At 37.7% G+C, this 57,671-nt stretch carries 52 protein-coding genes and 7 tRNA genes (1 of these 59 only partly in view); 12 read left to right on the top strand and 47 right to left on the bottom strand.

Annotated elements, in window-relative coordinates; genetic code table 11:
• Positions 1 to 1,096, bottom strand: partial view of an outer membrane beta-barrel protein gene (locus M030_RS0123065; RefSeq protein ID WP_027375569.1) — the 5' portion only. The gene continues 989 nt to the left of window position 1, outside the view; the window shows 1,096 of its 2,085 coding nt (coding positions 1–1,096); the start codon lies at positions 1,094 to 1,096; its stop codon lies off the left edge, out of view.
• A gap of 185 nt (positions 1,097 to 1,281) precedes the next feature.
• On the opposite strand from M030_RS0123065, the gene M030_RS0123060 reads away from it, so the two are divergent.
• Together M030_RS0123060 and M030_RS0123055 are read left to right on the top strand one after the other, a co-directional pair.
• On the top strand, positions 1,282 to 2,034 hold the full coding sequence (locus M030_RS0123060; protein WP_027375568.1) for a hypothetical protein: 753 nt from the start codon (positions 1,282 to 1,284) through the stop codon (positions 2,032 to 2,034).
• A 110-nt stretch (positions 2,035 to 2,144) separates the two neighbouring features.
• Positions 2,145 to 3,440: an MFS transporter gene (locus M030_RS0123055; RefSeq protein ID WP_027375567.1), complete on the top strand. Its 1,296-nt coding sequence runs from the start codon at positions 2,145 to 2,147 to the stop codon at positions 3,438 to 3,440.
• 48 nt (positions 3,441 to 3,488) lie between these two features.
• Here M030_RS0123055 and M030_RS0123050 read toward each other — a convergent pair whose 3' ends face one another.
• On the bottom strand, positions 3,489 to 3,704 hold the full coding sequence (locus M030_RS0123050) for a hypothetical protein (protein WP_027375566.1): 216 nt from the start codon (positions 3,702 to 3,704) through the stop codon (positions 3,489 to 3,491).
• Between the two features lie 228 nt (positions 3,705 to 3,932).
• On the opposite strand from M030_RS0123050, the gene M030_RS0123045 reads away from it, so the two are divergent.
• Positions 3,933 to 4,607 (top strand): DUF4919 domain-containing protein, encoded by a 675-nt coding sequence (locus M030_RS0123045; protein WP_027375565.1) that lies wholly within the window; start codon positions 3,933 to 3,935, stop codon positions 4,605 to 4,607.
• 104 nt (positions 4,608 to 4,711) lie between these two features.
• Positions 4,712 to 5,323 (top strand): class I SAM-dependent methyltransferase, encoded by a 612-nt coding sequence (locus tag M030_RS0123040; RefSeq protein WP_027375564.1) that lies wholly within the window; start codon positions 4,712 to 4,714, stop codon positions 5,321 to 5,323.
• A 269-nt stretch (positions 5,324 to 5,592) separates the two neighbouring features.
• On the opposite strand, the gene M030_RS0123030 is transcribed toward M030_RS0123040, so the two are convergent.
• Complete coding sequence (locus M030_RS0123030; protein ID WP_027375563.1) at positions 5,593 to 7,347, bottom strand: ABC transporter ATP-binding protein; 1,755 nt, start codon at positions 7,345 to 7,347, stop codon at positions 5,593 to 5,595.
• A 181-nt stretch (positions 7,348 to 7,528) separates the two neighbouring features.
• Positions 7,529 to 8,287 carry a tRNA pseudouridine(38-40) synthase TruA gene (gene truA, locus M030_RS0123025; protein ID WP_027375562.1) on the bottom strand — a complete coding sequence of 253 codons (759 nt, stop codon included), beginning with the start codon at positions 8,285 to 8,287 and terminating at the stop codon, positions 7,529 to 7,531.
• Positions 8,288 to 8,374: 87 nt separating this feature from the next.
• Here truA and lpxK point away from each other — a divergent pair, with 87 nt between their 5' ends.
• From lpxK to M030_RS0122995, 6 genes are all read left to right on the top strand, one after another.
• On the top strand, positions 8,375 to 9,400 hold the full coding sequence (gene lpxK / locus M030_RS0123020; RefSeq protein WP_027375561.1) for a tetraacyldisaccharide 4'-kinase: 1,026 nt from the start codon (positions 8,375 to 8,377) through the stop codon (positions 9,398 to 9,400).
• A complete protein-coding gene (locus tag M030_RS0123015; protein WP_027375560.1) occupies positions 9,384 to 10,199 on the top strand; it encodes a purine-nucleoside phosphorylase in 816 nt (271 codons plus the stop codon). Before lpxK ends, M030_RS0123015 begins: the two co-directional genes overlap by 17 nt.
• A 204-nt stretch (positions 10,200 to 10,403) precedes the next feature.
• Positions 10,404 to 10,919, top strand: a complete 516-nt coding sequence (locus tag M030_RS0123010; protein ID WP_027375559.1) for a TlpA family protein disulfide reductase — start codon at positions 10,404 to 10,406, stop codon at positions 10,917 to 10,919.
• Positions 10,920 to 10,997: 78 nt separating this feature from the next.
• Positions 10,998 to 11,453, top strand: a complete 456-nt coding sequence (locus tag M030_RS0123005) for a GNAT family N-acetyltransferase (protein WP_027375558.1) — start codon at positions 10,998 to 11,000, stop codon at positions 11,451 to 11,453.
• A 149-nt stretch (positions 11,454 to 11,602) separates the two neighbouring features.
• Positions 11,603 to 12,700 carry a DNA polymerase IV gene (dinB, locus tag M030_RS0123000; protein WP_027375557.1) on the top strand — a complete coding sequence of 366 codons (1,098 nt, stop codon included), beginning with the start codon at positions 11,603 to 11,605 and terminating at the stop codon, positions 12,698 to 12,700.
• A 45-nt stretch (positions 12,701 to 12,745) separates the two neighbouring features.
• Positions 12,746 to 14,218 (top strand): alpha-amylase, encoded by a 1,473-nt coding sequence (locus tag M030_RS0122995; protein ID WP_027375556.1) that lies wholly within the window; start codon positions 12,746 to 12,748, stop codon positions 14,216 to 14,218.
• Positions 14,219 to 14,291: 73 nt separating this feature from the next.
• On the opposite strand, the gene M030_RS25690 is transcribed toward M030_RS0122995, so the two are convergent.
• The 3 genes from M030_RS25690 to M030_RS0122985 all read right to left on the bottom strand — a co-directional run bounded on the left by M030_RS25690 (position 14,292) and on the right by M030_RS0122985 (position 16,907).
• Entirely contained in the window at positions 14,292 to 14,459 is a 168-nt protein-coding gene (locus M030_RS25690; RefSeq protein ID WP_155857885.1) for a hypothetical protein, read from the bottom strand.
• A 105-nt stretch (positions 14,460 to 14,564) separates the two neighbouring features.
• A complete protein-coding gene (locus M030_RS0122990) occupies positions 14,565 to 15,899 on the bottom strand; it encodes a carboxylesterase family protein (RefSeq protein WP_027375555.1) in 1,335 nt (444 codons plus the stop codon).
• Positions 15,900 to 16,004: 105 nt separating this feature from the next.
• Positions 16,005 to 16,907, bottom strand: coding sequence for a helix-turn-helix domain-containing protein (locus M030_RS0122985; RefSeq protein ID WP_027375554.1), 903 nt, complete (start codon positions 16,905 to 16,907; stop codon positions 16,005 to 16,007).
• Between the two features lie 171 nt (positions 16,908 to 17,078).
• Between M030_RS0122985 and M030_RS0122980 the strand changes: the two genes are divergently transcribed.
• On the top strand, positions 17,079 to 18,131 hold the full coding sequence (locus tag M030_RS0122980; protein WP_027375553.1) for an NAD(P)-dependent alcohol dehydrogenase: 1,053 nt from the start codon (positions 17,079 to 17,081) through the stop codon (positions 18,129 to 18,131).
• Positions 18,132 to 18,233: 102 nt separating this feature from the next.
• On the opposite strand, the gene M030_RS0122975 is transcribed toward M030_RS0122980, so the two are convergent.
• Positions 18,234 to 18,617 carry a winged helix-turn-helix transcriptional regulator gene (locus tag M030_RS0122975; RefSeq protein WP_027375552.1) on the bottom strand — a complete coding sequence of 128 codons (384 nt, stop codon included), beginning with the start codon at positions 18,615 to 18,617 and terminating at the stop codon, positions 18,234 to 18,236.
• A gap of 172 nt (positions 18,618 to 18,789) precedes the next feature.
• Between M030_RS0122975 and M030_RS0122970 the strand changes: the two genes are divergently transcribed.
• Complete coding sequence (locus M030_RS0122970) at positions 18,790 to 19,668, top strand: NAD(P)H-binding protein (protein ID WP_027375551.1); 879 nt, start codon at positions 18,790 to 18,792, stop codon at positions 19,666 to 19,668.
• A gap of 155 nt (positions 19,669 to 19,823) precedes the next feature.
• Here M030_RS0122970 and M030_RS0122965 read toward each other — a convergent pair whose 3' ends face one another.
• The 39 genes from M030_RS0122965 to M030_RS0122770 form a co-directional block, all read right to left on the bottom strand.
• The gene (locus tag M030_RS0122965) at positions 19,824 to 21,104 is read right to left on the bottom strand and encodes an ectonucleotide pyrophosphatase/phosphodiesterase (protein ID WP_027375550.1); all 1,281 of its coding nucleotides are present in this window, start codon (positions 21,102 to 21,104) and stop codon (positions 19,824 to 19,826) included.
• Positions 21,105 to 21,211: 107 nt separating this feature from the next.
• The gene (locus M030_RS0122960) at positions 21,212 to 22,057 is read right to left on the bottom strand and encodes a GNAT family N-acetyltransferase (RefSeq protein ID WP_027375549.1); all 846 of its coding nucleotides are present in this window, start codon (positions 22,055 to 22,057) and stop codon (positions 21,212 to 21,214) included.
• Between the two features lie 31 nt (positions 22,058 to 22,088).
• Entirely contained in the window at positions 22,089 to 22,484 is a 396-nt protein-coding gene (locus tag M030_RS0122955; RefSeq protein ID WP_034722986.1) for a cytidine deaminase family protein, read from the bottom strand.
• A 10-nt stretch (positions 22,485 to 22,494) separates the two neighbouring features.
• Positions 22,495 to 23,094, bottom strand: a complete 600-nt coding sequence (locus tag M030_RS0122950; RefSeq protein WP_027375547.1) for a GrpB family protein — start codon at positions 23,092 to 23,094, stop codon at positions 22,495 to 22,497.
• A 139-nt stretch (positions 23,095 to 23,233) separates the two neighbouring features.
• Positions 23,234 to 24,931 carry a hypothetical protein gene (locus tag M030_RS0122945; protein WP_027375546.1) on the bottom strand — a complete coding sequence of 566 codons (1,698 nt, stop codon included), beginning with the start codon at positions 24,929 to 24,931 and terminating at the stop codon, positions 23,234 to 23,236.
• A gap of 196 nt (positions 24,932 to 25,127) precedes the next feature.
• A complete protein-coding gene (locus M030_RS0122940; protein ID WP_027375545.1) occupies positions 25,128 to 25,877 on the bottom strand; it encodes a T9SS type A sorting domain-containing protein in 750 nt (249 codons plus the stop codon).
• Position 25,878: 1 nt separating this feature from the next.
• A complete protein-coding gene (locus M030_RS0122935) occupies positions 25,879 to 26,403 on the bottom strand; it encodes an ankyrin repeat domain-containing protein (protein ID WP_027375544.1) in 525 nt (174 codons plus the stop codon).
• A complete protein-coding gene (locus M030_RS0122930; protein ID WP_027375543.1) occupies positions 26,400 to 26,945 on the bottom strand; it encodes a YceI family protein in 546 nt (181 codons plus the stop codon). Before M030_RS0122930 ends, M030_RS0122935 begins: the two co-directional genes overlap by 4 nt.
• A gap of 11 nt (positions 26,946 to 26,956) precedes the next feature.
• Entirely contained in the window at positions 26,957 to 27,304 is a 348-nt protein-coding gene (locus M030_RS0122925) for a hypothetical protein (protein ID WP_027375542.1), read from the bottom strand.
• A 1-nt stretch (position 27,305) separates the two neighbouring features.
• Positions 27,306 to 28,148 (bottom strand): DUF5777 family beta-barrel protein, encoded by an 843-nt coding sequence (locus M030_RS0122920; protein ID WP_027375541.1) that lies wholly within the window; start codon positions 28,146 to 28,148, stop codon positions 27,306 to 27,308.
• Between the two features lie 132 nt (positions 28,149 to 28,280).
• Positions 28,281 to 28,931 (bottom strand): Crp/Fnr family transcriptional regulator, encoded by a 651-nt coding sequence (locus M030_RS0122915; protein ID WP_027375540.1) that lies wholly within the window; start codon positions 28,929 to 28,931, stop codon positions 28,281 to 28,283.
• A gap of 239 nt (positions 28,932 to 29,170) precedes the next feature.
• Positions 29,171 to 29,476 carry a DUF3467 domain-containing protein gene (locus M030_RS0122910; protein ID WP_027375539.1) on the bottom strand — a complete coding sequence of 102 codons (306 nt, stop codon included), beginning with the start codon at positions 29,474 to 29,476 and terminating at the stop codon, positions 29,171 to 29,173.
• Between the two features lie 87 nt (positions 29,477 to 29,563).
• The gene (gene rpoC / locus M030_RS0122905; RefSeq protein WP_027375538.1) at positions 29,564 to 33,829 is read right to left on the bottom strand and encodes a DNA-directed RNA polymerase subunit beta'; all 4,266 of its coding nucleotides are present in this window, start codon (positions 33,827 to 33,829) and stop codon (positions 29,564 to 29,566) included.
• 124 nt (positions 33,830 to 33,953) lie between these two features.
• Positions 33,954 to 35,504 carry a hypothetical protein gene (locus tag M030_RS0122900; RefSeq protein ID WP_027375537.1) on the bottom strand — a complete coding sequence of 517 codons (1,551 nt, stop codon included), beginning with the start codon at positions 35,502 to 35,504 and terminating at the stop codon, positions 33,954 to 33,956.
• A gap of 53 nt (positions 35,505 to 35,557) precedes the next feature.
• On the bottom strand, positions 35,558 to 39,379 hold the full coding sequence (gene rpoB, locus M030_RS0122895; protein ID WP_027375536.1) for a DNA-directed RNA polymerase subunit beta: 3,822 nt from the start codon (positions 39,377 to 39,379) through the stop codon (positions 35,558 to 35,560).
• A 445-nt stretch (positions 39,380 to 39,824) separates the two neighbouring features.
• Entirely contained in the window at positions 39,825 to 40,082 is a 258-nt protein-coding gene (locus tag M030_RS0122890; RefSeq protein ID WP_027375535.1) for a T9SS type A sorting domain-containing protein, read from the bottom strand.
• A gap of 63 nt (positions 40,083 to 40,145) precedes the next feature.
• Positions 40,146 to 40,913, bottom strand: a complete 768-nt coding sequence (locus M030_RS25140; RefSeq protein WP_051585221.1) for a hypothetical protein — start codon at positions 40,911 to 40,913, stop codon at positions 40,146 to 40,148.
• Between the two features lie 305 nt (positions 40,914 to 41,218).
• Positions 41,219 to 41,587, bottom strand: coding sequence for a 50S ribosomal protein L7/L12 (rplL, locus tag M030_RS0122880; protein ID WP_027375534.1), 369 nt, complete (start codon positions 41,585 to 41,587; stop codon positions 41,219 to 41,221).
• A gap of 46 nt (positions 41,588 to 41,633) precedes the next feature.
• Entirely contained in the window at positions 41,634 to 42,227 is a 594-nt protein-coding gene (gene rplJ / locus M030_RS0122875; RefSeq protein ID WP_027375533.1) for a 50S ribosomal protein L10, read from the bottom strand.
• Positions 42,228 to 42,244: 17 nt separating this feature from the next.
• The gene (gene rplA, locus M030_RS0122870) at positions 42,245 to 42,937 is read right to left on the bottom strand and encodes a 50S ribosomal protein L1 (protein ID WP_027375532.1); all 693 of its coding nucleotides are present in this window, start codon (positions 42,935 to 42,937) and stop codon (positions 42,245 to 42,247) included.
• 11 nt (positions 42,938 to 42,948) lie between these two features.
• Positions 42,949 to 43,395, bottom strand: coding sequence for a 50S ribosomal protein L11 (gene rplK / locus M030_RS0122865; protein ID WP_027375531.1), 447 nt, complete (start codon positions 43,393 to 43,395; stop codon positions 42,949 to 42,951).
• A gap of 405 nt (positions 43,396 to 43,800) precedes the next feature.
• Positions 43,801 to 44,469 carry a hypothetical protein gene (locus M030_RS0122860; RefSeq protein ID WP_027375530.1) on the bottom strand — a complete coding sequence of 223 codons (669 nt, stop codon included), beginning with the start codon at positions 44,467 to 44,469 and terminating at the stop codon, positions 43,801 to 43,803.
• 8 nt (positions 44,470 to 44,477) lie between these two features.
• Positions 44,478 to 45,125, bottom strand: a complete 648-nt coding sequence (locus M030_RS0122855) for a hypothetical protein (RefSeq protein WP_027375529.1) — start codon at positions 45,123 to 45,125, stop codon at positions 44,478 to 44,480.
• A 12-nt stretch (positions 45,126 to 45,137) separates the two neighbouring features.
• The gene (locus tag M030_RS0122850) at positions 45,138 to 45,755 is read right to left on the bottom strand and encodes a hypothetical protein (RefSeq protein WP_027375528.1); all 618 of its coding nucleotides are present in this window, start codon (positions 45,753 to 45,755) and stop codon (positions 45,138 to 45,140) included.
• 538 nt (positions 45,756 to 46,293) lie between these two features.
• The gene (gene nusG / locus M030_RS0122845) at positions 46,294 to 46,836 is read right to left on the bottom strand and encodes a transcription termination/antitermination protein NusG (protein ID WP_002976412.1); all 543 of its coding nucleotides are present in this window, start codon (positions 46,834 to 46,836) and stop codon (positions 46,294 to 46,296) included.
• 19 nt (positions 46,837 to 46,855) lie between these two features.
• Positions 46,856 to 47,062 carry a preprotein translocase subunit SecE gene (gene secE / locus M030_RS0122840; protein WP_002976410.1) on the bottom strand — a complete coding sequence of 69 codons (207 nt, stop codon included), beginning with the start codon at positions 47,060 to 47,062 and terminating at the stop codon, positions 46,856 to 46,858.
• Between the two features lie 12 nt (positions 47,063 to 47,074).
• Positions 47,075 to 47,145, bottom strand: a tRNA-Trp gene (locus M030_RS0122835).
• A 52-nt stretch (positions 47,146 to 47,197) separates the two neighbouring features.
• Positions 47,198 to 48,409 (bottom strand): elongation factor Tu, encoded by a 1,212-nt coding sequence (tuf, locus tag M030_RS0122830; protein ID WP_027375527.1) that lies wholly within the window; start codon positions 48,407 to 48,409, stop codon positions 47,198 to 47,200.
• A gap of 254 nt (positions 48,410 to 48,663) precedes the next feature.
• Positions 48,664 to 51,762, bottom strand: a complete 3,099-nt coding sequence (locus M030_RS0122820; protein WP_027375525.1) for an efflux RND transporter permease subunit — start codon at positions 51,760 to 51,762, stop codon at positions 48,664 to 48,666.
• Between the two features lie 55 nt (positions 51,763 to 51,817).
• Complete coding sequence (locus M030_RS0122815; RefSeq protein WP_027375524.1) at positions 51,818 to 52,903, bottom strand: efflux RND transporter periplasmic adaptor subunit; 1,086 nt, start codon at positions 52,901 to 52,903, stop codon at positions 51,818 to 51,820.
• A 4-nt stretch (positions 52,904 to 52,907) separates the two neighbouring features.
• Entirely contained in the window at positions 52,908 to 54,155 is a 1,248-nt protein-coding gene (locus tag M030_RS0122810; protein WP_027375523.1) for a TolC family protein, read from the bottom strand.
• 211 nt (positions 54,156 to 54,366) lie between these two features.
• Positions 54,367 to 55,740 carry an ATP-binding protein gene (locus tag M030_RS0122805; protein WP_027375522.1) on the bottom strand — a complete coding sequence of 458 codons (1,374 nt, stop codon included), beginning with the start codon at positions 55,738 to 55,740 and terminating at the stop codon, positions 54,367 to 54,369.
• Positions 55,741 to 56,421, bottom strand: a complete 681-nt coding sequence (locus M030_RS0122800; protein ID WP_027375521.1) for a response regulator transcription factor — start codon at positions 56,419 to 56,421, stop codon at positions 55,741 to 55,743.
• 460 nt (positions 56,422 to 56,881) lie between these two features.
• Positions 56,882 to 56,953: transfer RNA gene (locus tag M030_RS0122795), tRNA-Thr, on the bottom strand.
• A 40-nt stretch (positions 56,954 to 56,993) separates the two neighbouring features.
• Positions 56,994 to 57,066, bottom strand: a tRNA-Gly gene (locus M030_RS0122790).
• 86 nt (positions 57,067 to 57,152) lie between these two features.
• A tRNA-Tyr gene (locus M030_RS0122785) sits at positions 57,153 to 57,233 on the bottom strand.
• An 18-nt stretch (positions 57,234 to 57,251) separates the two neighbouring features.
• Positions 57,252 to 57,325: transfer RNA gene (locus M030_RS0122780), tRNA-Thr, on the bottom strand.
• A gap of 90 nt (positions 57,326 to 57,415) precedes the next feature.
• Positions 57,416 to 57,488: transfer RNA gene (locus M030_RS0122775), tRNA-Gly, on the bottom strand.
• A gap of 86 nt (positions 57,489 to 57,574) precedes the next feature.
• A tRNA-Tyr gene (locus tag M030_RS0122770) sits at positions 57,575 to 57,655 on the bottom strand.
• Between the last annotated feature and the right edge of the window lie 16 nt (positions 57,656 to 57,671).

Here is a 57,671-nt window from a genome sequence, read left to right as displayed (position 1 = left end):
TGGAAATTGAGGTATTCGAAACCCGATATCCCGATGACAGTTTCCCTGCTTTAAAATCATGGGTATGTGCCAGCTCTCCTACCCAACTGGTTTGTTTAGCTTTAAGCGTCATATCATTATCATATACGGAAAGTCCGGAACCGATAACCCATTCCTGAGCGGTTTCTGAAGTACCAGTTGTATAATGAGATCCAACCAGATTAATGCTCAGCTCGTCTTTTTCACCGACCTTTTTAGAATAATAAAGATCCAGCTTAGGAATAACGTAGTCTGAGCCGTTATTTTTAAACATGGCATGTTCTTCGATAAGATTATCCTTTGTAAAAACACTTTGCCCTGTGCCTTTTGAAAATCTGCTGAAAATATTCATATCCAGCTTCGCCTGAAAAGCATAATCATCAGGGACCAGGCGTGTATAACGTAATGCCATATTCTGGTTGGTATATCCAAAATGATCTTTTCTGTTTTCATTAGAACGGTAATGCAATCCGCTTAACTGATAATCGTAAATACTGTTGACTCTCCTATCATTATAATCTCTTACATTTATAGAATATTCAAACCCGAAATCATTGCTACCTTTTGTAAAATTGGCATATGCAGAACCATTAACAAATCCAGTATTTAAAGCTGACGAAACATCTGCACCAAAAATATATCCTGTTTCCGTAGACTTGGTTAAAATGTTCACAACGGTATCTGCTCTTGCCGACCAGCGAGCGGGAGGAATATCATAATACTCTACTTTCACTACTTCGCCGGGAGCAATACTACGGATTTGCAGGTCGGTAGCTTCTATGCCGTTGATCAGAAATAGTGTGGTCCCCCCCTTCGTACTCGTAATGGTATTGGATACAGGATCAAGCTGTAATTCAGGAAGAGTTTTCAGTAAATCTTTGGCATATCGCGCTCTTTCGAGCACTTCCTTATCAAATGTATACACCGCTTTATCCGCAAACTGTTTTTTACGTTGTGATTTTATAATGACTTCCTGAATGTCTTTCGTCTGTGAAGCAGTCGCAGTGTCTTTGCTTTTTTCCTGTGAAAACAATAGGTTCCCGCAAAGAACAAATAGGGTGTATAACGTTTTTTTCATGTCAGGCAGATTATACCTTTAGGACAATTCACTTTTAAAATTCGTTACACTTTATTATTCCATATCAAATAAAAAACAGATCAATTATGATTTTGTAATAGAATTTTTTTCGTTAATTATTTTTATTATGTTAAATTCAGCCCGTTTTTTGCTGGTACTTTTTAACACCACAAAACAAATAGAACATGAAAAAAGCAATCATACCTGTCCTCTGCTTCCTTTTTTCAGAAGTAAGCGCACAGGAAATTTCTGGTCCCACAGGGGAAAGGATGAATATCGTCAAGACCAATGTCACCGGCTATGTATTCAGAAATATCAATCTGTCTTATGAGAGAGCTTTCACCCAATGGTTTTCTATTAATATCGGTTTCGGAACAATGCCCGAAGGAAAAGTACCGTTCATTAATGCCTTTCTGAAAGATAAAGATGAGAAGAGATTTGAAAATCTTCGGGTAAAAGCAACCAACTTTACCATTGAACCCAGATTCTACCTGGGACAAGGTTATGGAAAAGGATTTTATATTGCTCCTTATTACCGGTATTCTGATGTTTCATCGAATACTTTCGATTTTTATTACGATTATAATGGCCCTGATGGAAACACCTATCAGATTCCCCTTAAAGGCGGAGGAAGTGCCAAAGGAAACAGCGGCGGAGTAATGGTTGGGGTACAGTTTTTCCTCACCAGAAGCCAGAACCTTGTTCTTGATTTCTGGATCGCAGGAGCCCATTACGGAGGCGGAAAAGGTGATTTCAGTATGACCTCCGATTATATACTTACCCCGGATATGCAGGCACAGCTTAAAAAAGAAATTGAAAACCTCGACATCCCTTTTGTAAAATATACCGTAGAAACCGATGCCAATGGTGCCAGAATAAAAGTAGACGGACCATGGGCCGGCTTCAGAAGCGGACTTTCCCTGGGGTATAGATTTTAAAAACATTATCGAAGGCCTTTACAACCGTTCTTTTTTCAGGGCGGTTTTGTTTTTCATCGAAATTTGTATTTTAGCTGTCATCAGACTAAATTTTTTGGGATTATAAAACCATGGACACATCCACTATTACTACCGCTCAGAGAATCAAAGCCATTGTCGGCGGTTCTATCGGAAACCTTGTAGAATGGTACGACTGGTACGCATATGCTGCCTTTGCCATTTATTTTTCACATTCGTTTTTCCCGGATTCCGATCTTAATGCGCAGTTGATGAATACCGCAGGAATCTTCGCTGTTGGTTTTCTGATGCGCCCTATCGGTGGGTGGCTGTTTGGGAGTATTGCGGATAAAGTCGGAAGAAAAAAAGCTATGACGCTTTCTGTTCTTCTCATGTCATTTGGTTCGTTACTTATTGCGCTTACTCCAACTTATAATTCAATAGGTATTTTAGCGCCTCTCCTTCTATTGCTTGCCAGATTACTCCAGGGATTGAGTGTTGGTGGCGAATATGGTGTTTCTGCCACTTATCTTAGTGAAATGGCCACCCGGGACCGGAGAGGATTTTATTCAAGCTTTCAGTACGTCACTTTAATTGGCGGACAACTTATCGCCCTGGGTATCCAGCTTATTTTACAAAAACTATTATTAACAGAGGCTCAGCTGGAAGACTGGGGATGGAGAATTCCTTTTGTAATCGGCGCTATATTATCTGTTATTGCGTTATATCTTCGGGCTAATCTTCATGAAACGGAGGCTTTTGAAAATAAAAAAGAAGTCAGTGAAAAGAAAAAAGGGACGGTAAAAGAACTTTTCAAACATCCTAAGGCTTTGCTTACTGTGGTAGGGCTTACATTAGGAGGTACCCTGGCATTCTATACCTACACCACTTACATGCAGAAGTTTCTGGTCAATACAGTACAACTGACCAAGGAGGAATCTACTTTAATTTCATTTATTTCCTTATTTATTTTTGCCTGTCTACAACCTATCTTCGGGGCTTTATCTGATAAAATCGGAAGACGACCACTCCTTTTAGGTTTTGGAATCCTGGGAACCCTTTTCACAGTACCGCTTCTCACCGCATTAAGCACGACAACATCTATGTGGGGCGCATTTTTACTGATCATGGCAGCATTAATTATCGTGAGTGGCTATACTTCTATCAACGCAGTGGTAAAGGCAGAGCTTTTCCCTTCTGAAATAAGGGCTCTCGGTGTGGGTCTTCCCTATGCGGTTACTGTTGCCGTATTTGGAGGAACGGCAGAATACATTGCCCTCTGGTTTAAGAAAATCGGGTCCGAAGAATATTTCTACTGGTACATTACAGGATGTATTTTATTTTCCCTGATTGTGTATGCAAGAATGAAAGATACCAAAAAGACCTCGGCACTTGATAAAGATGTATAAAAAACTTATACAATCGGCGCCGCAGATTCTCTGCGGCGCCGATATATTTTAATGGTAGGCTTGTTTAAATTTTTCAATCATACTATCCAGCGTATGGCGTTGGACGTATATACTTTTTACCTCTTCGTACCTCGGTGATTTGTAGAAAACCTCGTGAAAATCCATACTTCCGTTTCCTACTTTCACTACTTTTTGTACTTCGATATTCAACTTTTTCAACTCGTCTTTAAAGACTTTAAATTCATCTTGGATACTACTGCTCATTTATATTTTCTGATTTAATTAAAATTCCAATTTTATTCTGTTTACCCCTGTCAATCTTAGGGGTTACGTTTCAAATTCCGAATAAAGTTACTAAATTTATCAATACAAAATAAGACTTTATCAATATTTTACTACTTTTTTTACCAATAGATAATTCATTTCTTCCTATGAATGTATATTTCGTATTTTCAAGGTGGTAAAAAAAGTGATAACAACTCACCGAAAACTATGAATACTAAAGCATTTTTCACATTATTCTTCGTCGGTCTTCTTACGATTATCCAGGCACAGAAGCCGGAACTCAAAGCACCCGATTATTCTTCAATTCAAAAGAATATTGAGGATAAAAATTCAGAATTTTATTATCCCATTCTTTTAAAAAGACTCAAAGAGAATGATCCTTCGCTTACCGGCAGTGAATACCGTCACCTTTATTTTGGATATACTTTTCAAAAAGGATACAAGCCTTACAAAACAGGAAAGAAAGCTGAAGAAGTTTCAAAATATTATCGCGGGGAAGGTATTTCTGAAAAAGATCTTTCAAAAGGAATTCAACTGTTCCGGGATGTTTTGGATGAAAACCCGATGGATCTGCGCGCCATGAATTACCTGGCTTACCTGTATCATTTAAATAAAGATGATGCTACAGCAGAAAAAATTGCAGGAAGCTTCCACGGTTTATTAAATGCCATTCTTACTTCGGGAGATGGCTTACAATGTGAAACAGGATTCCATGTTATTTCTGTGACTGATGAATATGTGGTTTTGAACAGGTTTCAGATGGAGTCTGCGTCACAAAGCTCAAACTCAAAATGTGACTATCACCAATTTGAGCAAGGAAAATATAAAATTCCGGGATTCTACTTTAACATCAGTAGATTTTATGGAAAAATATTAGATTAATATAATAATGAATAGTCACGAACAATCTGAAGGCATCAGGGAAAACCTGACGGATTAATTAATAAATTTGAAAAACTTAATAATTCAGTTAAAAAAATCTAAGGATGAACAATCAGAAAAGCCACTGGGAACATGTGTATGAAACGAAGAATCCGGACCAGGTAAGCTGGACGCAGACTAAACCACAAACATCAATTGATTTTATTATTTCCTGCGGATTAGGAAAAGAAGCAAAAATTATTGATATCGGTGGCGGTGACAGTAATCTTGTTGATTTTCTTCTTGAAGAAGGATACGAAAACATTACGGTTCTTGATATTTCGTCCAAAGCTTTAGAAAAAGCCAAAGAAAGACTGGGCACAGCCGCTGAAAAAGTGCAATGGATCGCAACTGACATCACTGAGTTCACTCCAACCGAAACGTATGACATCTGGCATGACAGAGCCGCTTTCCATTTTCTGACAACCCCTGAACAGGTCTCAAAATATATTGATATCGCGAAAAAAAATGTCACCGGATGTCTGATCATTGGAACTTTTTCTAAAAACGGTCCTACAAAATGCAGCGGTCTGGATATTAAGCAATATGATGAAGAATCACTATCCCATGTATTCGGGAATGATTTTGAAAAAATAAAATGTATTACTGAAGATCATACCACTCCTTTCGGAACCACACAAAATTTTGTTTTCTGCAATTTTAAAAAGCGGTTATAAAATGTATGTTTTTTTAATTTATTTTTTTTCGCTTCCCCCCTTAAATAAAAAAGAAATCTCTTCAGTACATATTTACGATGCTTCCGGAAGGTTGTTAATGAGAAAACGGACATTAAATCAGCGGAGTTCAAATATCCGGTTGATCAGAAAAATATAATCATCACTGTAACGGCAGTACTGGAAGACGGAAAAGCAATAATTAAAAAATTAAGATTCTCAGTATCATTCATAAAAAAGAGAGCTTCGCGCTCTCTTTTTCAGTATTTGTTTTATTTTTTTTCTTCCTCCATTTCCACTTCATGACGAAGCTGCGCTTTGTATAAGGTAGCATAATACCCGTTCTTGTCTAAAAGATCTAAATGCTTTCCTTCCTCTACAATTTTACCATGCTCCATGACGATGATTTTATCTGCCTTCTCAATAGTGGAAAGTCTGTGGGCAATAATAATGGATGTTCTGTTTTTGGTAATTTTTTCGGTAGCCCGCTGGATTAATTTTTCACTTTCGTGGTCAATCGATGACGTTGCTTCATCAAGGATTAAGATTTTAGGATCTGATAAGTAAGCTCTTAAGAAAGACAACAACTGTCTCTGACCTAATGAAATAGATGAGCCTCTTTCACTTACTACGTAATCATATCCGCCGGGAAGCTGCTCAATAAACTGATCGACTTCAATTTCTTTAGCACCTGCCTTTATCTTTTCCAGGGTAATCGTATCATCTCCAAAAGAAAGATTTTCAAAAATACTTCCATGGAAAAGGAAAACATCCTGCAATACAACTCCGATATGACTTCTCAGGTTGTACAGTTCATAATCTTTTAAAGCGACATCATCAATCAGGATATTTCCGGAATTGATATCATATAATCTTGTAATCAGGCTGATAATCGTAGATTTTCCCGCACCAGTAGCTCCAACAATAGCTACAGTCTCTCCGGGGTTTACTTTAAAATCTATTCCTTTCAATACTTCCTGCTTATCATCGTAAGCAAAATGTACTTTCTTGAATTCTATTTTCCCGTCAAACTGATCTTTTTGTACTGTTCCCGTATTCGGCATTGCATTATCTTCATCCATCAGACCCAACACTCTTTCTGCCCCCACAATACCTCTCTGGATATTATTGAAACGGTCTGCAATCTGTCTGAGAGGACGGATCAGCATTGAAATATATTGAATAAACGCAATCACCACTCCGGCACTGATGGTTATATACCCTCCATAGAACAGGATAAATCCGATAAACAAAGAGGAAATAAGTTCCACAACAGGAAAAAACAAAGAGAATATGAAAACCGTTCTCAACAATGCTCCTTTCAACGTAATGTTGATATCATCAAATTTTTTAAACTCTGCATCTTGCCTGTTGAAAACCTGAATAATAGACATTCCGGCTAATCTTTCCTGGACGAAAGAGTTTTGATTGGCCGTCCAGTTCCTCTCATCCCCGAATGCTTTTTTCAGTCTCTTCTGGAAAAACCTGGTGATCACTACCATCAGAGGTAAAATTGCCAGGGTAATATAACTGAGATGAACATTGGTGCTGAACATCATCACCAAAACAAATACAATTCTCAGGATATCCCCAAATACCATCAGGAATCCGTCTGTATATACGGTCGCAATGGTCTCTACATCACCTACAGCACGGGTTACCAGCTGCCCGATCGGCGTTTTATCAAAAAATGAGGTTTTAAAATAGATCAGCTTGGCATATAATCTCTCTCTGATATCACGGATTACATTTTGGGAAATAAAGTTTGAAAAATAAACCAGGAAAAAGTTTAAAATCGTTTCAGCAAATACCAGTCCCACCAAAATGTAGATATGCTTCATCATTAAAGCCTTATCTTTCAGCTTTGTGATATCATTATCTACAACTTGCATCGTCAGATAGGGCCTGTATGTAGAAACTATTGAAAGGATGATGGAAATTACTAATGTAAGGATGAACCAAGAACGAAATTTCATTCCAATAAAGAACAGCCTTTTTATAATTCCCCAGGTATCTTGTTTTTTCATTGTTCGGATCGAAGAAAAGAATTAAAATTCTATGCAAAAATAAGACTTTATAACCGGACTGCCTTTACAAGTTGAGTAATTCGTGATAGAAAATTTCTGATACCTATTATTTACAGAATGAATAGCATAGGGACTTCAACCAGGAAAATAATATCAGAATCCTAACAGCTCTGCCCTACTGTCATTCATCAAACTCATATCCCACATCCACCAGATACAATCCGTGCCCGGGAGCTGAGGTTCCCGCTGCATTACGGTTCTTGTCTTCAATCACCTTTCTCATATCTTCGGGTTTTAGTTTTCCGGTACCGATCTCCACCATGGTTCCTACGATGGCACGCACCATATTTCTGAGAAAACGATTGGCGGAAACGGTAAATTTCAGTTCTGTTCCGTTTTGCTCCCACTCTGCCTTGTACATTTTGCAGATATTGGTTTTGTTGTCTGTTTTTAACTTTGCAAAACTTGTAAAATCTTCATATTCAAATAAAATCTTACAGGCTTCGTTCATTTTATCTATATCCAGAGATCTTTTCCAGTGCTGCCATGCATATTCCTGCGTAAACGGATTTTTTTCCAGCGAAATATAGTATTCATAGGTTCTGTAGGTGGCATCAAAACGGGCATGGAAATCATCCCTTACCTTAAAAATTCTTTTAATAGAAATATCTGGGGGTAAAAAGCTATTCAGCCTGCGTGGAAGCTCAGGGCTAAGCTCTTGCTCCGTATCAAAATGGGCAAATATTTTCTTGGCATGAACTCCGGTATCCGTTCTTCCGGCACCGGTTGTTTTAATCTCTTCTCTTAAAATGGTGGAAAGTGCTTTTTCCAGTTCTTCCTGCACGGAAACGGCGTCCGGCTGTATCTGGTAGCCGAAATAATTCTTTCCGTTGTAAGAAAATTCAATAAAGTATCTCAAAGTATAATAATAACTCCACAAAAATACTTTAATTTAACAAATATTTGTTGAAAAGTCTTTGAGAATATTACACCAAATGCTTATGAAAATTCCTATTTTTGCATTCGTATGAAAAGATGGTACCTTTATCCTTTTTCCCTCGGTTATCATTTGGTAACGGGTATCCGGAACACAATGTATGATCTGGGAATTTTTAAGTCGACAAAATTTAAGACACCGATAATCAATGTCGGGAACCTGTCTGTGGGTGGAAGCGGAAAATCGCCGATGGTGATGTATCTTGCCCAGTATTTATCCAAACATTACAGGACCGGAGTCCTTTCACGAGGTTACGGAAGGCTCACCAAAGGCTATGAAGTGACCAACTACGAAAGTAATTATAAAATCGTGGGAGATGAAGCGATGCAGTTATTTGAACGTTTCAAGAACCGTTTTGTCATCGCTGTTTCCGAAGAACGTGTGCCCGGTGCCAAAAAGGTGATCGAAGATATGGATCTGAATGTACTGGTATTGGATGACGCTATGCAGCACAGAGCTATAAAAGCCGGCTTCAATATTTTGATGACCGATTTTAATGATCCTTATTTTAAAGACTATCTTCTTCCTGCCGGAGACCTTAGAGAATCCAGAGCAGGGGCAAAGAGAGCTGATATCATCATGGTCAGCAAATGTCCTGATGAGCTGACAGAAGAAACGAAAAGATATTATATCTCGAGAATCCGTCCTTCATATAACCAAAAAGTATTCTTTTCATCCATCGGGTATGATGAGAATGTGTACGGAAAAGACAAAATGCTTCCCGACAATAACCTGAATTATTACGATATTCTTTTAATCACAGGAATTGCCAACCCCAAACCTCTTTTGGAGCATCTGTCAAAATTCTCAAAAAGAGTGACCCATCTGAAGTTCAGGGACCATCATAATTTCACGGATGATGATATTAAAAAAATCCTTGCGGAGTATAAAAAATTAGGAGAATATAAACTGATATTAACCACAGAGAAAGACTATGTCCGTCTGAAAACTTTTGACTATCTTAGAGAAATCGTTTACTACTGGCCTATCAATGTTTTGATTGATAAAAAAGAAGAATTCGATAAAATCATATTGGATTATGTTAAAAAAAATTAGAGAGACAGCGGATTTCATCAAAAATATCATTCACGAAACGCCTGATTTTGCTGTCGTTTTAGGATCAGGACTTGGAAAACTGCAGCATGAAGTAGAAGCTATTCATGTTTTAGAATACAAAGACATTCCCAATTTTCCGCAAACCACCGTTGCCGGACATAGTGGAAAATTAATTTACGGCACCCTGGAAGGTAAAAAAGTTCTGATGATGAGCGGCCGTTTTCACTATTATGAAGGTCATTCTATGGAAACCGTGACATTCCCAATCCGGGTATTTCATCTTCTGGGAATTCAGAATCTCATTCTATCAAATGCCTGTGGCGGGGTAAATCCTGCATACAGCGTTGCTGACATCGTTATTGTAAAAGATCATATCAACATGATGCCTGAGCATCCGCTTCGCGGTAAGAATATCGATGAGCTCGGTCCCCGTTTTGTGGACATGAGCGAACCTTATAACAAAAAAATGATTGCTGTGGCTGAACAAGCCGCTTCTGACCATACTATCAAAATCCACCAGGGAGTTTACGTAGCCTTACAAGGCCCCACATTTGAGACTCCTGCCGAATATGGTATGATAAAGGCCATTGGCGGTGATATGGTAGGAATGAGTACGGTTCCCGAAGTCATTGTAGCCAGACATATGGGAATGGATGCCTTCTGTATTTCCGTGATCACAGATTTAGGCGGGCCGGATATTGCCTTTGCCGTTTCTCACGAAGAAGTTTTAAATGCAGCTAATAAAGCCATGCCGAATGTAATTGCAGTGGTAAAAGGCTTGATCAGAAATTACTCTTAATTACCACATTAATATTTAATTTTTCAGCTTACAAGCCTATTTAATCAGGGTGTTTAAGTTTCTGATATTTCAGTTTTCTCCAATTCGTGTAGATTCGAGATATTATTGGCAAAAAAAGTATTCATAGAATTTTTCAATCGATCAATTTTCCGTGGCATCAATTGCAATTCATTGTTTAGCTTTGTATAAATGAAATTGTACAAAATGAGAAAGTTCTTATTAATTTTTATGATAGGTATCTTTGGATTAAGTTATTCACAAAAGGTACCCACCGTTCTTAAAAAAGGCTTTTCAAAAGAAGCTTTGAAACAAAAACTGGAAGATGAAGATGGAAAAGCAATTACTATCCAACAGATCCTGGATCAGCATAAAGGCAAAGTAATGGTGATCGACTTTTGGGCAGGATGGTGCAGAGACTGTCTTCAGGCCCTCCCAAAAGCTGAGGAATTAGAAAAAAACAATCCAAATGTAGATTTTGTATTCCTTTCATTGGAGAGATCAAAAGAAGGTTTTGATAAAAGCCTGACAAGATTCAATATGAAGGATAAGGATAACTATTGGTTTGCGTCAGGATGGAAAAATGACTTCAACAATTATGTGGATCTTAACTGGATACCAAGATATATGGTAATTGACCAGAAATCAGCCATAGCAAAATATTATGCCATTTCTCCTGAAGATCCGGAAATTCAACAGACCATCGACCGTCTATTAAAATAATTGAGATGTAGCTTTTAGCCCATAATAGGACATGTGCTAAAACGATATCTTTCACACCATATTCAACCATTCAACACCATGATCATAAGAGAAGCCACAGAGCAGGATTTGGAAATTTTATTAGAATTTGAGCAGGGAATAGTTTCAGCAGAACGACCTTTTAACATTACCCTTATTGATGGAGAAATCCATTACTATGATTTGAGCCATTTTATAAAGTCTCCGGATGCGACACTGATTGTAGCAGAAGAGAACAATGAAATTATTGGCTCGGGGTATGCCCTGATCAAAAAAGCCGAAAAATATTATTATACTTTTGAGCAATATGCTTATCTGGGGTTTATGTATGTAAAACCTGAATACAGAGGAAAAGGCATTAATAAAGTCATCACCGACGAACTGATCAGCTGGGCAAAGTCCAGAGATATTCCGGAAGTACGGCTGGATGTGTATGCTGAAAATGAATCTGCTGTAAAAGCCTATGAAAAGGCAGGTTTTGAACCTCATCTTCTCACGATGAGACTGAAGCAGTAAAAAGCTGGAAGCAGGGAAACAGAAGATCGAAGTAATTGCTGTGAAGGTATAATCCGTTATTTTTTAACTAATTTTCAGGAAACAGTTATTAATTTTTATAACATACTATAAAAATTTACCGTCAATACAGGAATCCATATCTTTGTGATATGGATTTTTCTTTGCCGCTTCGTAAAATTATACATGTAGATATGGACGCATTCTATGCCTCCGTGGAGCAGCATGATAATCCCAGCCTTAAGGGGCAGCCCATTGCTGTAGGTGGTGAGCATCGTGGCGTGGTTGCAGCAGCCAGTTATGAAGCCAGAAAATACGGTGTGCGATCTGCCATGCCCAGTAAGACTGCCAAAGAAAAATGTCCGCATCTTATTTTCGTTCCTCCCCGTTTTGCCCGGTATAAGGAAATATCAAAAAAGATCAGAGAGATTTTTTATGAATATACTGATCTTGTAGAACCTTTATCACTGGACGAGGCGTATCTGGATGTTACGGAGAATAAAAAAGGAATGGAGTCTGCCAATGCCATTGCCAGAGAAATTCGTCAGAAAATATTTGAAGAAACCGGCTTAACAGCTTCTGCAGGGATTTCTGTGAATAAATTCCTTGCCAAGGTCGCTTCAGACATCAATAAACCTAATGGGCAGAAAACCATTCATCCGGATAAAGTAGAAGGTTTTCTTGAAGAATTGCCTGTTGAAAAATTTTATGGTGTAGGAAAGGTTACTGCTAACAAAATGTTCAGTTTAGGGATTTATAAAGGAAAAGATTTAAAGAAAAGATCCCTGGAAGATCTGGTAAGGATTTTTGGTAAATCCGGAAAGCATTATTATAACGTCGTGCGTGGGATTCATACTTCTGAAGTGAAGCCTCATCGGATCCAGAAAAGCGTTGCAGTGGAGAGAACTTTTTTTGAAGATCTTTTTGATGAACAACAAATTAATGAAAAATTGGAAAGCCTGGGAAATGAACTTCATCAAAGGCTGCAGAAAAATAATATCCTGGGAAGAACATTAACCTTAAAAATTAAGTATAAAGATTTCTCTCTTTTCACAAGAAGTATTACGAGAGACGAATATTTTACTTCGCCTGAGCAATACTTAAATACAGGGAAAAAGCTTTGGGAACTTCGCCCCTACGATAAAGCGGTCCGCCTTCTGGGACTGTCTCTCTCCCACCTTAACACGGAAGAAAAAAAACAGGTATCTGTTCAACTAAAAATCCCGTTTGAAGAATTCGAGAGTGAATAGGTTATATTTTTTCACTACCTTGTATCCACCAAATCTTCAAAATATATGAACCCGACAATGATTCAATTCTTCCACTGGTATTCCGAAGGGGATGGAAAGCTATGGAAGGAAGCCGAAAAACAAGCCCAATATTTAGCAAAACTGGGAATTACTTCCGTATGGTTTCCTCCCGCCTATAAAGGGACAAATGGTGGCTTTTCCACAGGATATGATGCCTATGATCTGTATGACCTCGGAGAATTTGACCAGAAAGGAACCATCGCCACAAAATATGGTACCAAAAATGATTATATAAAAGCGATCAAGGCACTAAAAAAACAAAATATCGAAGTCATTGTAGATATTGTATTGGGGCATAAAGCCGGTGGTGATGAGCTTGAAAAGTTCAAGGTGGTAAAAGTGGATGAAGACAACCGGGAAAAAATCATTTCGGATGTTATCGAAATTGAATCTTACACTAAATTTACTTTTCCGGGGAGAGGAAAAAAATACTCAGATTTCGAATGGAATTTTACCTGCTTCAGCGGAGTAGATTATGCTGAAGGGATGGAATCTCACATTTATAAGATCCTGTCTGAATACGGAGACGACTGGGAAGAAATGATCCATGATGAGAAAGGCAATTACGATTACCTGATGTATAACGACATTGAACACCGAAATCCTTTTGTAAGGGAAGAACTCAACAAATGGGCGAAATGGTATTTTGATCAGACCGACTTTGACGGAGTAAGGCTTGACGCCCTGAAGCATATATCTTTTGACTTTTATAAAGAATGGCTTACCCTTCTTCGTTCCAATTCAGAAAAAAATATATTTGCCGTCGGTGAATATTGGGCTCCGGGTTACCTTCATCTTCTGCAAAAATACATTGAAGTCACGGAAGGATGTATGAGTCTATTCGACAGCTCCTTACAAAACAATTTCCATAATGCATCTAAGGAAGGAAGCAGCTATGATCTGCGAAGAATTTTTGATGAAACGCTTACCCAGGCAGATCCTCTTCATTCGGTAAGTATTGTTGCCAACCATGATACACAGCCTCTTCAGGATTTGGAAGCTCCTGTTGACTCATGGTTTAAACCTCTGGCTTATGCTTTAATTTTATTAAGAAAAGACGGCTATCCATGTGTTTTTTATCCCGATCTGTACGGTGCTCATTATATAGATAAAGATTCAGGAGGCCACGATCAGGAGATTTTTATGCCCAAAGTAGATGGCATTGAAGAGCTGCTTACTGCACGAAAAGACTATGCATATGGGGAGCAGCGTGACTACTTTGAGGATGTCAATTGTCTTGGATGGGTGCGTGAAGGCGACGAAGAACACGCGGGATGTGCTGTGGTTTTAAGCAATAAAGATGCCTATAACAAACCTATGGAAATGGGAAAATCATATGCCGGGAAACAATTCAGAGACCTTTTGAAAAGATATAAAGAAACAGTTACCATTGATGAAAACGGATGGGGAGATTTTCCTGTACCAGCCGGAAATGTAAGCGTCTGGATTCCTGAATAGAATAATGCAAACACGATTTAAAATAACAAAAGCGTACAAAATGATGTACGCTTTATTATTTTTATTATTTCCATTAACATCTGATACCACGGCAGCTCCACGGATCCGGAGCCCATTCACAGCAAAAATTGCTTTCGTCAGAAAAGCAACATATATTATCCCTGATAATGATCCCCCCTGTTAAGTGTTTAAGTTCCTGTCGTTCGATTTTCTTCGCGTTTTTGAGATTTGTTTTTTTCATAATTATTATATTTTGAATTTAAATACTATTAAATATACAAAAAAAAGCATTTATAACTACATGAAATCTAGCAACAACAGGATTTCGTCTATTAATAAGATGAGATTAAAGTTTCTGAAGCTGGAGGATGTCAGGTCTTTCAGACTTATCAGAAATAGTACCTGTTCTTGCAAATTCTGCCCACAGCGCTCTTAATTTCCGGCCGTTCTCATGAATATTTTTCCATGGAATATCCTTGAGCATTTCTGAATCTTTCCAGGCATCCTCATTACCAAAAATCAAAGGAAGATCGATACAATGAGGGGCCCCGATATGGTTTTCTTTTAAACGTGAATGAATTCTGAACAAGTATACATTACCTCCGCCCTGTTTATGGTTTTCTGCAAATTTTCTGGCCGGTGTTCCGTAAATAAATTCTGTAGTGGTTTCCACTGTTTTATCCATAATCTTTAATCCCCAGCCTTTCCCGAAATATTTATTCAAAGCTTCGGAGGTTTTAAGGTAAAAAGCCGTTTCATTATTATTGAGCCCAATCAAAACATCATATTTTTTAGCATCAGACCTCCATTTATCCAGAGCTTCTTCTTCTGAACATAGCGGATAATATCCATATTGAGGGCCAAAAGGCATCGCTGCTTTCAAACCATACTTCATGACGGAAGGCACGTATTTTTTATAATCTTCCATCATTGTATAGACATTTGTTTCACCTTTCAGGATCTCTGTTTTCTGCAGAAATTCAGCCGCCATCTTTTTCCTGTTATGGCGCAGCCCCAGTGGTGCGCTTTGGATGATTACCCGCTGAAACAAATGATCTACATCATCAGAAATCATGAGGTGAGCAATAGCATCTCCGCCGGAAGACTGTCCTAAAAGAGTAATATTGTCCGGATCACCACCAAAATCACTGATATATTTTTTTATCCATTTCAGAGCTTCAATGATATCCAACAGTCCAAGATTCGGAGGTCTTTGATCGCTTCCTCCTAAAAAGCCAAAAAGCCCCAGTCGGTATGAAACTGTGACGACAATGATCTCTTGCTCCCTTACCCATTCTGTAGGATCAGCGGTAGGCAGATCTCCACAGCCTATTTCATGAGAACCTCCGTGAATCCAGACAACAACAGGAAATTTACTGTTTTCAATAGTATTCTCGGGGCGATATACCGAAAGATACTGAGTAGCTTCATCTGGCTCAAAACTTTCAACCGGTGTGGGGGCAATCATTTTTTCAACAAGAGGGCTTAATGCCTGCGGGCACACAGGAATTTTATCAGGAAAAACAAATTCTGAAAAGGAATCTGCCGGAACCGGTCTCTGAAATCTTTCAGAATGGGCATAGCGAATGCTTTTAGCCTTAATAATTCCGTTTTCTTTTATGGCCGGAATGTTCCCGAAACGTGTTTTAAAGACATGGCTTCCTCGGTGATTGGGTGTCATTTTTAAAAATGTTAAAAATTCTTACCCTTAAAATTACCTTTGTTTTTTGACAACAGAAAATAATTTAAACATAAATATCCGTTCATCACCATTGTCCTATGCATTTTAGTTCAGGGTTTTGTATTCACTCGGAGAGAGACCTACTTTGGTTTTAAATAACCTTGTAAAGTGTTGTGGATATTTGAAGCCTAACTCATAAGAAATTTCACTGATGGATTTTCCGTGCGCTACAATTTGTTCCTTGGCCACGTCGATCAGTTTATTGTGAATAAATTCCTGCGGGGAAATTCCCAATTCTTTTTTAATCAGGTCTCCAAAATAATTCGCAGAAAGGTTCAGTTTTTCGGCGAAGTAATTCACCATGGGAAAGCCGATATTTTTAGGGTTTTCAGATTTCAGATACTCATCGACCAGGTTTTCAAATTTTCCGATAAGTCCCTGGTTAATATGATCTCTGGTGATAAACTGGCGGTCATAGAAACGCATACAGTAGTTTAAAAACAGTTCTATATTATTAACAATTAATGACTTGCTGTGTTTATCAATGGATTGTTCGAGTTCATGCTTTATATTTTTAAAACATTCCAGGATAATTTCTCTTTCTTTTTCTGAAAGATGCAGGGCTTCATGAACATCATAGGAAAAGAAATTATATTCCTTTATATTTTTACCAAGATTGGTTCCTTTCAGCAAATCCGGATGAAAGATCAAAGCAAAACCGGCCGGCTGAATATATTTCCCCCGGTTATAAATTCCATAGGTTTGTCCGGGAGCAATAAATACCAATGTTCCTTCCTGGTAATCGTAGCTATGTTTTCCGTACAACATATCTCCACACATTACATCTTTCAGGAAAACAGTGTAAAAACCGAATGTTCTTCTGTGCTGACAAATGGGATCTGATTTGGAAAAATCAATGATACTGACCATTGGATGCAATGTTTCATGATTGGCCATTTTATTATATTCCGAGACGCTGTTATAGATTTCAACCTCCTGATTTTCCATGAAGTATATTTTTATTATTCAAAATTACCAATTTCCTGATGAACTCACAGGATGTCTGTAAAATTGGTAAGTAATTCGGTAATCTGTATAAGCAAGGTTTATCCGAAAGTATCGAATTTTGTACCGTTATAGAAACTTTTTCAACGTATTAACTTAAAATCAAATACAACAATGACCACATTTACAGTAAAAGCTTATGGTGCAGAAAACACCACTGCAGACCTGAAAGAAATGAATATTGAAAGAAGAGAGGTAACATCCAAAGATGTAGAAATTGATATTCTATACTGTGGGGTATGTCACTCTGACCTTCATACGGCAAGAAACGACTGGGGCGGAACAATCTATCCTGCAGTTCCGGGACATGAAATTATCGGAAGAATCACAAAAATAGGCAGCGAGGTTTCTAAATTTAAAGTTGGGGACCTTGCAGGTGTAGGATGTATTGTAGACTCCTGCGGACACTGCGAAAGCTGCCAGCACGATCTTGAGCAATATTGTCTGAACGGATTTACGGGAACTTATAACGGACATGATAAGCATTCGGGAGGACATACTTTCGGTGGATACTCTCAAAAAGTAGTGGTAGATTCCCATCATGTTTTAAAGGTTCCTGAAAACCTTGACCCTGCAGCTGTGGCTCCTGTTCTTTGTGCCGGAATCACTACGTGGTCTCCTTTAAGACATTGGAACGTAGGCCCCAACTCCAAAGTTGCCGTTGTAGGGCTAGGCGGATTAGGGCATATGGCCATTAAGCTGGCTAAAGGACTTGGAGCTGAAGTAACTTTATTTTCAAGAACTCCGGGAAAAACCGAGGATGCTAAACAATTAGGAGCTGATCATGTAATCATTTCTACAGATGAAGATCAAATGAAATCAGTGAAAGGGAAATTTGATGTGATCATTGACACCGTTCCTTACGTTCATGATGTAAATCCGTACGTAGCCACTCTTACTATCAACGGAACTCATGTGCTTGTGGGATATCTTGGAGGTCTGGAACCTATTCTTAATACCGTTCCTATGATTATGGGCAGAAAATCAGTTGCAGGATCTGTTATCGGCGGTATTGCTGAAACTCAGGAGCTCTTGGATTTCTGCGGTGAGCATAATATCGTTTCGGAGATTGAAATGATCAAAATGCAGGAAATTAATGAGGCTTATGAAAGAATGCTGAAAAGCGATGTAAAATACCGTTTTGTGATTGATATGAAGTCACTATAATTCTTCTCTTTTTTAATAAGGTAAGCAGGTTCTTTGAGGACCTGCTTTTTTTGCTTTGGAAGGTTTGAGCCTATTACTATCGATGTTGTATCGAACAGCAAGCTATACAGTATAGGTATTTTTGCACTGTATATCATTCCTTTCCATATCCTGAAATGCCCATTCGGCCATGGCTTCTATCACCGTTCCAAGTTCCTGTCCTGCTTCACTCAGCCTATAGGTTACATGTGGAGGGACTACAGGTTTCGCCGTTCTGATGATCAGGCCGTCTGCTTCCAGCTGTTTTAAGTGCTGAATCAGCATTTTCTCTGTGACTGCAGGAATTGCTCTTTTCAATTCGCTGTATCTTTTTTCACCGGTGGCCAGGTTGAACAGAATAATAGGTTTCCAGAAACCACCAATTCTCTCCATCACATACATTACAGGACAGTCCTGTACTCCCTTCCTGTTCTCCTGAATGGTTGAGCTTTCTTTAATTGCTGTCATAATTCTACATACTTTAGGGTAAGTACTTGTATAAAAGTAAGTACAAATATAACTTTGTCTTCGGAAAGAAAAAAATATTTATTATGAAATCGCAGTCACTTGATCAATTTGTACAAAATAATCAATGCATAGCGACTTCATATGACAGTAAAAATCAATAAAAAATTGACATATGAAAATTGTAATCACAGGATCGTTAGGAAATGTTGCTAAACCACTAACTGAACAATTAGCAGCAAACGGACACCAAATTACTGTAATCAGCAGTAATGAAGCCAAAAAACAGGATATTGAATCATTGGGGGCAACTGCAGCTATCGGATCTATTACGGATGCAGACTTTTTAACCAAAACTTTTGAAGGAGCGGATGCCGTTTTTGTAATGACACCTCCGGCAATCAGTGCAACGAATATTGTTCAGAATACCATTAATGCAGGGAAGAATTATGCTGAGGCATTAAAAAAGACAGGAGTAAAAAGAGCTGTCATGCTTAGCAGTGTCGGAGCAGGCTCTCCCGTAGAAAACGGACCTATTAAAGGACTTCACGCTATTGAAAATCTTTATAAGGATGTTGAGAACACTTCATTTACATTCCTGAGGGCAGGTTATTTTTATAATAATTTCTTCAATGATATTCCTTTAATTCAGAATGCAGGAATCATTGGGGGCAACTACCCTGAAGGTTCCAGCATTCCGTTAGTACACCCTCATGATATTGCCAAAGCAGCAGCAGAGGAGCTCGTTGCAAATGAAAGTGGAAAGAATATAAAATACATTGTAAGCGATATTCGTAATGCTGCAGATTTTGCTAAAGTATTGGGTGCTGCTGTTAACAAACCCGAGCTGCCATGGGTTGAATTCTCTGATGAGGAGGCCCTGAACGGTATGCTACAGGCGGGACTTCCACAGGATATGGCGGAACTGTATGTAGAAATGGGAAAAGGAATGAGAACCGGGGTGGTACAAAAGGATTTTATTGACCACGGCTCACCTGTTGCCGGAAGTGTAACACTTGAAGAGTTTGCGAAAGAGTTTTCTTCGAAGTTTTAAGGCATAAGTAAGGAAGCTGGAGGCAGATGATCGTTTGAAAGTGGTATTTTTTCAACAAATCTCAAGATTCTTTATCTTTTAAACGGATTTCGGCGCACCAAAGGTGCGCCGAAATCCGTTTTGAATATCAATTTTAGCTTTAGCTTCAACTGTGATTATTTTTCCTTAAGAATTCCCCGTAAAACCTTTTGCTTTCCGTCGATAGGCTGATCAATTTTTAATCCCAAAACCTCAGCTACCATAGGATAAACATTAATATTGTTAAACTCGCCAATCGCTATATGATTCTTGAATTCAGGTCCCCAAGCATAGAATGTAGCTTTCATTTCAGGAACGACTCTCGGATTATATCCATGTTTCCCTACAGAAGACTTTTTTCCTTTTTCTAAAAATATCTTGGGAGCTTTAGGAAGTAAAAGAATCTGTCCTATTCTGTTGTATTGGTCATCTCTGGTTGCAAAATGAAGATATTTCGGAAGTCTCTTATCCAGATACACTTCATAATCATCTGTTTTATGAGCTTTTAGTTCTTTATAAACAGATTTTACCTCATCAGGATTTTTGACAAATACTCTCAGTAAAGTCTGAGAATTATAAAAATCGAATCTGTTTTTATCTAAAAGAAGAGCAGGAATTTCTAAAGGTGCGCCGCCATCTACTTTTATCATTCCATGATCGGAAACAAAAACAAAATTGACATTTTTCAATCCCAGGTCACTTACTTTCTGAACCAAATCTCCGATAGCGTTATCAATCAGATGAACGGCAGTTTCCGTTTCCTTGCTATCAGGGCCAAAATGATGTCCGCTTCCATCTACTTCAGGGAAATAAAGTGAAATAAAGTGCGGCCTTTTGTCTTCGGGAAGTTTCAGCCAGTTAACTACTTTTTCTACTTTTTCAGATGGGGTAAATTTTTCATGGTACGGATAGTAATAAGACGGTCTTATTCCTCCCGCATCACTGGCAGAACCTACCCACATTAAAGAAGCGGAGACCATCCCCTGTTTTTCTGCCAATCCCCATAGCGGAATGCCACCATACCAGCTTCCGTCTTCAGCATTCTTTTTATTACTCATGGCATAGGCTTCGTTTTTCTTGTAGTCATAGAAAAAATTATCTATCAAACCATGATGAGAAGGATAAAGCCCTGTAATCAGGCTCCAGTGATTAGGAAATGTGATACTCGGGTAGCTCGGAATCATCGCTTTTGCCTGCACTCCGTTTCCGGATAGCTTCAACAGATGCTCAGCATTGTACTTTTTAGCATAATCATATCGAAAACCGTCGGTGGAGATCATGATCACGTAGGGCTTCGACTGAGCTTCTAAACTGTTATGCCTTCCCGGAACAACTACCTGGGCCGTATCAATAACAGGTTGCTGGGCAAAAACCGTAAAGGAAAGCAACAGCAGTAAAAAATGTAATCCTCGCTTCATTGTTTAAAAATTTCGGCAAAGTTACATTCTCTATTGCTGCCTGAAAAGTTTATAAGGTTAAAAGTATATTAAAAACCTGTTATTTCTTTTAATCAAATAATTCCTTTCTAAATATTTTTTTTCATTTCAAATTGTGACAGCCAATTGGTAAGCCCCATTTTTTGGCTAAGAAATACACTTGTATTTTCTGAGGAATCATCTACGTTATTCAATGCTATAGTCTGTCCGTTATTTCTCTCTCTGATCGCATTAAAAAGCGCAGTACCGATTCCCTGATTTCTATAGTTTTTATCTACTGCAAACTGATATACTTTTTTTGATGCTGGACCATAAATGATATAGCCAACTAAGGTATCCCCGTGGTAAGCACCTAAAGTTACATAGTTTTCAGGCATTGGTTCTAAGACGAAAACAGATCCTTGCCATGAAGGTTCAATATCCCAGAAAGACTGCATCAACTTCCAGGGAAATTCTTTCATATCCTGAACAGAGACCTCAGCCGTATCATTTCTTTGTTGGATATTTCCATTAAAACAAAGCAACCTGCGAACAATGTTAAATCCAAGATTTTCATATGCTCTTATTGCATTTTTATTTCCTTCAATAACCTCCAGCAGTAATGTATCGGCATTTCTTTCTTTTAAGACCGGTATAATAAAATCGTACATTTTTCTCACCAGTCCCTTCCCTCTGCTTTCTGGTATTACTCCCGTTCCGCCGTTGTAAATAATCTTTTTATCATTTTCCACTTTTTCAGACTGAAGAATAAAGCTTACCAGTTTTCCGTTTTCAAATGCTCCGACTGACAGGCTCATATCTAATTTTTCGGCTGCAATTTTCGAGATCAGCACCTCTTTTGTTAAGTGAAAAGGAACAACATAATCAGAGAAAGAATAATTGAAAACTTCTAAAAGCTCGTCTATAGCAGTATGGCTTAAAGTATTGAATTCCATAGATATTTATTTACATAATAAGATTAAAAAATTACCATTCTCTGTCAAGATCTTCTTTCCAGTCAAAAGGCATGAGTTCTTTTAAAGTGACAAATACGCCGTTTTTCACTTCTATAATTGCATTGAGATTTTCCTTAGATAGCTGGCTCATCAATTCGCGACAACGTCCGCATGGCGGTACGGCATTTCCATCACTTCCTACTGCCACGGCCGCCTTAATATACCTTTCGCCATTTTTCAACATTTCCGCAACAGCACTATGCTCGGCACAAAACCCCATAGAACAGGCTGTATCAATACTGATTCCTGTATATATATTTCCGGCTACCGTTTCAATTGCAGCAGCTACTCCTCCATATTCTATAAAATCATTGAGTACACGGGATTTTGCAAATTGGGCAGCGATTTCTTTTAAATCAATTCTCATGGTTATTTTTTTATTTCTGATGTGCTAAATACCATTGAACAGCTTTACGTTCTTCCCTTTTAATAAACGGATCTTTTCCGTCATTATAATCATTCCCGTCATGCCATTCTTTTTGACTCAGATGTTCTTTCAATTGTTGATATTCCTTCTTTACTTCAGGATGAGCACGTAAATAGTCCCGGAATGCGATATGCCGAAGCCAATGTTCTGAAGAAACAGGTATTGCATGAATATGGGCAATGCGAAGTTTGTGATTGTGCAACTTTTCCGGAATCTCGTCATCCGTACGAATAATTTCGGGGAAACCAAGTTTATGAGGTCGGTCTATAAGTTTAATAAAGAAGCGACGGTAAGGCATATCTTCATTATACTTTTCATAGTATACATAGTCCAGACCTTGTAACAGCGGTGGAATCTGATCGAGTTCCTGTTCATTTTTCACTCCAATCATGATATCTATTACCGGTTTGGCAGATAAACCTTCTACGGATGTACTTCCTATATGTTCGATTTGCGGATGCAAAAAACCTATACTTTTTTCTAATTCAGTTTTAATCGATGCAAACTGATCTTTCCAGGAAGGATTGTATTGTTCAAAAGTCACTTTCATAGGTATCCGTTTGTACACAAATATATAAAAATTCGTCCAAAACCCTTATGGATAAGTGATTCAATTTTTTAAACTACAGATAAAACGAAAATACCTCTGAAAAATCAGAGGTATTAATTTAAAGTATTATATTTTTATTTTAATCCGGCCAGTTACTAAAGAGTTCGTCCAGATATATTTTGGTAGGATTAGAATAGCTGTTTTTTATTTTATCTCTCCACTGGTACCAGTTTCTGGATCCTTTAAGTGCCTGCTCCAGCTGTGGAGCCGTATATCCGGTAACCCTGTCTACAGGATATCCCACGCCATACATTATGCTTTGGTTCTGCGCGTCAATCATATCATACCCACCTGAGGTGTAATGGTTTTCAGCACTGATGGTCCGGTTCTGGAAATTATTGGATCCTGTGGATCTGTACACTGCATAGCCTCTGATTTTTTTATATCGCTCTAAAGTCATCAAAGTTTCCACTGTAGTCGGCCAGCTTTCCAGCAATCTGCGGTTTCTGTTTTTAACTGCTGAATTAAAAGACAGAAATGCATCCTGACAGATGTCATTATAAGCTGATCTGTCTATAATGGAATGCAACGCGTGGCTTAGTTCATGAATCGTTGTTCCGTACACCATATCAGATAATCTTCCATATGCCTTAATATGCACCTGAGCCGAAAGACCAAATGTGAGCTCACTCCTTATATGAGAATAAGAAGATGGCACTCCCCAAGGCGCTGTTTTACGAGCAGCAATTTTTATCTGGCTCTGTCTGCCAAAATTGTAAATATGGTTATTCTGCGGTGGAGAAGTTAATCCAAATCTATTTCCGTAATAAAAGTCGTGTGCCGCCTGATGTATCAGAGCATGATACTCATCTTCACCTCCGTCAATGACAGGATACCACGCTTGTTGTTTAACATTGGGTCCTTTCATTTCAGCCTGGAAAATAGATCCGTTTCTTACACTATAATTATATCTTTCCCATTGGATGACGTATTTTGCCTTTCCGCGTACAGATGACGTTGAAAAGTTCCCGTTTCCGTCTGTAATTCCCTGGGCAACGGTAAACCATTGTCGCATCAATACCTGAGCTCCGGTTACCGGTACCACATCTAAAATATCATCTTTCACCATAATTCTACCGCTTGGATACCATTTTTTTCCAAAGATCCACTTGGCTTGCGGGGTAGAACCGTCGACCAGCAGGTCATTTTCATTTCCGGTAAGCTCATAAGCAGTGTACAGCAGATTATGAAACAAGTCAGTTTTATTTGCAACTTTCCCGTTTACTTCATAACGTTCTATATCTTCGATATCGGCAAAATAAGGATCCTGCTCAGGAATATATAGTTCGCTGATTACTTCATGTCGCACTGCAGGAAGTGGTTTTCCTACAGGAACTGCAGTGTAATATACAGGGATAGAATCTGCATCGGGAGCTCTGTTTTCAAGAAATCCTTCTCTATATTCAGCATCTAATCTGTAATCAAAATAATGAGTGGTAGAATCCTGTTTCAACAGGCCTACTTCGTCTTCATTCTGAGGGGTGAATTTAAGATAAAGGTGTGATGGATGTACTTCAAATCCTCCGATTTCATTTGGATTCTGTTCTCTTACTTTTTCCAGAGCTATCTTCATAGACTCTAAGGAATAAGGATTTTCCAAAACGATTGAATCTCCGGAAAAAGAGCGGGCATAAGCATTATTAAGGCTTTTTGCTTCAGCCTTGTCGTTCTGGCTTTCAATAAAATCATCTTTACAGGAGTGTTGAAAAGAAAGGAGTAAAGCTCCGAATGCAAATAGCAGGATCTGCCCAAGTTTAAACGTGGTAGTTGTTTTCATCGTTGATTATTAGTTTTTGTTTGTTTTTTGATGTCGTAAATATAAAATAAAAATTGAGAGAAAAAATATAATTTTCAATAAATAATTATTAATTCTGTAAAATTTCCACTAATAACCTATCAATTTATAGATAATAAAAATCAAATACCTCTGAAAAATCAGAGGTATCGATTACTATTTTTACAGATGTTTATGGCTATTCCTTGATCAGCTTTTCATACGATGTACTTCCATCTTTAAGCTTAATTTCAAAATAATAATTTCCTGGCTGAAGATCTTCGACATTGATGCCTGCATTACTTAAGTCTGCAGATTTCAACTTTCTTCCGGACGCTTCATAGATGTCGACAGTTTTTATCTTATCATAATTTTTAAAATATACAGTCTGCCTGGCTGGATTCGGATATAGTCCTGTTTTTTTATTTGCCGCGGCAATTTCATTGGTAGATAAAGTACTTGCGGTCATTGTTAACGTCGCATACCCTCTTCCTGCATCATGATATCCCAATGCAGTTCCACTGCCTTTGCGGGAATAAAAAATATTAATCGTTCCGGGAGCATTTGGAATGGCAAAATCGCCTGCCCCTCCTGACAATGATCTTGTAGCTACAATAGTTCGTGTAGACCCTGATACAGTATTGGAGGTTTCAGTCCAGTCTTGCGATGTATCAGCTGTCGGTGTGTTAGGAACTCCGCTGAAAGAATAATCTCTATTGGCAGATGAATTATAAATAAATCCGTCTGCACCGGCAGCCATGCCTGTACTTCCAAATCCGAGTCCCAACATAGAATTGCTGTCACCTGTTACAGTCATCGTTACTCCGGTCGGAGTTGTATCTAATTTTACGGTCATCGAAGTGACAGGTAAATTTACCGTACCTGATGAAAACTGAGCCCACGCCAGGTTGGCAAAGGCTATACTGAATGTTAGTAAAGTTTTTTTCATATCAATTTTTTAAGAGGTTAATGATTTCTTTGTTATTGGTCTGCAATGCATATTCAAAAGGGGTCATTCCCATTGAATCTTTTTTAGATTTATCAGCATTGTAGTCTAGCAGTAGTTGTACCAGTTCTTTATTTCCGAACTTTACGGCCCAGAATAAAGGAGTGTATCCTGTTTCATCGGGAATATTCGGGTCAGCATTCTTTTTCAGTAAAGATTCTACCAGCTCTTTATTGTATTTTACGGAAAGGCCGGCCAATGCTGTTCCTTCTTTACTTTTGTAATTCACATCTTTTACATGATCGATCAGAAACTTCGCAACTTCCGTATTTCCTCTGTAACAAGCCAAAATGAGGGGTGAGAATCCATTTTCGTTAAGTTTATTGATGATCTCCGGATCCTGTTTCATGACTTCTTTTACTTCTGCTACAGTTCCGCTTCTGGCAATATCAAATATTGATTTTGCTTTTTCCTGAGAAAATAAAAATGAGCCCAGGAGTAAGGCTAAGAATAAGATTAAATTTTTCATTGTTTTACCATGACATAATTATATTCAACGTTGACCGTTTCAGCGATCTTTTTGGTCACCATTTTGGGGATTGTGACTTTATAATCTGCCGGCTTGGCAGTAAAACCTCCCTGCATATATATTTTATTGTCTTTCAAATATAGAGTTGCCGGGGAAGTAACCGCTTTGTCAACCCCATGAAAATTAAGAGTTCCCTGGACGGTATATTTCTGTGGGGTGGCGGTAAGTTTTGTTTTGTCAAAGCCGGCTATTTTACCTTTGAACGTGGTTTTCGGATATTTCGCTGTTTCAGCATAACTTTCATTAAAATGTTCTTCCATCAGCTTGGTTTTAAAATGAAAGTTTTTAACCACGGAAACACTTGCCATCTCTCCGTTATCCGCATTAAATACTACGAGATTATTATCATCCTGTGCATGAATATCATCAAATAAAGGTACGGAAGCTTCAAATGTCACTTTACCGGTTTTAGAACTGTATTTTTGAGCTGAAGCGTAGCTGGCAAAAAGCAGTGAAACGCTGAGTAATATTAATTTTTTCATATCAAATATTTTTAATTTTCAGTTAATCCATCCGCTTTCCATTTGATGAAAATATTGATTTGTGTGGCAGATAGCGAGCCTCCTTTGGGCATTTTCAGCGGATCTCCGTTCGGTCTTTGGATGCGGTCAAGGATGCCGTCTATATTATTTTTCACCTGGTCGTAAGTGGCAAAAGGTTTAAAAGCACCTGCACCATGACACCCCATACAGCTGTTATCCATAATCGGTTTTACATCGGCTGTATAATTGACCGGGACTGTTATAGGAGTATTGTCTGAAATCTCTTCATAGGTTCTGCTTTCGCAAGCGACTATGGTCATTGTTGACGATATAATCAATAGGTATACTAACTTTTTCATATTAAAAAACTCTGTAAAGATTAAACCCAAAGAAAATATGTCCCTTTCCCCAGTTGCCGGATGCATTGGTCAGATATCCAATGTCTGAATTGATCTGGGAATTGGTAAATAAAAGCTGGAAAACATGTCCCCCGGTCTCTATATCCAATCCTAATGATAGTGGGTTTTTATAGAAACTGTGATTATCGAAATTCACAAAATATTCTGCATTAACAGAAACTCTTTTTGATATTTTATAACGTCCGCCAAGTCCTGCCAGAAATTGATTTTTGTCTTCAATATTCTGATTGTAAAGATTTTTGTGAATATATGACGGCGTGAGCTGTACTGAAAGCTTATCATTAAATCTACGGGAAATCAAAGCCTGTGTAAGATAAGAAAGTCTGTCACTGAATGTAAGATGGGGATAGGTATCCTTGTCGAGTTCTGTATTGGTACCTATTACGTTGTATCCGACAATATCCACAGGGAAGTTTTCATTTTGCTTTATCAGCCTGTATTTTACAGCCCCTTCAAAAGTTTTCATATTGGTTTCCCGGGATAAACTTACGGATACGGCATCGCTGATACCATAGATAACGCCTAATTTTGTAGAGGCATTATCCAGCCCGAAGAAATTTTTAAACCCTGTACTTATGTCACCGAAACGGTGTGCTACTACGATATACCATTCTTTTTTTGCGGCTAGTTTCGTAGATTGTCCGGTAACGATCTGTAACGCTTTAAAGGCGGGTTGAGAAGTATCGGTAGTGGTACTAATGGTATCAATATCTTTCAGCAGATCTTCCTGTGCACAGGTAAAACCTGATAAAAATACTGACAAAAATAAGAAAGCTCTTGTCATATACAATTTGAATTAAATTTAAATTATGATATAACAAACTTATCAAGTTATCAATTCAAAAATATGTGATAAAAGTCACCAAGGGAATCGTTTTTATCAATCGTAAAAGAAAAACTTTTAAAACAATATAAATTAGATCAATCTAACATTTTCATTTACAGGCAGTTTTAAGCCTTCTTTAGTTTGAAAAATTTCTCCCTCATTTTCAATTTTTTTCAAAACTCTGCTTACCACTTCTCTGGAAGTCCCGAGGCTGTTGGCAATTTCGCGATGGGTAATTTTAATGGGATTGTTTCCTGTAGTTATTATCTGTTGTTTAATATAATTCAGGACTCTTTTATCCAATCTGTGGAAAACAGCATCATTCACCATATTCATTACTTCAGAAAAACGTCTGTCGTATTCCCTGTAGAATAGTTTATTGATTTCAGGGAACCTGATCAACCAGTCATGCATTACGGAAACGGGAATCAGTAAGGCTTCGGAATCTTCTTCAGCAATAGCATATACCCTGCTTATATAGTCTGTAAATATGGAGGAGAAGGTCATCAGACAACTGTCATTGGTTTTAATGAAATAGTATACGAGTTCCCGTCCGTCATTCAGGGTAAAAACTTTAATAGAGCCTTTGGTGAGAAAGGGTACATACTTATTTTTTTGTCCTTCTCTTATAATTTCTGTCTTTGCCTTTATATCAATCATCACGGCATGTTTCTCCAGTTCTGGTAAGAAGTCAGGACCTAAAAAGCCAAATTTATTGACAACAAATTTATTATTCAACATATTTTCTATTTTCTACTTTTTCTAAAAACAAAGATATAAAATTGATATATCTCTATCATATTTTTTAATTTAATTAAAAATATTTAATACAAGTATCTTAAATACAAAAAAAAATGACTAATTATTAAAAAAATATAAAAATAAATATTTTAAAAAGGTCATTACAATTGAAATGGAAAATCTGAATAAAAAATGCCCCGGTAAAAACCGGGGCATTTTATTGTATTGTAAAAGAAATCTTACGCTTGTACGTTGTTTCCACCTAATACGAAAGGCTCAACTTCTTTAATTTCTCCGAACTGCTGCTCGTAATTAGCGATGTTCTGCTGAAGAGCGCTTAATACTCTTTTTGCGTGAAGTGGAGCAAGAATAACTCTTGATCTTACTTTAGCCTGCTGAACACCTGGCATCAACTGAATAAAGTCTACTACAAACTCAGATGGAGAGTGGTTTACTAAAGCAAGGTTAGCATAGATACCAGCAGCTACCATTTCGTTTAATTCGATGTTGATGTTTCCGTCTTGTGGATTTTGATTGTTGTCCATTGTTATAAATTATGTTTTTAAAATTCGAAATTTGAGATTGTGAAAATATAAAAATAATTTCACATCCCAAATTTCAAATCATTAATTTTAGTTAAGGTCTTCGAATTCTTTCTTAGAACCTACGATAACATTCTGGTACTCTTTAAGACCTGTACCTGCAGGAATTCTGTGACCTACAATTACGTTTTCTTTAAGACCACCAAGAGAGTCAACTTTACCAGCCACTGCTGCTTCGTTAAGAACTTTAGTTGTTTCCTGGAACGATGCTGCAGACATGAATGACTTCGTCTGAAGAGCTGCTCTTGTAATACCTTGCAATACAGGTGTTGCTGTAGCAGGTAAAGCGTCTCTTACTTCAACTAAAGCCTGATCTTCACGTCTCAACTTAGAGTTTTCGTCTCTTAATTCTCTTGCAGTAATCATCTGACCTGGTCTGAATTCTTTGGAATCACCAGCATCTACTACTACTTTAAGACCGAATACTCTGTTGTTTTCTTCAAGGAAGTCATATTTATGTTCAAGAGCACCTTCAAGGAATTGAGTATCACCTCCGTCCACGATAGAAACTTTAGTCATCATCTGTCTTACAATGATTTCGAAGTGCTTATCGTCGATTTTTACCCCTTGCAGACGGTAAACTTCCTGAATTTCATTTACTAAGTATTCCTGAACGGCTGTTGGACCTTTAATTCTTAAGATATCTTCCGGTGTAATAGAACCGTCAGAAAGCGGAGAACCTGCTCTTACGAAGTCATTCTCCTGAACCAAGATCTGGTTGGAAAGTTTTACTAAGTAAATTTTTCTTTCACCTGTTTTAGCCTCAACAATAAGTTCACGGTTACCTCTCTTAATTTTTCCGTAAGAAACTACCCCGTCGATTTCAGTAACAACCGCTGGGTTTGAAGGGTTTCTTGCTTCGAATAATTCGGTAACTCTCGGAAGACCTCCGGTGATATCCCCTGCTTTTGCAGATTTTCTCGGGATCTTGATCAAGACTTTACCAGCCTTAATTTTCTCACCATCGTTTACCATTAAGTGGGCTCCTACCGGTAAGTTGTAAGCTTTTTGCTCAACTCCTTTAGAGTCTACCACCTTCAGGGTAGGTACGGCTTTCTTATTTCTAGATTCAGAGATTACTTTCTCTTCGAATCCTGTTTGTTCGTCAATTTCAAGTTGGAATGAAATACCCTGGATGATATCCTCGTATTCTACCTTACCAGAAGTTTCAGCAATAATTACGGCGTTATACGGATCCCATCTACAGATTGTATCACCTTTTTTCACTTTATCACCTGGTTTTACAGATAATATAGATCCATAAGGTACGTTAGCTACCATTAATGGAGTTCTGAACTCATTATCAGCAACTAATCTGAATTCTGTTGAACGAGACACTACAACTTCAGCAGTATTACCGTTTTCATCTTCCGAAGTAATTGTTCTTACTTCATCCATTTCAACGATACCATCTCTTCTTGCAACGATGGATGGGTTTTCTGATACGTTTCCTGCAGTACCCCCTTGGTGGAAGGTTCTCAACGTAAGCTGAGTACCAGGTTCCCCAATTGATTGTGCTGCAATTACACCTACCGCTTCACCCATATGGATTACTTTACCTGTTGCCAGGTTTCTACCGTAACATTTCGCACAGATACCTTTCTTAGCTTCACAAGTTAACGGAGAACGTACTTCCACCGCTTCTAAACCTGCTTCTTCAATTTTCTTTGCTAATTCTTCGATGATCACCTGATCTGCATGAGCAATCAGCTCGTCAGTTTCAGGGTCATAGATATTGTGAAGAGATACTCTACCTAAGATTCTTTCAGAGATTCTTTCAACGATCTCATCATTTTTCTTAAGTGCAGTAACTTCTGTACCTCTTAAAGTTCCACAGTCGTCTTCTGTAACGATAACGTCCTGTGCAACGTCTACCAATCTTCTCGTTAAGTAACCTGCATCGGCAGTCTTAAGAGCGGTATCCGCAAGACCTTTACGTGCACCGTGGGTAGAGATAAAGTATTCTAGAATCGAAAGACCTTCTTTAAAGTTGGCAAGGATCGGGTTTTCGATGATCTCCGCTCCGGTAGAACCGGCTTTTTGCGGTTTTGCCATCAAACCTCTCATCCCTGATAACTGACGGATCTGTTCTTTAGAACCCCTCGCTCCAGAGTCAAGCATCATGTATACAGAGTTGAAACCACCTTGATCAGTTTTCATTCTGCTCATGATCATTTCAGTTAATCCTGCGTTGGTATTTGTCCAAACGTCGATTACCTGGTTATAACGTTCTGTATCGGTAATAAGACCCATGTTATAGTTGGCTCTAATTTCGTCTACAGTTTCAATTGAACTTGCGATCATCTGCTTTTTCTCAACAGGAACTACAATATCCCCAAGTGAGAAAGAAAGACCTCCTTTGAATGCGTTTGAATACCCCAGGTCTTTCATTGCATCAAGGAACTTCACAGTAGTAGGGAAATCAGTATCAGCAAGGATCTTACCAATAACGTTTCTCAATGATTTCTTGGTAAGAAGTTCATTGATATATCCTACCTGCTTAGGTACGATCTGGTTGAATAAGATTCTACCAACAGAAGTTTCGATCAGTTTTGTTACGATTTCTCCGTTTTCTTTAACTGGTAGTCTACATCTTACTTTAGCATTTAATGATACTCTACCTTCAGCGTAAGCGATTTCTGCTTCTTCCGGAGAATAGAATGCAAGACCTTCTCCTTTTACTTTCATTGTCTCGGTAGAGCTTAATTCTTTAGTCATGAAATAAAGACCAAGAACCATGTCCTGAGATGGTACCGTAATCGGAGAACCGTTGGCAGGGTTCAAAATGTTTTGAGAACCTAACATCAATAACTGAGCTTCAAGGATCGCTTCTGGTCCTAACGGTAAGTGTACCGCCATCTGGTCACCATCGAAATCGGCGTTGAATGCTGTAGTTACTAACGGGTGTAGCTGGATTGCCTTACCTTCGATCATCTTAGGTTGGAAAGCCTGGATACCCAGTCTGTGAAGGGTAGGTGCTCTGTTCAACAGTACAGGGTGACCTTTCATCACGTTTTCAAGGATATCGTACACTACCGGCTCTTTTCTATCGATAATTCTCTTTGCAGATTTTACTGTTTTTACAATACCTCTTTCGATTAGTTTTCTAATGATGAACGGTTTGTAAAGTTCAGCTGCCATATCTTTAGGAATACCACATTCGTGAAGCTGTAGGTTTGGACCTACAACAATTACGGAACGCGCAGAGTAATCTACCCTTTTCCCTAGTAAGTTCTGACGGAAACGACCTTGCTTACCTTTCAATGAATCAGAAAGTGATTTCAATGGTCTGTTTGATTCAGATTTTACAGCAGAAGATTTTCTTGTGTTATCGAATAAAGAATCTACTGATTCCTGAAGCATACGCTTCTCGTTTCTTAAGATTACTTCAGGAGCTTTAATCTCCAATAATCTCTTTAAACGGTTATTTCTGATGATAACTCTTCTATAAAGGTCATTTAAGTCAGAAGTCGCGAAACGTCCTCCATCCAATGGAACCAATGGTCTTAGTTCTGGTGGGATCACAGGAAGTACACGCATAATCATCCACTCCGGTCTGTTGATCATTCTTGTATTGGCACCTCTCAATGCTTCTACAACGTTCAGTCTCTTAAGAGCTTCTGTTCTTCTTTGTTTAGAACCTTCGTTGTGAGCTTTATGTCTCAAGTCGAAAGATAATGCATCAAGATCGATTCTTTTTAACAGATCTTCTACAGCTTCAGCACCCATTCTGGCGATGAATTTGTTTGGATCGGAATCATCAAGATACTGGTTTTCTACAGGAAGGGTTTCCATGATATCAAGGTACTCTTCTTCTGTAAGGAACTCCATATTTTCAAAATCGGAACCGTCTAATTTCTTAGCAATACCTTGCTGGATCACTACATATCTTTCGTAGTAGATGATCATATCTAATTTCTTAGAAGGAATTCCTAAAAGGTATCCTATTTTATTTGGTAACGAACGGAAGTACCAGATGTGAGCAATAGGAACAACCAATCCAATGTGACCGATTCTTTCTCTTCTTACTTTTTTCTCAGTAACTTCTACCCCACAACGGTCGCAAACGATACCTTTATAACGAATTCTCTTATATTTACCACAAGCACATTCGTAATCCTTTACAGGACCAAAGATTTTCTCACAGAATAGCCCGTCTCTTTCAGGCTTGTGAGTTCTGTAGTTAATAGTTTCCGGTTTTAAAACCTCCCCTCTTGAGTCCTGTAAGATAGACTCCGGTGAAGCTAAACCGATGGTTATTTTATTAAATCTACTTGTTTTATTTTTATTTGACATAAAAAATGTTTTATTCTTTATTTCTAAATCTTTTATTTTAATATTTTTTCTTAGTTTCAAACGGGTCAATCATTTTGCCCGGTCTGAATACTTAACAAGCATCAAAAGATCAAACTTTAGTTGTCTATTGTCTTTTTTTAAGTTGTAGCAATATAACATTGTCATAATCCGGCTGCCATACTTTAAGAGGGTTGGCATAAGTTTTAACAAGATCAAAATCCTTTAAATCTATTGCGCTAACATTCTTTTTCAGAAAGCTGCTTCTTGCTATATAAGAAACAGTATCATTTTTATGCACAGCTTCAATTCCTATAAATGTTATCGTTCCTTTTTTCTGAAATCCTGATGGCAATACAACATATTCAATATTTTCTTCCTTCAGGAACTTTTCAAAAGGCATCGATGCCATCTTCTCAAAAAAGCTTTTATCTGCCACCAAACCATCCGCAGGGATGATTTGCAGATCTGAATAAAATGCTAATTTCCCAGGCATATCGTAGGTAAAAATCCTTGAATCTGCGGGAAGATTTTTTTTCAGATCTTCTGCAATACTTTGTACTTTATCTTTTCTGACTTCTTCAATCTCTTCATTACCTCCTGCTGCATTGTAGCCTAAACTTATATTGGTATTAGCCTTTACATAAGAAATTGAACTCAAAAAGACCGTACTTCCCAACAACAGAACTCCTGTTGCTATTTTACCTTGCTTAATACGCAACTTCAGTAAAAATACATTTACTATATCATTCAGCATTAGAGCTACAGCCAACATCTGCATGACGAAATACCACTGTCCTATCTGTGACTGAAAATACAGGTTATATAATAACTGTACTATAGCCCCGGCAACGAAGTATAATTTTAATTTTCTAAAATCAACCTTCGTAAAGGAAAGCAATAATGCATATCCCAAATTTGAAGCTAGGAAGATGGTTCCCCAAAGATTCCCAAAAACAGAACCTTCGGCATAGGGAAAACTAGATTTTATTCTCCCGCTTATCGGAACTATATTTCCAAATTCAAATTTATTATACAGTAAGTATCCACCCATAAGGGCAATACATACTCCTGCAGCTTTTACCAGGTCTCCTGTTTTGGGCCTTGTATCACCGGATAAACAGTATAATCCTAAAAAAGCAAGGACTAAAGCATTGTCTAACCGGGATAAAAACACCATACTGGTTGCCAGTCCCAGAAGCCATCCGTTTACTGATCTGCCTTTTATAAGCAAGTTGAGCAGTAATGCCGTGCAAAATAAATTAAGATGCGCCTCTGTTAAATACAGGGTACCGACTGAGAAAAAGACCAACACCAAAAATCCGACTCCTGCTATTTTCCCAATCCCTCCGTCTTTAAACAAAGGCTGCAGATATTTTATACTTAAAAAGAACAATATTACCTGTATCAGCCACAGCACATAAATCATTTCCTGTTTTGGAATTGCAATTATGAAATCTGCAATGATACATACTAACATCCACAAGGGATGAAAACCATTTGTAGTATAAATGTCATTGAATGTAAAGCCTGCCCCATTCACAAAATTGTGAGCTATCTGAGGGTAAAAGAACCCGTCATCAGCAGGAAACTTAGCTGGACTCAACAAGAAAAACAAGGCTGGTATGGCGAAAAGCCAATATCCATATTTTTCTGTTTTGCCTAAATTCTGAAACATTATACTTTCAAAAATGATTATAATTAAAGTTTGTTCTCATTAAAAGATTTAATTTATTCCTCCAATCTTACGTCTAATCCAAGACCTTGCAACTCGTGAAGTAATACATTGAATGATTCCGGAATACCTGGTTCAGGCATAGATTCACCTTTTGCAATTGCTTCATAAGTTTTTGCTCTACCAATAACGTCATCCGACTTCACTGTTAAGATCTCTCTAAGGATATTTGATGCACCGAATGCTTCAAGTGCCCAAACCTCCATCTCTCCGAATCTCTGACCTCCGAACTGAGCTTTACCTCCTAACGGCTGCTGAGTAATCAATGAGTAAGGACCGATAGAACGTGCGTGCATTTTGTCATCAACCATGTGTCCTAGTTTCAGCATGTAAATAACACCTACTGTTGCAGCCTGCGTAAATCTTTCTCCGGTACCCCCATCATAAAGGTAAGTGTGACCGAATTTAGGTAAACCTGCTTTTTCTGTGTATTCAGTGATCTGATCTAAGCTAGCTCCGTCGAAGATCGGTGTAGCGAACTTCATTCCCAGTTTCTGACCAGCCCATCCAAGAACTGTTTCGTAGATCTGACCGATGTTCATACGAGAAGGTACCCCTAGTGGATTCAATACGATATCTACCGGTGTTCCATCTTCTAAGAACGGCATATCTTCTTCACGAACGATTCTTGATACGATACCTTTGTTACCGTGACGTCCTGCCATTTTATCTCCTACGTTCAGTTTACGTTTCTTAGCGATGTAAACTTTAGCAAGCTTCATGATACCGGCTGGAAGCTCATCTCCGATTGAAATAGCGAATTTCTCACGGTTTTTAACTCCTTGGATGTCGTTATATTTGATTTTGTAATTGTGAATCAATTGTTTGATCAATTCATTTTTGTCAGCATCCACTGTCCAGTCTGCACCGCTAACATTTACATAATCTTCTACTGAAGTCAATAATTTGTGAGTGAACTTCACGCCTTTACCGATAATTTCTTCGTCAAGGTCGTTTTGTACCCCTTGGGAAGTTTTACCGCTTACCAGGGTGTTTAATTTTTCAATTAAAGTATTTCTTAACTCATCAAATTTAGCCTTGTAAGTGTTTTCAATTTCTTCAAGTCTAAGTTTTTCTTCAGTTCTTTTCTTTTTGTCTTTGATATTTCTTGAGAACAATTTCTTGTTGATAACAACTCCTCTTAATGAAGAATCTGCTTTTAATGATGCATCTTTTACATCACCAGCTTTATCACCGAAGATTGCTCTAAGAAGTTTTTCTTCAGGAGTCGGGTCAGATTCACCTTTTGGAGTAATTTTACCAATCATGATATCTCCAGGCTTCACTTCAGCACCGATTCTGATCATACCGTTCTCGTCAAGATCTTTGGTAGCTTCTTCAGATACGTTTGGAATATCTGCGGTAAGTTCTTCCATACCTAATTTAGTATCACGAACTTCCAGAGAGTACTCATCCACGTGGATTGAAGTAAACCAGTCTTCACGTACAACTTTTTCGTTGATTACGATGGCATCCTCGAAGTTGTATCCTTTCCAAGGCATGAACGCTACTACTAAGTTTCTACCAAGAGCCAATTCTCCTTTTTCAGTAGCATAACCGTCACAAAGCACCTGTCCTTTTTCCACTACATCACCTACTCTTACGTTTGGTCTTAGGGTAATGGTTGTACTCTGGTTAGTTTTTCTAAACTTAGTAAGGTTGTATGTTTTAGTAGCAGACTCAAATTGTACTAAATCTTCGTCTTCGCTTCTTTCGTACTTAATAACAATTCTGTCAGCATCTACGTACTCTACAGTACCTGTACCTTCAGCGTTGATTAAGATTCTTGAATCTCTTGCAACTTGTTGCTCAAGCCCTGTACCAACGATTGGAGCCTGTGGCTTCAATAGAGGAACGGCCTGACGCATCATGTTGGATCCCATCAATGCACGGTTCGCATCATCATGCTCCAGGAATGGAATTAATGAAGCGGAAATACCAGAAATCTGGTTTGGTGCAACGTCGATAAGGTTAACCTGAGCTGGCTCAACTACCGGGTAGTCACCATCCAGTCTTGCAATAATTCTGTCTGTTAAGAAGTCTCCGTTATCGCTCAACTCAACGTTTGCCTGAGCAATTACTTTGTCTTCTTCGTCTTCAGCATTAAGATAAATAGGATCGGCATTAAGATTAATCTTACCTTCTTCTACTTTTCTATATGGAGTTTCGATAAAACCAAGTCTGTTGATCTTAGCATAGATACCTAACGATGAAATCAAACCGATGTTTGGTCCTTCCGGAGTTTCAATCGGACAAATTCTTCCATAGTGGGTATGGTGAACGTCACGAACCTCGAAACCTGCTCTTTCTCTTGATAAACCACCAGGCCCTAGTGCAGAAAGTCTACGCTTGTGCGTGATTTCTGATAGCGGGTTGGTCTGGTCCATAAACTGAGATAGCTGGTTGGTACCAAAGAATGAGTTGATTACAGATGTCAAAGTCTTGGCATTAACAAGATCAAGTGGAGTAAAGATTTCGTTATCTCTAACGTTCATTCTCTCCTTGATTGTTCTTGCAATTCTTGAAAGACCTACCCCGAACTGTCCTGCTAATTGCTCACCAACAGTTTTAATTCTTCTGTTTGATAAGTGGTCGATGTCATCCACCTCCGCTTTAGAGTTTACAAGCTCAATTAAGTGTCTTACGATCGCAATGATATCTTCTTTTGTAAGAACTTCAGTTGTAGTAGGGATATTAAGACCTAATTTTTTGTTTAGTCTGTAACGTCCAACTTCACCTAAAGAGTATCTCTGCTCAGAGAAGAATAATTTTTCAATGATTCCTCTTGCAGTTTCCTCATCTGGCGGATCTGCGTTTCTTAACTGACGATAGATGTACTCTACTGCTTCTTTTTCAGAGTTAGTAGGGTCTTTTTGTAATGTATTCTGGATGATAGAGAATTCGTTGCTGTTTTCTTTGTGGATCAGGATTGATTTCACACCAGCGTCCAGGATAAGATCTAAATGTTCTTTTTCAAGGATTGTTTCTCTATCAAGGATGATCTCGTTTCTTTCGATAGAAACTACTTCACCTGTATCTTCGTCTACGAAATCTTCGAACCATGTGTTCAATACTCTCGCAGCCAAAGTTCTCCCTTCTACCTTTTTAAGTGCGGCTTTAGAAACTTTCACTTCTTCAGCAAGGTCGAAGATCTGAAGGATATCCTTATCAGATTCGTAACCGATAGCTCTTAATAAAGTTGTTAATGGTAACTTTTTCTTACGGTCGATATACGCGTACATAACGCTGTTGATATCGGTTGTAAATTCCATCCAAGATCCTTTGAAAGGGATAATTCTTGAATAGTACAGTTTGGTTCCGTTGGCGTGGTAAGTCTGTCCGAAGAATACACCAGGTGAACGGTGAAGCTGCGTAACAATAACTCTCTCAGCACCATTGATGATGAAAGATCCACTTGGCGTCATGTAAGGAACCGGACCTAAATATACATCCTGAACCACCGTCTGGAAATCTTCATGTTCCGGGTCAGTACAGTACAGTTTAAGTCTTGCTTTTAGAGGAACTGAATAAGTAAGTCCTCTTTCCACACACTCATCGATTGAATAACGTGGAGAATCAACCAGATAGTCTAAGAATTCTAATACGAATTGGTTTCTTGAATCCGTAATTGGGAAATTCTCCTGGAAAGTCTTGTAAAGAGCTTCTGTCTTTCTGGCTTCAGGAAGTGTATCAAGCTGGAAAAATTCTCTAAAAGACTCGATTTGGATGTCCAAAAAGTCAGGAGTAATAATTTTTCCTTTCGCTGATGAGAAATTAATTCTCGGATTTCCTTGAGTTGTTGATTTTGTTTTACTCATAAAACTTTTAAGAAAGGGTTAAAAAATATTTTGATTCATTAAAAAATATCAGGAAGCGAAAAAAGAGAAAAGAAATAAAGAGAAAAGACTTGAGATATTTGGCGCTATCAGAAATAGTCTTTATTCTTTGTTCTTTGTTCTTAGATTCTGATTCCTAACTGCAACACTGGTATATCTTTTCACAGCGTAATGCAAAATATTTTTATTACTTTTGAGGCAGAATTACCGCAATATATATAAACAGTAAATCCCTTCCATGCTTACACAATGAAAGAGTTGATTTTCAGTATATTATAAATTTACAAACAATTTTTCGCGCCAAAAGAGGGGCAAAGATACAAAAAGTTATCCACAATTGCAAATAAAATAATCTCATTTTGAGACTTTTATAGAAAAAGGGCTGCCCACTTACGGACAGCCCTTGAAACACCCAATTACCTTACAGCTATTTTACAATCACTTTATAAGATGTAATCGTTGACTGAGTTTCTACCTTAATGATGTATACTCCTGTTGGTAACGAAGAAGTATCAATACCAAGTCTTCCTGTCAGTTTACCTTTGCTGATCGGTTGACCACCAGCTGAAAACAAGCTATAAGCACCTTCTTCCTTGGTTGTACTCATTAGATGCTCTCCCGCTTTTACAGGGTTATAAATAAAAAGAAAGCCCAGGCCATTGGCCCGGGCTCTTGTATGTATCAATATAATTGAAATTATTTCAATTCTACTTCAGCACCAGCTTTTATATTTACAATATCAATTAAGCTAAAGCTTAGTAATAGACAACCCGCCTAGAGCAACAATATTACTAGTACTTGAATCGCATCTAAATCGTACTTTTAATTTGTCACCTCCGCTTAATTCCCCTGTCCAAAACAATGTATTACCATTTTCAACATCACCATATTCATTATTTGCGCTAGTATTCGATATAATTGTAGTCCAGCTATTGCCATCATCAGTACTTTTAAGCAAATCTGAGATCACAAACCAGCGGCTACCTCCTACATCATGATAGTTAGCCGTCTGTCCATTAACTACATAAATGCCTTTTTGATTATTAGGCACAGTATAGATATTGTTTCCCCATCCATTAAAAATATCAATATTCTTTATGGTGAATTCAGCAGTAACTCCGCCAGGAGTATTTCCAATATTCTGACTTCCGGAAACATTGACACTTAAAACTTGCCTTGGAATTCCCTGAGCATGCTCTAATAATTTAAGCCATGTCACACCATTAAAATAATAAAATCCTTCATTATCAACATTTATTGTTGTTCCGTTCTGTGTACCTGTTGATACATTATTAATATAGATTAGCGTTGACACTGGTATATCAATCATCGATTGCGCTCTTTGTCGATCCACTCTAGGAATCAAAAGACCATCAACCTCGGCAGAAGCTCCTACAGAATTTTTTGCCATCACTTCTAAAGTAGAATAAGGCAAATCCGTATTAATCCCTATCTGGCTATTACAAAAAACAGAAATAGCCAAAAAAATAACTGATAATAATCTTTCTTTCATCATTAACAAATTTTAAAATATAATTTAACAAAAAAAAGAAATTTTATTTTATAATAAAAATAATACATAAAATATTATCATTAAATTAACATTATTCAATTTTAATTTATAATTTTATACTTTTTTATTATAAATTAACATTTTTACGAAATTTTAGCTTGTAAATAAAATAGAATAGTAAAAAAATAATAAATGAAGTTAACAAAAGAATACCAGATATTGATAAGAGCTATTATTTACACTATTTGCAACTACGAAAAAGCCCGGGCCAATGGCCCGGGCTCTTATATGTATCAATATAATTGAAATTATTTCAATTCTACTTCAGCACCAGCTTCTTCTAATTGCTTCTTAAGAGCTTCAGCTTCGTCTTTAGATACACCTTGCTTGATTGGAGCAGGAGCACCGTCTACGATATCTTTAGCTTCTTTAAGACCAGCACCAGTTAAATCTTTTACTAATTTAACGATAGCTAATTTAGAAGCACCTGCAGACTTAAGAATTACGTCGAATTCAGTCTTTTCTTCAGCAGCTTCACCTGCACCACCTGCAGCAACAACTACAGCAGCAGCAGCCGGCTCAATTCCGTACTCATCCTTAAGGATAGTAGCTAATTCGTTTACGTCTTTTACAGTTAGGTTTACTAGCGTTTCAGCTAAATTTTTTAAATCTGACATTGTTGTAATGTTTTTGTTGATTATTTATTTAATTTTTTGAGTGTAATTATTCAGCAGCTGGCGTTTCGTCAGTGCTTTCTGCAGCAGGAGCTTCAGGAGCTTCAGCAGCAGGAGTTTCTTCTACTGCAGGAGCAGCTTCTTCAGCCTGAGCTTCTACAGTTTCAGATTTGTTTTGAAGAGCAGAAACAACTCTTTGGATTGGAGACTGAAGTAATCCGATGATTTCACCGATCATTTCTTCTCTAGACTTGATGCTTACTAAGGTATCAAGGTTGTTGTCACCAACATAGAAAGTTTCCTGTACAAAAGCAGACTTTAAAGCCGGCTTCTCTTCTTTCTTTCTGAAATCTTTGATTAATTTTGCAGGAGCATTTGCTGTATCAGCAATCATTAAAGCAGAGTTTCCTTTGAAAGTGTCAAACATTTCAGAGAAATCTACTCCATCAATTTGCTCCATTGCTTTTTGTAAAAGTGTATTTTTTACAACTTTTACTTTGATATTTTGTTTGAAAGCTTGTCTTCTGAAATCTGAAGATTTAGCAGCGTTCAAACCTTCTAGATCTGCTACGTATACTACTTTTGCATCCTGAAGCAAGTCTTTGATCTCTTGTATTGCTACAACTTTTTGGTCTTTTGTCATTGTCTTAGGATTAAATATTAGTTAACAGATTTAGTATCAATTGCAATACCTGGGCTCATAGTAGAAGACAAATAGATGCTCTTCACATAAGTTCCTTTAGCAGCAGTTGGTTTCATTTTGATCAATGTCTGGATAAGCTCCTGAGCATTTTCTTTGATCTTGGCAGCATCGAAAGATACTTTACCGATACCAGCATGGATGATCCCATACTTATCAACTTTGAAATCAATTTTACCTGCTTTCACTTCAGCTACTGCTTTACCAATTTCCATTGTTACAGTACCTGATTTAGGGTTTGGCATTAAACCTCTTGGACCTAATACTCTACCTAATGGACCTAATTTACCCATTACAGCCGGCATAGTAACGATAACGTCAACATCTGTCCAACCTTCTTTGATTTTTTGCAAGTATTCGTCAAGACCTACATAGTCAGCACCAGCAGCTTTAGCTTCTGCTTCTTTATCTGGAGTTACTAAAGCCAAAACTTTAACATCTTTACCAGTACCGTGAGGAAGAGATACTACACCTCTTACCATTTGGTTTGCTTTTCTTGGGTCTACACCTAATCTTACAGCGATATCTACAGAAGCATCAAATTTTGTAGTGTTCACTTCTTTTACAAGAGCTGAACCTTCTTCAAGATTATAGATTCTTCCTTTTTCTACTTTGCTTAAAGCTTCCTTTTGCTTTTTAGTCAATTTTGCCATTTCTAATAGTTTTAAGCGTTAAAAGTTGGTTTAGTTCCTGTTACTCTTAATCCCATAGATCTAGCAGTACCTGCAACCATAGAAACTGCAGAATCCATTGTAAAGCAGTTAAGGTCAGCCATTTTATCCTCAGCGATTTTCTTCACCTGATCCCAAGATACAGAACCTACTTTGTTTCTGTTTGGTTCACCAGAACCTCCCTTGATTTTAGCTGCATCCATTAACTGGATCGCTGCAGGTGGAGTTTTAATAACGAATTCAAAAGATTTGTCTTCGTATACTGTAATTACTACAGGTAAAACTTGCCCTGGCTTATCTTGGGTTCTTCCGTTAAATTGCTTACAAAACTCCATGATGTTCACACCTGCAGAACCCAAAGCTGGACCTACTGGTGGAGAAGGGTTAGCTGCGCCACCTTTCACCTGAAGCTTTACCATTTTAAAGACTTTCTTAGCCATTGTTTGTTTTTTAAATTTGAATAATTAATGAGTTTGGAAGCATTTATTATTCAGTAGGTTATGCACTCACATAACAATAAACCTACTTTTTGGACTGCAAAAGTATAAAATATTTTTGAATCTACAAACGGATAACGCTGATTTTTAAAAAGTTTTAAAAAAAATATCAGGAATATAATCTCATATTTTTCAGATCGATACCGTTGAAAGCGTTCTATCAAAAAGAAAGGAAAATACTTTTTATTCTTTCTTACGTATCCTGATTTTATCATAACGATCCGTTGGTTTTTAATAAAATCCTTATCATATACTGCAACTGTAATAGTATATTCTTTTCAAATGCAATGAAATAAAAAAGGCCATTATACTTAATGACCTTGTCCTTTTTATAGTGAGAATGTGTTTTTAAAATCCGGATGGTTTATTTATTGTTTGTGCGGAACCGTCAGTTCCTCCAAGGTCAGCATTGACATCAGCGATATTATGTTTTGTGATCAGCCTTTTGTATGCCATCAGGTAAAGATCAACCGTAAAATTATTATAAACTCTGGATGGGGGGTTAGCATTGGTAGCAACCATTCTACTATCCGAAAACCTTGCTCTTATGTGCCAAGTTCCATTGCTCTTGAATGCCACAACATCCGGAGACCCCTGCTTGTTATCATTCACTCCATTATCCCCATAATCCAACATAACATTAGTAGTACCATCGTTAAGTTTAAAAGAATAATTGTGAAGAACTACCAAAAAGTTGTTTGCATCGATCTTGGTATCATAATCTGTAATACCTAGACCGGACACCCCCGTAAGAGAAAGCTTAAGATAATTAAATAACCCACTGCTTTCCAATGTAGGATCATATAATTGAATGGCATTTTCAGAGGTGGCCAGAAAACTACCACCTGTCATAGTGGGTTCACCAGGATTTCTAAGATATAACGAGTTCGTATAGGTTTTTCCGTTAACGTCAAGTGTCTCTACAGGATTAGAGGTATTGATTCCGACTTTTCCTTTCTGGGCATTCAAAAATAGCCCCAGACTCATGATCATTATGATATAAATTTTTCTTTTCATATGTTTTTTTATTGAAGCCCAAGAGGCGTATTGGTTGAAACTCCCGAATAACCCGGAGAAGCAGATGCTGAAACAGATCCGTTAAATGTACCCCAGTCTTTTACTAATGATCTTTCAAAAACATTCAATGTAAATGTCCATGTCCCATTTTGTGATGAAACTGTACCTGCTCCTTTAAAACTAAGATTGATAGCATGGTAATTTTTACCTCCACTTGCAATCTGGGTTATTTCTGTAGAATAAGAGCCGTAAGATTTAGGATTTGTTGATGTATTCGCTGCAGATACGGCAGCTGTAAACACAGCTCCGGTAATGGCTACTACATATTTACTGGTATCCAAACCTGTGTTTAAATTAACAACTTCATCCTGTTTAACATTTTTCAGAATTACATTATAAATGTTTACAGGTGCTACATTACGAAGTGAAATATCCAACAATTTCACTTTACCCACAGGAGAAGTATCTTTCGAACGCGTAATAAGAAGATAATTACCACCTGCTTTTGAATTTTCTGTATCGATCAGGTATGATTCAACTAATGTTTCTCCTACTACATCCAAAGTACCTTTAGGACTCGTAGTATTAATTCCAACCTGAGCTTTAATACCTGAAGAAGCAAAAACTATCAAGAAGATTGCAATAATATTTTTCATATAGTGTTTGTTTTATTGAATTAATGGAGCGGTGGCAGCACCGGTTGTTGAAGCTTTAAGATCCTGAGTAGAATTAAAATCTTTAGCATAAGATCTATCAAAAACTAACAAATTGAGTGTCCATACTCCGGTGGGAAGAGATGCATCGGGTGAAAAGCCTTGGTAATCGGCCTTTAGCTTCCAGGTACCAGCGGTAGGATAAGCAAAGATCTGAGGAACCGGGGTCACCCAATCTGCAGAATATGTTCTGGTAGACTGTGTAAATCCGAAGGAAGAAATGACTACAAGAAATTTATTAGAATTGATTTTTGTATCAAATTGATTCACCCAATCTTTATCCGAAGGATCACACGTAATCTTAAACTGAATAAGATTAATCGGTGCAGGTGAATTGGGAACAAAAGAGTCATTATAAGCTGTAATCTTATTTTCAGGTGCGGGAGATTTAATGATAAATGTATAATTTTCATTAGCTCCCAATTTTTCCATGGGTGTTTTCAACACTATTCCGGATGTTTTCATGGTACCATTAACAGTCAATTCCTTTTCAGGTTTTGTTGTATTAATACCAACCTGTGCTTTAGCCCATACTGTAGCCAGTAATAAGACTATCGAAATAATTTTTGTCATGAGGTTATGTGTTTATATAAAGTTTGTGTTTTTAATATCCATTATAATTTTTCACATTGGGATTTTTACGCTAAAATATAAGCATCCGACACTGCTAAAAGCAGTGCATTAAATAAGAAAAATATAAAGTTTTTTTGGATTATAGGATTGATAGGTTACAATAAGCATGCCATAAAAAGTGAAATACTTATGAAAACCTATTTATTGACAGGCAATACCACCGGTTATCCCAAAGAGGTGAAATGTGATGTAAATCAAAGTGCCATATCGAAGCATTAAACAAAGATTTTATATTTTATTTACAATTTTAAGGAATAAACAAACTTAAAAAGACTTAATCAAAAGAGAAAGAAAAAATCATCATTACTTAAACAAACGTTTGGCATTATGAATAAGTTATGATTGTTTATAATTAAAAAATAATCTACGGACTATAATATATCATCCAAGCCTGATCTCTGAATATATATTATATTCCAATTTTAAGGCAAAAAAAAGACTGCTATTTGCAGTCTTTTTATTTATATATAAGTATGTATTATACTTTTTCTACTTGCATGTAGCTTAGTTCCATTGGAGTTTTTCTACCGAAGATCAATACAGAAACTTCAATTTTCTTTTTATCTTCGAGAATTTTCTCAACTGTACCATTGAATCCGTTGAAAGGTCCATCTATTACTTTAACGTTTTCACCTACTACATAAGGAATTTCAACATCGCTTGCAAATTCTGAAAGCTCATCCATTCTTCCCAACATTCTGTTAACCTCAGATTTTCTCATAGGAACAGGATCTCCACCTTTTGTTAAGCTCAAGAAAGATATCACTCCAGGAATGTTTTTAATAACGTGAGGAATTTCCCCCATCAGATCAGCTTCGATCATCAAGTAACCAGGATAGTAAGGTCTCTCTTTAGGAACTTTTTTTCCGTTTCTAATCTGAATTACCTTTTCCATAGGAATAACCACTTGAGTAACGTACTGCTCAAACCCTAAACGCTTGATTTCTGTCTCAATATAGTTTTTCACTTTATTTTCCTGTCCGCTGATTGCTTTCAGCACATACCATTTCAATTCGCTCATTATGGGAAAATACTTTTAATTAATTGAACAAGTTGATTAGCATTCCTATTATGTTGCTGATTGCTTTTGAAAACAATTCATCAACTCCAAAGGTAAATAATGCCAGAATCACTGTCGCAATAGTCACTACAATAGTAGATGACTGAAGGTCAGCCCACTTTGGCCATTCAACTTTATGTCTGAATTCGTTATAAGAACCTTTTAAAAAATCGACAAATGAACTCATAATTTATATTTGCACGGGCACAAGGATTCGAACCCTGATCAACGGTTTTGGAGACCGGTATCCTACCATTGGACGATGCCCGTAGATAAAAGCTTCCGAGAGTTTCCTTTCGGAAGCTAATTTATTTTAAGATGATTAGTCTAAGATTTCAGTAACCTGACCTGAACCAACTGTTCTACCTCCTTCTCTGATCGCAAATCTAAGACCTACGTTAAGAGCGATTGGCTGTAACAATTCTACAGTGATCTCTAAGTTATCTCCTGGCATTACCATTTCAACACCTTCTGGTAAGAAGATTTCACCTGTAACGTCAGTAGTTCTTACGTAGAACTGAGGACGGTATTTGTTGTGGAATGGAGTGTGACGTCCACCTTCTTCTTTAGAAAGGATATAAACAGAAGCTTTGAATTTTTTGTGTGGCTTAACTGAATCTTTCTTAGCGATAACCATACCTCTCTTGATGTCAGTTTTTTCAATACCTCTCAACAATAGACCTACGTTATCTCCAGCTTCACCTCTATCTAGGATTTTTCTGAACATCTCAACTCCTGTAATAGTAGAAGTTAATTTCTCATCACCCATACCTACGATATCAACTGGATCTCCAGTGTTGATAACACCAGCCTCGATTCTACCAGTTGCTACAGTACCTCTACCTGTAATAGAGAATACATCTTCGATTGGCATCAAGAATGGCTTTTCAGTATCTCTTGGTGGTTGCTCGATCCAAGTATCAACAGCATTCATCAATTCTTCAACGCTCTTGAACCACTTATCTTCAGTGTTAGCAGGAGATGCAGTAGCTGCAGTAAGAGCTCCTAATGCAGAACCTTGAATTACTGGAGAGTTATCTCCGTCAAATTCGTAAGTAGACAATAAGTCTCTAAGTTCCATTTCAACAAGCTCTAACAATTCTGGATCATCCACCATGTCAACTTTGTTCATGAAAACAACGATTCTTGGTACGTTTACCTGGCGGCAAAGTAGGATATGTTCTCTAGTCTGAGGCATTGGACCGTCAGTAGCAGCACATACAACGATAGCTCCATCCATCTGAGCAGCACCAGTTACCATGTTCTTAACATAGTCGGCGTGACCTGGACAGTCAACGTGAGCGTAGTGTCTTTTTTCAGTTTCGTATTCGATGTGAGCTGTATTGATAGTAATACCTCTTTCTTTTTCTTCTGGAGCAGAGTCAATTGCAGAGAAGTCTTTTTTCTCAGCAAGACCTTTGCTAGCTAATACAGCAGAAATAGCAGCTGTAAGAGTAGTTTTACCATGGTCAACGTGACCAATAGTACCAATGTTCAAGTGTGGTTTGTTACGATTAAACGTTTCCTTTGCCATGATTTAAAATTATTTATTTATTGTTTTTCAAATTTTCGGTGTGCAAATATAATGAATTTTTAAATACCAAAAACTTTTTATTAAAAAAACTTTCAATATTCTCTTCCAGTGAAGGACAAACCTTATATTTCAACGTATTGAGACTGCAAATTTACATAATTTTCCTGATTGAAAAAAACTTTCTGAAACCTTTTACGAAAAAGCCTGAAATACAGAATATTCCAGGCTCAGTTAATATATAAAATGAAAGATAATCAGGCTTGACGAAGCTTTTTGGTCCTATTGAATATCCAGAAAATTATGGGAAAAATAAGCAATGTAAGGATGGTTGCCGTGATCAGTCCCCCGATAATGACAATGGCAAGTGGTTTTTGAGATTCCGAACCGATGCCCGTAGACAAAGCAGCCGGCATCAGCCCTATGGATGCCATCAATGCAGTCATAATCACAGGTCTGGTTCTGGATTTCACCCCGTTCAATATAGCCGTATCCAGGTCTAACCCGTTTCTGACGTTCTGATGAAATTCTGTGATAAGAATTACCCCGTTCTGAATACAGATCCCGAGGAGGGCGATCATTCCTACTCCGGCCGAGATCCCAAAGTTGATTCCGGTAACATGCAGGGCGATAATTCCCCCGATCAATGCAAAAGGAACGTTGGCCAGTACCAGAAGGGAATCCTTCATATTTCCGAACAGCACAAACAACAGGAAAAATATCATCAGGATACTCACCGGCACCACCTGCGCCAGTCTGTGGGAAGCACGCTGTTGGTTTTCAAACTGCCCCGTCCATCCAATGGAGTAACCGTCAGGAAGCTCAATAGCTGCAACTTTCTTTTGTGCGTCTGCAATAGTACCGCCCAAATCCCGGTCACGGATGGAAAATTTCACTCCGATATATCTTTTAATATTGTCACGGTAAATGAATGCAGCACCATTATCTTTCACGATCGTACTGATCTCTTTCAAAGGAATTTTAGCACCATCCTGGGTAGGCACCATCAGAGAAGCAATATCATTTTCGTCTGTTCTGTATTCCTGGGAATAACGAAGCCTGATCGGAAACTTTCTTTCTCCGTCAAACATTTCAGAAGCCGTTTTCCCTCCGAATGCCATTTCCAGTACAGCCTGCGCATCAGCAGGCATGACGCCATAAGCAGCCATTTTATCTCTATCCAAAACCACGCTGACTTCCGGCTGCCCGATATTTTTAATGATTCCCGGATCTTTTACTCCTTCCACATCTTTAATTTTTGTAATCACTTCATGGGCAAGTTTATCAAGTGTTTCCAGGTTATCCCCATAAATTTTAATTCCGTTTTCAGCTTTAAATCCTGCCACAGCTTCTGCTACGTTATCTGAAATCGGCTGAGAATAATTAAAGGTTATTCCCTGATAGCTTCTGAGTTTTTTGTCAATTTCATTGATCAATTCCTCGTAAGAGATCTTTCGCTTCCATTCATCCCTGGGTTTAAGGTTCACTGCAAATTGTACAAATCCAAATCCGTTAGGATCGGTCCCGTCATTACTTCTTCCGGTCTGTGCCAGTACATCTGTAACTTCCGAGAAACTCATAATATCTTTTTTCAGAAGGTTGGCTGTTTTGAGGGATTCTTTTAAAGATGAGCTCATTGGCATTTCAGCAGTGATCCAAAGAGAACCCTCGTTAAGCTGCGGCAGGAACTCTGTCCCTAAAAATTTTCCTGAAAACAGGGTTATTGCAAGAAACGAAATAGCCACAATCATGCTGGTTCTTTTATGCTTAAATGTCATATTAAAACCCTTTAATACAATTCTATCCCAAAAATTCACAAAAGGATTATTTTTTTCTTTTACATTTTTATTCAAAAGAATATGAGACAATACCGGTACCAGGGTAAGGGTAAAAATAAGAGCACCTATTAAAGCAAATCCTAAAGTAAAGGCCAACGGAGAGAACATCTTTCCTTCCACTTTCTGAAAAGAAAAAATCGGAATAAGAGAAGTGATGATGATTAATTTTGAGAAGAAAATAGCTTTACCCAATCCGGTTCCGGTTTGTTTGATCCATCCTCCTTTCGCCAACTTGTTAAATTTCTCGGTGCCATATTTGTGGGCTTTATGGTCCAGCATTACAAAGAGGCCTTCCACCATGACGACAGCTCCGTCTATGATAATCCCGAAGTCTACCGCTCCCAGTGAAAGTAAATTGGCACTCATTCCTGCGAGTTTTAAGCATAAAAACGCAAATAACAGTGATAACGGAATGATAATGGAAACGATCAGTGTCGTTCTCCAGTCTGCCATGAAGATTAAAACGATTACGGTTACCAGTACAATTCCCTCAATCAGGTTGTGCATTACGGTTTTCGTGGTAAAGTCCATCAGGTTGTCACGGTCGTAGAACGTCACCATTTTTACATCTTTAGGCAGGATCTTTTCATTCAGCTCTTTAATTTTAGCTTTTACTCCTACCAAAACTTCTCTTGGGTTCTCGCCTTTTCTCATTACGACAATTCCTTCTACGGTATCATCGTGATTATTCAGGGCAGCCTGCCCTACCCTAGGCATAGAACTCTCATGAACTTCTGCTACATTTTTTACCAGAACAGGATTTCCACTGTCATTCTGAATGGTAATATTTCCTATATCAGTTACAGTCTTTACTAAACCAATTCCTCTTACCACATAAGCTTGTCCGTTTTTTTCGATGACATCTCCTCCGACATTCAGATTACTTTTGGTAACGGCATCATACACCTGAAGCGGTGTCAGATTGTATTTATCCAGGGCTCTGGGATCAATACTTAACTCAAATACTTTATCCTGGCCTCCGAAAACGTTAATATCTGCTACACCGGGAACACCTCTAAGAGCACGGTCAATAACCCATGTCTGCAAAGTAAGCAGCTTACGGGAATCTTTGGTTTTACTTTCCAGGGTATATCTGAAAATTTCACCTGTGGGCCCATAGGGTGGCTGTACTTCCGGATCTACATCATCAGGCAGGCTAATGGTTCGTAATTGGTTGTTGACCTGATTTCTTGCGAAAGTATCATCCACCCCATCATCGAACAGAATTTTAACAATAGAGAGTCCAAACATTGTAGTACTTCTCACGCTTGTTTTTTTCTGAACCGGGCTCATGGCCAATTCGATCGGTGTTGTGACAAAACGTTCTACTTCTTCTGCACTACGCCCATTCCATTGGGTAATGATGACTATCTGGGTGTTGGTTACATCCGGAAAAGCTTCAATCGGCATGTTTTTGAAACTTATAAAACCGGCTATCGCTAAAATAGCGACCCAGATAAAAGTAAATGCTTTATTCTTTAATGAAAAAGCGATTATATTTTTAATGAATTTATTCATGACAGATACATTGATGACCTAAAAAAGTCGTTGAAAGAATTGTTTTAAATCACTACTAGCTATTCAGAGAACGGTATATCAGCAGTTGATTATTGGTAATGACTTCTTCACCTTCTTTAAGACCATCGGTTATATAAGTAATGTCTCCCACCTGCTTCAACACTTTTACTTCTCTTATTTTCACATCTGTTCTTGATTTGAAAATAACGACAAAACTTTTGTTATCATCAAAAATCACGGCCTTTGAAGGAACGGTCAGCATTGTATTATTTTCAGAATTGAAAACCTTTATTGTCGCTTTACTGTCCGGAATTAATAATCCGTTGGCATTATCAAGAACTACTCTTGCCTGCATGGCATTGGTTTGCGGATCGATAATTTTGAATATTTTGTCAATTTTTCCGTCAAAAACTTTATCCGGATAGGAAAGAGTGGAAACCTGAGCTCTCATGCCTAGATTTATTTTATCAATATCTGATTCGTTAACGTTCATAATAGCCCATACGTTGGTAGTATTGGCAACATCAAAGATATTCTCGCTCCGATCGCTTCTCAGCTGCATGTCTTTATTGATATTCTTCTGAACGATATATCCACTGATTGGTGCCACCACACTATAGATGTTTCCGGTCTTCACATTGTAGACTGTACTTACGGCTGTAGCTCTCTGTAACTGGTCCTCTGCTTTCTGCAACTGACTTTTTGCTTCCAGAACATCTCTTTCGGTATTCAGTTTTCCTTCATACAATTCCTTGGAAACACGTAAATTATTCTTAGCTACCACCAAATCTGTTTTGGCATCGCTTACATCTTTTTGGATTTCTGCAAGTTCTGTACTTCGGATGGTTGCCAGGACCTGACTTTTTTTCACATAATCCCCCAACTCCACATTGACGCTCATCACATTACCACCTACGAGGGGATAAACATCAATATAACTGTTTTTATCGGCTGAAATCTTCCCATAAAAACTGTATTCATTTTCGATATTCTTTGCCTCAACCTTAGCCAGGGAAATAGAATTCAACATGGTGTTACTCAATTCGAAGCCTTTTTTAGACTGACTTGCTTTTTCTTCCTCTTTTTTAGAACAGGCTATTAGCGAAAGGCCTACCAATACCGGGATAATATATTTTTTCATTATTTTAATAGAAGATTTTCGTTTGTACTAGTTGATTAAGTTGTTCTGCAGAAAGCATAATCTGTTTTTTCATATCATAAATATGCAAGACGCTCTGCTTATAGCTTTCCATAAAGTCTGTAAAATCAATAAGACTTACATTTCCTCTCTGGAAGTTGGTCACGATTCCGTCGAATACCAGATCCATATTTTTAAAATCATGGGGCTGCAAAGTATAATACTGCTTATACTGATTATCCCAGATTTTATAAGAGGTATTCACCTGCGACAGAAGTTCTTCTTTTTGTCTTTCCTCATCTTTTTTACTTTCTTCTATCTGGTAGGCAGCTTTCATCTCATTTCCTTTATTTTTTTTCCACAAAGGAAGAGGGATTCCAAAAGAAACGGCCACCTGATTATCAAAAGCGGCTCCTCTTTGTGTGTAGCGGGCTCCTACCGTCAGGTCAGGGATATTAAGAGATTGTTGCCATTTCAGATTAAGCTGGCTGCTTTCTGTTATTTTAATGAAGGTCAGGTAATTGGTGTTATTTTCCAACGCCTTTTGTTGTAATTCCTGCAGATTGATTAAAGGTTGCCTGTTGAACAGCTGATCCAGCTCTTCCTCAGAAATCACCGGCTCGATATCCGTCTGGCTTCCGGTAAGCAGCTTCAGAGTCTGTTTTTGCTGGATGATATTATTAGTAATTTCAGTCTTATCATTTTGTAGTCCTATGACAAGTGACTGAAGTCTTACCACATCCTTCAGAGAAACATTTCCTTTTTTATTCTGGTTTTCGTAAGCGTTGAGGAGATTGGTAATGTATTTAAGCTGAAGATCTACGTTCTGTTCTTTCTTTTCGTCAAAAATAATACTGTAGAAAGTATTTCTCAACTGTGCTCTTAAATCTATTACAAGTCCTTTGAATTGTAATTCTGCTATTTCTTTATTGGATTTTGCAAAAGCAACTTCATTTTTTCTTTTTCCACCTAATACAAAAAGCTGATCAACACCAAATTCTTTAGCTCCTGTACTGCCGATATGAAAGACTTTATTATTTTCAGGATCTATAGCATTGAGCTCCACAGACAAGTTAGGCTGATCCCATATTTTTGCCTGAATGATGTCTGCTTCTGCTTCGCTGATATTATATCGGGCAGCAAGCAACTGAAGGTTGTTCTTCTGGAAAGCTTCTTCGCACTCCAAAAGAGACATTTGCTGTTGTGCCGCCGAGAATGAGGAAATGGCCAGGCACAGCATTGCAATTCTGTTCATTATTTTTCTTTTTAAATTACAAAATTGCTTTCATGTGATTAAAAGAAACTTAAATGAGCCTTAAAAAAAAATTAAAATGTCCTTAAATAGGGCATTCTAATTAGTATCCTAAATTTCATAAGGAATTGATATTTTTCTCTATTGTTTGAATTTTAATGTAAATCCAATCGTAAGTTTAACAAAAAAACCATAGGATTTCATAAAAACAATATTAATGGGTTGTTTTTTTAAAGACAATTGTAAACGTATTGACCTGTTCGGCCGGAGAAGAATATATAATGTCTGCACCATGATATTCCAAGATTCGCTTAACAATCCTGAGCCCAAGACCGGAACCTGCTATATTCTGGGTATTATTCCCTCTCATAAAGGCTTCAAACAGCTTCGACTGATCTTCTTTCGAAATAGTTTCTCCATGAGAAATCACTTCTACATCGAGATTATCGTTAGTCTCCGTGATTAACACTTTTACTTCCGCACTATCTGAATATATGGCTGCGTTTTTAAAAAGATTAATAAAGACAATAACCAGTAACGACTGTATTCCATCAATGGTCAGAAATGCATTTTCTGAGGTTTCTTCAGTAATTAAAAAATCCATTTTCAGATCCGGATAACTTTTCTCTACAGCTTCAAAAGCTTCAAAGATCACTTCATCAATTCTTACTTCTTCATAAATAGTCTGGATATTTTCTTTATCAAATTTGGTAAGCAGCAACAACGAGTTTGTCAAATCAGACAACTGATACACATCACGCTGAATTTGTTGCAGGGAAGAAAGGGTTTCCGGGGAATGTTCTTCAAATTTTATCAGATTCTCAAGCTGGAAAGCCATTCTAGTAATGGGTGTCCTGATTTCATGGGAGGCACTTGCTGTAAAATCTTTTTGTGACTGGAAGACATCGTTCAGCCTTGCGATCATCGTATTGAACGACTTGGCAAGAACACTGATTTCATCATTGGACTGCTGAACGGGAATCTGCTTTGTCAGTTGATGGGCAGTAACTTCAGAAATTTCCTTATTGAGGTCTTCAAGAGGGTGAAGAAATTTCTCCACAAAATAATAGCTGAAAAAGCCAATAAGAAGGGTACTCATCACATAGGCGGTCACCAAAAGATATTTAAGATATCCCAGTTTGGATTTACCGTTGGTGTCAAAAGCACTGGTAAGAATGTAATAATTTTCACCGTTGATATTTCTTAAAGCCGCATAAATCTCAGGAACGGTCTTTTCTGTATAAATAATTTTCTTTCGATCCAGTTCCTTAAGCATCGTTGTATCCCAGGTGACATTTCTGTCTTTGATCGTACTGTAAATTAATTCCTTTTTTTGATTGAAAATTAAAATAGTCTCGTTCAAAAGAATATTGTCGGAATTTTCGTTGAAAAAAACCGGGGCTTCTTCTTCAAAGTCTTTGGATTTCGAAATAAAGTGAGTCGTAAACTCCAGTCTCTGCCTGAATCTTTCTTTAAATTCGTCTCTTCTGAAATCGTTAAAAGATAAATAAATAACCGCCATCACCATTCCAAAAAGCAATGAAAAGGCAATACTGATTGTTAACGCTATCTTTCTTTTTAAAGACATTTATAATGGACTTAGGTAATATCCGAACCCTGAACGGGTGTGGATGAGTTTAATTTTAAAATCTTTATCTATTTTTTTTCGTAGAAAATTAATATAGACTTCAACGGTATTGGTATTCGTATTAAAATTATGTTCCCATACATGTTCTGTAATCTGCTGCTTGGAAACTGTTCTTCCCTGAGCTTCCGCAAGGTATACCAGCAGCTGGAATTCCTTCAATGTAAGTGTTATTTCATTACCTCCACGATAGACTTTCTGCTCTGTCTTATTAATAATCAGATCATCAATCCTGAGGATATCCTGGTCTGAACTATCTGAAGTAGATTTCCTTCTGAGCAGAGAATTGATTCTCAGCAACAGTTCCTCAAATTGGAAAGGCTTTACAAGATAATCGTCTGCAAGTCTGGTGAAGGCGTCTTTTTTATCTGAAATATCGCCATAAGCCGAAATAATGATGATAGGAGTACTTTTATCAAAAGAACGGATGGTCTGGCAGACATCAAGCCCGTTTACCTTTGGTACATTGATATCCAGCAGATACAGATTATAGGTGTTATTTTTAATCTGGCGAAGAAAAGTTTCCCCGTCATAGATTTTATCACAGGTAAAATTATGGGATTCTAAAAATCTGCAAAGTTCTGCAGAAAGAATGAGATCATCTTCCAATAAAAGAATATTCATCAAAAATTTATTTTACACGAATTTAAAGAAATTTTTACGATTCCGATTCTAAAGATAAAAATTAAACTTCAAAGTATTTAATAATAGAGGATCAGTTTCAAAAAATGGAAGTATACTGTTTACTTTTATGGATTTTAAAATGCCATACCAATTGTTCAGTGTTTCATTATACATTTCGATGATGAAAAGTTGGATCAACGTCATGAAGTCTTCAACGCACGGGCACCTCCATAAAAAGTCATCCGCTGGTCTGCTCGCTCTTAGTCTTCATCAATAAAGAATAGTGTTCTGTTTTTATGTTTTGTCAAACTTCAGTATGAGTTTGAGGATAAGATATTTTATTCTTAATGAGACTCAATTTTTTGTCTGCTTCCAACTCTTCTATTTGATTCTGTTTTTCTTTTGTGATGCTTGAGTTTTGGGCAAAAAAAAATCCCGAAATAAATTCGGGAAAATCGAGAGCCAACTACGGGACTTGAACCCGTGACCTCTTCCTTACCAAGGAAGCACTCTACCGCTGAGCTAAGTCGGCATCAACTAAAAAAATCACACTGAAAGCGTGATTTTTTTTGAGCGGAAGACGGGGGTCGAACCCGCGACATTCAGCTTGGAAGGCTGACGCTCTACCAACTGAGCTACTTCCGCAATTTTGTTTCCAAAACTATTGGTAAACGCTGTGCAAAACTAAGAAAATTAATTTAATTCTGCAAATTTTTTTCTAATATAAAATGTGGGGAGAGCAGGATTCGAACCTACGAAGCCGAAGCAACTGAGTTACAGTCAGTCCCATTTAGCCACTCTGGAATCTCCCCAGATATTTTATATTAATGAGCCTCCAGAGGGATTCGAACCCACGACCCCGAGATTACAAATCACGTGCTCTGGCCAACTGAGCTATGGAGGCATTTAATATATATGACTGAAAGTGATTGAGAAACTCTACTCATTACATTTCAGTGTTAAAAAAAAATCACAAATTACAGTGATTTTTTTGAGCGGAAGACGGGGGTCGAACCCGCGACATTCAGCTTGGAAGGCTGACGCTCTACCAACTGAGCTACTTCCGCAATTTTGTTTCCAAAACCATTGGTAAACGCTGTGCAAAACTAAAAAAATTAATTTAATTCTGCAAGTTTTTTTCTAATATAAAATGTGGGGAGAGCAGGATTCGAACCTACGAAGCCGAAGCAACTGAGTTACAGTCAGTCCCATTTAGCCACTCTGGAATCTCCCCAGATATTTTATATTAA

Source organism: Chryseobacterium sp. UNC8MFCol, from assembly GCF_000482305.1.
In the GTDB taxonomy this organism is placed as follows: domain Bacteria; phylum Bacteroidota; class Bacteroidia; order Flavobacteriales; family Weeksellaceae; genus Chryseobacterium; species Chryseobacterium indologenes.
The sequence above is the reverse complement of the archived record's forward strand: the minus strand, read 5'-3'. Positions and strand labels throughout refer to the sequence as shown.

Coding starts and splice junctions, on each gene's coding strand:
- M030_RS0123060 (WP_027375568.1), top strand. CDS start 1,282: ATGAAAAAAGCAATCATACCTGTCCTCTGCTTCCTTTTTTCAGAAGTA.
- M030_RS0123055 (WP_027375567.1), top strand. CDS start 2,145: ATGGACACATCCACTATTACTACCGCTCAGAGAATCAAAGCCATTGTC.
- M030_RS0123050 (WP_027375566.1), bottom strand. CDS start 3,704: ATGAGCAGTAGTATCCAAGATGAATTTAAAGTCTTTAAAGACGAGTTG.
- M030_RS0123045 (WP_027375565.1), top strand. CDS start 3,933: ATGAATACTAAAGCATTTTTCACATTATTCTTCGTCGGTCTTCTTACG.
- M030_RS0123040 (WP_027375564.1), top strand. CDS start 4,712: ATGAACAATCAGAAAAGCCACTGGGAACATGTGTATGAAACGAAGAAT.
- M030_RS0123030 (WP_027375563.1), bottom strand. CDS start 7,347: ATGAAAAAACAAGATACCTGGGGAATTATAAAAAGGCTGTTCTTTATT.
- lpxK (WP_027375561.1), top strand. CDS start 8,375: ATGAAAAGATGGTACCTTTATCCTTTTTCCCTCGGTTATCATTTGGTA.
- M030_RS0123015 (WP_027375560.1), top strand. CDS start 9,384: ATGTTAAAAAAAATTAGAGAGACAGCGGATTTCATCAAAAATATCATT.
- M030_RS0123010 (WP_027375559.1), top strand. CDS start 10,404: ATGAGAAAGTTCTTATTAATTTTTATGATAGGTATCTTTGGATTAAGT.
- M030_RS0123005 (WP_027375558.1), top strand. CDS start 10,998: ATGATCATAAGAGAAGCCACAGAGCAGGATTTGGAAATTTTATTAGAA.
- dinB (WP_027375557.1), top strand. CDS start 11,603: ATGGATTTTTCTTTGCCGCTTCGTAAAATTATACATGTAGATATGGAC.
- M030_RS0122995 (WP_027375556.1), top strand. CDS start 12,746: ATGAACCCGACAATGATTCAATTCTTCCACTGGTATTCCGAAGGGGAT.
- M030_RS25690 (WP_155857885.1), bottom strand. CDS start 14,459: ATGAAAAAAACAAATCTCAAAAACGCGAAGAAAATCGAACGACAGGAA.
- M030_RS0122990 (WP_027375555.1), bottom strand. CDS start 15,899: ATGACACCCAATCACCGAGGAAGCCATGTCTTTAAAACACGTTTCGGG.
- M030_RS0122985 (WP_027375554.1), bottom strand. CDS start 16,907: ATGGAAAATCAGGAGGTTGAAATCTATAACAGCGTCTCGGAATATAAT.
- M030_RS0122980 (WP_027375553.1), top strand. CDS start 17,079: ATGACCACATTTACAGTAAAAGCTTATGGTGCAGAAAACACCACTGCA.
- M030_RS0122975 (WP_027375552.1), bottom strand. CDS start 18,617: ATGACAGCAATTAAAGAAAGCTCAACCATTCAGGAGAACAGGAAGGGA.
- M030_RS0122970 (WP_027375551.1), top strand. CDS start 18,790: ATGAAAATTGTAATCACAGGATCGTTAGGAAATGTTGCTAAACCACTA.
- M030_RS0122965 (WP_027375550.1), bottom strand. CDS start 21,104: ATGAAGCGAGGATTACATTTTTTACTGCTGTTGCTTTCCTTTACGGTT.
- M030_RS0122960 (WP_027375549.1), bottom strand. CDS start 22,057: ATGGAATTCAATACTTTAAGCCATACTGCTATAGACGAGCTTTTAGAA.
- M030_RS0122955 (WP_034722986.1), bottom strand. CDS start 22,484: ATGAGAATTGATTTAAAAGAAATCGCTGCCCAATTTGCAAAATCCCGT.
- M030_RS0122950 (WP_027375547.1), bottom strand. CDS start 23,094: ATGAAAGTGACTTTTGAACAATACAATCCTTCCTGGAAAGATCAGTTT.
- M030_RS0122945 (WP_027375546.1), bottom strand. CDS start 24,931: ATGAAAACAACTACCACGTTTAAACTTGGGCAGATCCTGCTATTTGCA.
- M030_RS0122940 (WP_027375545.1), bottom strand. CDS start 25,877: ATGAAAAAAACTTTACTAACATTCAGTATAGCCTTTGCCAACCTGGCG.
- M030_RS0122935 (WP_027375544.1), bottom strand. CDS start 26,403: ATGAAAAATTTAATCTTATTCTTAGCCTTACTCCTGGGCTCATTTTTA.
- M030_RS0122930 (WP_027375543.1), bottom strand. CDS start 26,945: ATGAAAAAATTAATATTACTCAGCGTTTCACTGCTTTTTGCCAGCTAC.
- M030_RS0122925 (WP_027375542.1), bottom strand. CDS start 27,304: ATGAAAAAGTTAGTATACCTATTGATTATATCGTCAACAATGACCATA.
- M030_RS0122920 (WP_027375541.1), bottom strand. CDS start 28,148: ATGACAAGAGCTTTCTTATTTTTGTCAGTATTTTTATCAGGTTTTACC.
- M030_RS0122915 (WP_027375540.1), bottom strand. CDS start 28,931: ATGTTGAATAATAAATTTGTTGTCAATAAATTTGGCTTTTTAGGTCCT.
- M030_RS0122910 (WP_027375539.1), bottom strand. CDS start 29,476: ATGGACAACAATCAAAATCCACAAGACGGAAACATCAACATCGAATTA.
- rpoC (WP_027375538.1), bottom strand. CDS start 33,829: ATGTCAAATAAAAATAAAACAAGTAGATTTAATAAAATAACCATCGGT.
- M030_RS0122900 (WP_027375537.1), bottom strand. CDS start 35,504: ATGTTTCAGAATTTAGGCAAAACAGAAAAATATGGATATTGGCTTTTC.
- rpoB (WP_027375536.1), bottom strand. CDS start 39,379: ATGAGTAAAACAAAATCAACAACTCAAGGAAATCCGAGAATTAATTTC.
- M030_RS25140 (WP_051585221.1), bottom strand. CDS start 40,913: ATGATGAAAGAAAGATTATTATCAGTTATTTTTTTGGCTATTTCTGTT.
- rplL (WP_027375534.1), bottom strand. CDS start 41,587: ATGTCAGATTTAAAAAATTTAGCTGAAACGCTAGTAAACCTAACTGTA.
- rplJ (WP_027375533.1), bottom strand. CDS start 42,227: ATGACAAAAGACCAAAAAGTTGTAGCAATACAAGAGATCAAAGACTTG.
- rplA (WP_027375532.1), bottom strand. CDS start 42,937: ATGGCAAAATTGACTAAAAAGCAAAAGGAAGCTTTAAGCAAAGTAGAA.
- rplK (WP_027375531.1), bottom strand. CDS start 43,395: ATGGCTAAGAAAGTCTTTAAAATGGTAAAGCTTCAGGTGAAAGGTGGC.
- M030_RS0122860 (WP_027375530.1), bottom strand. CDS start 44,469: ATGAAAAGAAAAATTTATATCATAATGATCATGAGTCTGGGGCTATTT.
- M030_RS0122855 (WP_027375529.1), bottom strand. CDS start 45,125: ATGAAAAATATTATTGCAATCTTCTTGATAGTTTTTGCTTCTTCAGGT.
- M030_RS0122850 (WP_027375528.1), bottom strand. CDS start 45,755: ATGACAAAAATTATTTCGATAGTCTTATTACTGGCTACAGTATGGGCT.
- nusG (WP_002976412.1), bottom strand. CDS start 46,836: ATGAGCGAATTGAAATGGTATGTGCTGAAAGCAATCAGCGGACAGGAA.
- secE (WP_002976410.1), bottom strand. CDS start 47,062: ATGAGTTCATTTGTCGATTTTTTAAAAGGTTCTTATAACGAATTCAGA.
- tuf (WP_027375527.1), bottom strand. CDS start 48,409: ATGGCAAAGGAAACGTTTAATCGTAACAAACCACACTTGAACATTGGT.
- M030_RS0122820 (WP_027375525.1), bottom strand. CDS start 51,762: ATGAATAAATTCATTAAAAATATAATCGCTTTTTCATTAAAGAATAAA.
- M030_RS0122815 (WP_027375524.1), bottom strand. CDS start 52,903: ATGAAAAAATATATTATCCCGGTATTGGTAGGCCTTTCGCTAATAGCC.
- M030_RS0122810 (WP_027375523.1), bottom strand. CDS start 54,155: ATGAACAGAATTGCAATGCTGTGCCTGGCCATTTCCTCATTCTCGGCG.
- M030_RS0122805 (WP_027375522.1), bottom strand. CDS start 55,740: ATGTCTTTAAAAAGAAAGATAGCGTTAACAATCAGTATTGCCTTTTCA.
- M030_RS0122800 (WP_027375521.1), bottom strand. CDS start 56,421: ATGAATATTCTTTTATTGGAAGATGATCTCATTCTTTCTGCAGAACTT.